We start from the raw sequence: 56,679 nt of genomic DNA, 5'->3' as shown, positions 1-56,679 counted from the left end.
CCTTCCGGGAGCGTCAGGTACTTCCAGGTCTGCACGCAGGACGGTGCCACCGGTACGCCTTTCGCGTGTAGTGGCCGGGTCAGGATCACGACGACCAAGTAGCCCTCATTCAGCCTCCGGACGAGGTCTACGTCGAATGACTCGGTGTGCCCGAGTTCATCACATACGACTGAGGCGAACTGACGGACGAGCGCGGCTTCCGCTGATCCTTGAGGTCTCTCATCCCGAAGGTCATCACAGGAGCCGCGCTCGTTCCCGTGCCTGGCGGTGACGGTGGCGGCATCGCCTTCCGGCGCCAGTCACAGCGCGCCCAGCGGTGCGGCCCGGAAACCGCGGCCGATGCCCAACACGCAGATCACCGAGTACAGCCGACGAACGGGAATCTACTGACCCCGGCCAAGGGGCCCAGGCAAGGTGGAAGTCTGCCGCCGTTCCGGGACCGGGATCTCGGTGCTCGGACCGGCTCCACCATGTCTCGTTCCTGCCAGGCGGAGATCTTCGGCAGTTCCGGGATCTCGCCCCTTGCCCAAGAGGGCGTTCCATCCCCTTGTTTCATCCCGGACTACGAGTTCTGGGGTGGTTCATACTCCGCGCCATGTGAGGGTGGATTCGGCGGTGACAAACCCCACCGAGAGCGACAGGCGCTGCGCCTGGTGTGCCAATGCGCCGCATTCTCCGGACTCTGCTCGCCACATGGGAGGTCGACGGAGCGGCCCCGGCCCGCACCTGCTCCGACGCAGAGACCCCGGCCTGACGCCTTGTCAGCAGAATCGGCATCGGGTCAGCATTGACCTGGTCAAAGACGGTTACGCGGAACGCCAGCTGCGCATAGGCTGTCATCCTCTCAGGTATCCGCTCACCTGGCAGGGTGCAGCCCTGGAGCCGATCCGGCAGAGCTAGGAGCCGCCCCGTGTTCTATTACGTGCTCAAATACGTCGTCCTCGGGCCGCTTCTCCGGCTGTTCTTCCGCCCCAGGATCGAGGGACTGGAGCACATCCCGGAGGATGGCGCGGCCATCGTCGCCGGTAACCATCTGTCATTCTCCGACCATTTCCTGATGCCCGCGATCCTCAAACGGCGCATCACGTTCCTCGCCAAGGCGGAGTACTTCACCGGACCGGGGGTGAAGGGGCGGCTGACCGCCGCCTTCTTCCACAGCATCGGGCAGATTCCGGTGGACCGGTCCGGCAAGGACGCGGGGCAGGCGGCGATCCGCGAAGGGCTCGGGGTGCTGAGCAGGGGCGAGCTGCTGGGGATCTACCCGGAGGGCACCCGTTCGCACGACGGCCGGCTGTACAAGGGCAAGGTCGGCGTGGCCGTGATGGCGATCAGGGCGCAGGTGCCGGTGGTGCCGTGCGCGATGGTCGGTACGTTCGAGATCCAGCCGCCGGGACAGGTCGTGCCGCGCATCAAGCGGGTCACCATCCGCTTCGGTGAGCCGCTGGACTTCTCCCGCTACGCAGGTCTGGAGAACCAGAAGGCGGCGATCCGGGCGGTCACCGACGAGATCATGTACGCGATCCTCGGCCTCTCCGGACAGGAGTACGTCGATGAGTACGCGGCCAAGGTGAAAGCCACGCAGGCCGCGCAGGCCGGGCAGTCGAAGAAGTTCCCGAAGCTGCGACGCTGACGGCGAATCCGCGCTGGGTGAACTCCACTGGTCCGGGCGACGGCCCCGCCCTAGCGTTCCTCTCATGAGCAGGGGAAACGCATGGGTTCTGGGAGCGACGGGTCAGATCGGGCGAGTGGCCGTGCAGGCGCTCGTCGAGGAGGGCTGGGAGGTGACGGCCGCTTCACGCGGCGGCGGCCGGGACGCGCGGTGGGACGGTGCGGTGCGCACGACGGCTCTCGACCGGGACGAGGACGGGGCGCTGGCGGCGTCGCTGGGTGACGGTTGTGACGTACTGGTCGACATGGTTGCGTACGGCGCGGATCACGCCCGGCAGCTGAGAGGCCTCGCGGACCTGATCGGTTCGGCGGTGGTCATCTCCAGCGGTGCGGTGTACGAGGACGATCAGGGTCGCAGCTTCGACACACAGGGCGAACCCGACGGAGCCCCGCAGTATCCCGTGCCGCTCCCGGAGACACAGCGCACCGTACCGGCCGGCGGTGCCACGTACGGAACGCGGAAGATACAGCTGGAGCAGGATCTGCTCGCGGCGGGGGGCGCGCTGCCGGTGACGCTGTTGCGCGCGGGGGCGATTCACGGGGCGTACTGCCGCTCGCCCCGAGAGCTGTACTTCGTGAAGCGGCTCCTGGACGGCCGGGGGCGGCGGGTGCTCTCGTACGGCGGGACGTCCCGTTTCCACCCGGTCCATGTATCCAACCTGGCCGAGCTGATCCGGCTCGCCGCCGGGCGGCCCGGTTCGCGGGTGCTCAATGCCGCAGATCCGCAGGCGCCGACGGTCGCGGAGATCGGCGAGGCCGTCGACGCGGTACTCGGCCGGAGGACCGAGACCGTGCTGATGGCCGGCGCACCCGGGGACGACGGCGTCGGCTCGACGCCCTGGAGCGCCGCCCATCCCATCGTGTACGACATGACGGCCGCCGAGCGGGAGCTCGGGTACCAGCCGGTGACGGGCTATGTGGAGTCGCTTCCGGAAACGGTCGAGTGGATCGCCGCGCAACTGGAGGGCAGGGACTGGACGGAGGCCTTTCCCCTCATGCTGCGGGCATACGGGAAGAAGCTCTTCGACTACGAGGCGGAGGACGTCTGGCTGAAGACCTACGACCGGAAGGCGTGAGGCGGAGCCCGCACACGAGAACGGGCGGCCGGTGGTTCGAGGCCACCGGCCGCCCGTGCCCATGAGGTGTGACCGTTACGGCTTGGGTGTGGCGTGCGGGGCGCACGTCACGTCGCTGCGGTCGGTCCTGCCGGTGAGCAGGTAGGTGTCCACCCGCTCGTTGATGCAGGGGTTGACCAGGCCGGTGACACCGTGCGAACCGGCGTCCCGCTCGGTGATGAGGCGCGAGCCCTTGAAGCGCTTGTGCAGTTCGACGGCGCCCTGGTACGGGGTGGCGGCGTCACGCGTGGACTGCACGATCAGCACAGGCGGCAGGCCCTTGCCGGTCTTCACGTCCAGCGGTGTCTGCTGCTTGGCCGACCAGGTCGCACAGGGCAGGTTCATCCAGGCGTTGGCCCAGGTCATGAACGGGTAGTCCTTGTGCAGCCGGGTGTTGTCGCGGTCCCACTTCCGCCAGCTGGTCGGCCACTTGGCATCCGCGCACTCGACCGCCGTGTACACGGCATTGCCGTTCTCCGAGGAGATGTTCCCCGCGGTGTCCGACATGTCCGGGCCCGCAGCATCGACCAGTGCCTGGGTGTCGCCGCCCAGGTAGTCGCTCCAGGTCTGGGCGACGAGCGCCCAGGTGGAGTCGTAGTAGGGCGCGTTCTGGAAGAAGCCGATGAGCTCGGCCGGGCCGACGACACCACCGATCGGGTTCTTCTTTGCGGCGGCGCGCAGCTTCAGCCACGCCTGCTCGACCTTCGCGGGAGTGTTGCCGATGTGGAAGGCGGAGTCGTTCTCGGCGACCCATGCCTTCCAGTCGTCCCAGCGGCCCTGGAAGGCGATGTCCTGGTTGAGGTTGGCCTGGTACCAGATGTTGTCCTTCGCCGGGTTGACAACACTGTCGACAACCATGCGGCGGACGTGGGTCGGGAAGAGCGTGCCGTAGACCGCGCCCAGATAGGTGCCGTAGGAGACGCCCAGGAAGTTGAGCTTCTTCTCACCGAGGGCGGCGCGGATGACATCCAGGTCGCGTGCGGTGTTCGGCGTGGTCATGTGCGGCAGCATGTCGCCGCTGCGTTCGGCGCAGCCGTCCGCGTACTCGGCGGCGAGCTTGCGCTGGGCGCGCTTGTCGGCCTCGGAGTCGGGTACGGGGTCGGCCTTAGGAGCTTTGACGTACTCCTGGGGGTCGATGCAGGAGATCGGCGCGGAGTGGCCGACGCCCCGTGGGTCGAAGCCCACGAAGTCGTACGCCTTCGCCGTATTCGTCCAGAGCGGGTTCTTGTTGGTGATCCGGGTGGGGAACCGCAGCCCCGAACCGCCGGGGCCGCCCGGGTTGTAGAGCAGGGCGCCCTGTCGTTCGTCCTTCGTGCCGGTGCTGACGTGCCGGTCGACGGCGAGCTTGATCTGCTTGCCGTCGGGCCTGGCGTAGTCGAGCGGCACGGTCACCCAGCCGCACTGGATCGGCTTGGCTATGGCCCAGTCGGCCGGACAGTCCTTCCAGTCGATGCCGGACCTGGCCGCCCGTGCCGCGGCGACCTGAACGCCGCGCGCCTCGGAACCGTGGTGGTGACGGCCTTCGGCAGTGGCCGCCGGTGCGGTCACCGCGCCCGCTATGAGCGTGCCCGCGATCAGAGCGCCGGCCGAGCCGAGCACTGCTGTGCGTCTCAAGTGGAACCTCCCCCATCTCTGAAGCGCCGCCGGTGGCGGCACAGTTCATTCAGGACCTCCCGCGGATCCTGTCGTCTGTGAGGTTCCTGAGAACAGATCACACACTCACTTCTTTACCGAATCGATAACCGGACACCCATGTCCCGCTGAGCGGTATTCACCCCGCCGGGGTGCCGAGCACATCGCTCAGTGCGTCGTGCAGGACCCTGCGCAGCAGGCGTGCATCGGGGGCGACCGCTGTCACCAGCACAGCCGGACCGACGAGTGGTGTGAGGACGGCTGTCGGCCCCAGCAGGCATACTTCGGGGCATTTGTCGTCGAACGACGGGTCCACGACGAGGAGTTGACCGACGGCCCGGTGGCCGCCCAGGACGGCCGCGCCGTCCCAGCCGCCGGGTGCTCCCGGCCCGTACGCGACCTGCTGGTCGATCAGCGGTCGGCCGGATCGGCGCACTGTGAGGCGACTGGTGAGAGTGCCGGTGCTCTCGCCGTGGCGGCCGAGAATCTGCTCCTCGCGCAGCACCAGCCGTGCGGTGGCGGCGAGTTCCACCCGCGTGGCCATGTGCAGGACACTGCCGTGCGCCGAGACGAGTTGCTCCGGCAGCCAGCAGAGCTCGGCACGCTCCCCCACGTTCAACTCGATGTCGTACGTGGCGGGTTCGGCGGCCGCTCCCGGCCCGGGCAGGGCGATGGTGGCCGCGGCCGAGTCGACGGTGAGCCGGGCGTCTTCCTCGACCCGTGCCTCGATGGCGAGCCGGTCGCCACCGAGCGGCGCGCTCATGGCGCCGACGACGGTGACACGGGCGTACGGGCCGTTCGCGGCCCGGGTCCGGCGCAGGGCGAGCGGCCCGTCGCTCTCCAGCACGGGGAGCGAGGTGACGCCCCGGCTGTCGAGGACCGCGGCAATGCGGGCGGTGGCCTGGACGCTCATGCGGTCCAGGCGGCGAGCTGCCCCCGCACCCAGTCCGCGACCGGCCCCGCACCTTCCTCCGAGGTGAGTGAGGTGAAGGCCACGGGGAGCGGCCCGCGTTGCTGTGCGGCGTCCTGAGCCATTCGGTCGAGATCGGATCCGACGTACGGGGCGAGGTCGGTCTTGTTGATGACGAGCAGGTCGGAAGTGGTGACGCCGGGACCGCCCTTGCGCGGGATGTCGTCGCCGCCCGCCACATCGATGACGAAGATCTGGGCGTCGACCAGACCCTTGGAGAAGGTGGCGGTGAGGTTGTCGCCGCCGGATTCGACCAGGATCAGATCGAGCGGCCCGACGGTGTCCTCCAGGTCCTCGACGGCTTCGAGGTTGGCGGAGATGTCGTCCCGGATCGCGGTGTGCGGGCAGGCGCCGGTCTCCACGGCCTGGATGCGCTCGGGCGGCAGGACGGCATGGCGCAGCAGGAAGGCGGCGTCCTCGCGGGTGTAGATGTCATTGGTGACCACAGCGATGGAGAGCTGGTCGCGCAGAGCCCGGCATAGGGCGGCGACGGTCGCGGTCTTGCCGGAGCCGACCGGTCCGCCGAGTCCGATGCGCAGAGCGCGGCGGGTGCCGTCGGGGCGGGCGGCATCGGCGCTCACGGCGGCGGGACCGTGTTGGGCGTGGTCGAGGTGCATGGGGTTCGGCTCCTGGTTCTTGCAGGTTTACGAGGCGAACAGGCGGACCGGCCAGGCCGCGTGCGCCTCGGCGGCGATGTCGAGGAGGGGGGCGGAGGCGGCAGGCAGTGCGTCGATGGTTCCGTGCGCCGCCGCGGCGGCCTGTTGGGCGATCCGGTCGAGTTCGGGTGCGAGGCGGGCGAGGACGGCGGTGGCCTCGAAGGGGTCGAGGGAGAGCAGGCGAACGACGGCGGTGGCCGGTCCGCTGACGGTTTCGTAGGCGACGCAGTGCGCGGCGTCCTCGGGCCCGAGTCCCGCCGCGCGTGCGGTGAGGCCGAGCACGACGGGCTGGTGGGCACCGCGCGGCCGGGCCTGGGCGAGCGCGGCGAGTTCGGTACTGGGCCAGGTGGCGCGGGCCGCCCTCATCAGCTGCCGGCCGAGTTTGCGCGCGACGGTCCGCAGCGCGGGTGACGGGGTGCGGGCATCGGCGGCCTCGTCGAGCGCGAGCGGGTCATGGCCGTGGGCGGCCGCCGCGGCGAGTGCGGCGGCCGTGAGTCCGGTGGTGTGGAGGCGGCCCCGGCAGAACTCGGCGAGGTCCTCGGCGTTACGGATACGTCCTTCCTTCACGGCCGGTTCGGCGCCGCCGGAGTGGGCGTGGCCACCTGCGGGGAACCGGCCGTCGGCGAGGACGAGCAGGGCTGCGCGGCTCATCACGTGGTCCGCATCAGAAGAGGAAGTAGCGCTGGGCCATGGGCAGTTCCGCGGCGGGTGCCGGTTCGACCGGTTCGCCGTCGATCGTCACGGCGAAGCTGTCGGGGTCGACGTGGACCTGCGGCAGTGTGTCGTTCTCCCGCATGTCGGCCTTGGTGACGCCGCGCGTGCTGGTGATCGGAACGAACCGCTTGCCGAGACCGAGGCGTTCGGGCAGCCCGTCCTCGATGGCCGCGTTCGCCACGAAGTTGAACGAGTTGGCGGCGGGCGCCCGGCCGAGTGCGCCGAACATCGGCCGCGGCATCACCGGCTGCGGGGTGGGGATGGACGCGTTGGCGTCGCCCATCTGCGCGTACGCGATCTGCCCGCCCTTGATGACGGTCTGCGGCTTGACGCCGAAAAACGCCGGTTCCCACAGCACCAGATCGGCGAGCTTGCCGGTCTCGACCGAACCGATCTCCCGGTCGAGGCCCTGGGCGACCGCGGGGTTGATGGTGTATTTGGCGACATAACGACGAACCCGGTGGTTGTCGGCCCGGCCGTCGCCGGGAAGGGCACCGCGGCGCTTCTTCATCACATGGGCGGTCTGCCAGGTGCGCAGGACGACCTCGCCGACGCGGCCCATCGCCTGGGCGTCGGAGGAGATGATCGAGATCGCCCCGAGGTCGTGGAGGATGTCCTCGGCCGCGATGGTGGAGGGACGGATCCGGGACTCGGCGAAGGCCAGGTCCTCCGGCACAGCGGGGTTGAGGTGGTGACAGACCATCAGCATGTCGAGGTGTTCCTCGATGGTGTTGACGGTGTGCGGCCGGGTCGGATTGGTGGAACTGGGCAGGACGTACGGCTCCGAGACCACGGTGATGATGTCCGGGGCGTGCCCGCCGCCGGCGCCCTCGGTGTGGTACGCGTGGATGGAGCGTCCGGCGATGGCCGCGAGCGTATCGGCGACGAAGCCGGCCTCGTTGAGGGTGTCCGTGTGGATGGCGAGCTGCGCGCCGCTCTCCTCACACACGTTCAGACAGGCGTCGATGACGGCGGGAGTGGCACCCCAGTCCTCGTGGATCTTGAATCCGAGGGCGCCCCCGCGCAGTTGGGCGCGCATGGCGTCGCCCGACATCGTGTTGCCCTTGCCTAGCAGCCCGACGTTGACGGGGTAGGTCTCCAGAGCCTCGAACATCCGGGCAAGGTGCCAGGCTCCCGGAGTGACCGTGGTCGCCTTGGTGCCCTCGGCCGGTCCGGTGCCGCCTCCGACGAGCGTGGTGACACCGGCGGAGAGCGCCTGGTCGACGATGGTCGGCGAGATGAAGTGGACATGGGCGTCGATGGCGCCCGCGGTGAGGAATTTGCCGTTGCCCGCGACAATTTCGGTCTCGGGGCCGATGACCAGATCGGGGTGGACGCCGTCCATGGTGTCCGGGTTGCCGGCTTTGCCGATCCCGGTGATCCGGCCGTCGCGGATGCCGATGTCCGCCTTGACGATGCCCCAGTGGTCGATGATCACGGCGCCGGTGATGACGGTGTCCGGGGCGCCTTCGGCGCGGGTGGTGCGCGCCTGGCCCATCGACTCGCGGATCACCTTGCCTCCGCCGAAAACTGCCTCGTCTCCCGCGAGTCCGGGGCCGCCCGAGCGGTCCTCCTCGATCTCGACGAGCAGATCGGTGTCGGCGAGCCGGATGCGGTCGCCGGTCGTGGGGCCGAACAGGTCGGCGTAGACCGCGCGGTCGAGTTCAGCCATCCAGGGCACCTCCGGTTTCGCCGCGCAGGCCGGGGACGATGCGCCGTCCGGCGAGGGGGACGAGCTCGATGTCGACGGGTACGCCGGGTTCGAAGCGCACGGCGGTCCCGGCGGCGATGTTCAGCCTCAGTCCGCGGGCGGCCGAACGGTCGAAGTCCAGGCCCGGGTTGGCCTCGGCGAAGTGATAGTGCGAACCGACCTGGACGGGCCGGTCGGCGGCGTTGAGAACGGTGAGGCGGGTGACGGACCGGCCCTCGTTGAACGGTACGGGCCCGTCTCCGTACAGGATCTCTCCGGGAATCATCCGTGACGCCTCCCGTCAGACGATCGGCTCGTGGACGGTCACGAGCTTGGTGCCGTCCGGGAAGGTGGCCTCGACCTGGACGTCATGGATCATCTCGGGCACCCCGTCCATGACGTCCGCGCGGGAGAGCACCTTGCGGCCCGATGCCATCAGTTCGGAGACCGTACGGCCGTCGCGGGCACCCTCCAGCAGATGGGTGGTGATCAGCGCGACCGCCTCGGGGTGGTTGAGCCGCAGTCCGCGCGCCCGACGCTTCTGAGCCACGTCGGCAGCAACATGGATGAGCAGGCGTTCCTGCTCATGCGGGGTCAGTTGCATGCTTCCACCTCACAGTCCTGTGCCCAGTACCGGCCCTGGGCGCAGCGAGACACTAGCCGCCGTCAACAGAATGTTGAACGTCGAACCGGTCTCTCGCGGCGAGGTATTGCACGTTAGAGCCGAAGTTTTTCCGGCGCGTTAACTGATCTTTTGCAGATTCATGGACATGAGGCCGCGCAGGCCGTTCTCCAGCACTTCGGGTTCGGCGTCACCGAACATCGCCAGCTGGGCGATGAAGCCCTGGGCGGTGGCGATCAGCGTGCGGGCCACATGATCGGCGGACACATCGGAGCCGAGCAGGCCGATGTCGCGGTACACGTCGACCAGCTCCGTCCACGCCGCCCGCAAACCCCCGAAGGCCTCGGCGAGCATGGCAGCCAGCCGCTCACTGCGCAGAGTCTCGGACCACACCTGCACGATCAGCCCGGCATAGGCCTGTCGGCCCATGCCACCCCCGGTACTTTCGAACAGCGAGCGGGCCACACGGCCGATCAGCACATCGGGAGCAGGCGGCGGCGAGACACGGGCGGCCTCCTCGAACGCCCGCCTGACGCCGCCGACCGCCTCATCGGCGATGGCCGCGATCAGGTCCTCCTTCCCGCTGAAGTAGCGGTAGACCGCACCGGCCGACAGGCCGACCTCCTTCAGCACTCCCTGCATCGACGTGCCGTGGAAGCCGTCGCGCGCGAAGCAGCGCGCCGCGCCGTCGATGATCTGCCGACGGCGGGCGTCGAGGTGTTCCTGGGATACACGGGCCATACCACAAAAGTAAAACGAACGTTCCTTCTTGACAAGCTCCGAGACCCACGGTCAATGTGGCCATTATCTAAAACGAACGATCATTCTCTTTGAATCGAGGCCTCTCGTGTCCGCTACCCCGAACCGCCGCTTGGTGGCGGTCATCCTGCTGATCCCCGTGGTGGTGATCCTCGCGCTCTGGGCCTTCGCCTGGCCCGCGGCCCGGATCGCACCACACGGTCTGCCCATCGGGGTAGCCGGTTCCGTACCGGCCGCCGATCGGATGCAGCAGCGCTTCGAGCAGCGCGAGGACGCCTTCGAGGTCCATCGTTACCCCTCCGCGGCCGATGCCCGCCGCGCGATAGAGGACCGGTCCGTATACGGCGCGGTCGTGGTCACCCCGCAGGGCCCGCAACTGCTGACCGCATCCGCGGCAAGCCCGGTGGTGGCCCAACTGCTGCGCGAAGCGGTCACCGCCCGGGCGCCCGAAGGCACTCAGGTGCAGGTCGCGGATGTGGTGGCGGCGCCCGCCGGGGATCCGCGCGGCAGCGCACTCGGTGCGAGCTTCCTGCCACTGGCGATCGCCGGCGTCCTCTCGGGCTCCGCGGTCACGATGCTTCGGCTGCGCGGGGGCCGGGCCGCACTGGCACTCATCGGCGCGGCCACGCTGGCCGGGACCGGCGCGGCGGCACTGACCGACAACTGGCTCGGCGTGATCACCGGCAACTGGTGGGCCGAGGCCGGGACGCTGGGCCTCACCGTCATGGCCATCGGCGGGACGGTGGCGGGGCTCGCCGCGCTGATCGGTCCGCCCGGCGTCGGCCTCGGCGCCCTGCTGATGGTGCTGCTCGGAAACCCGTTCTCCGGCGTGACCAGCGCGCCCGAGCTGCTGCCCCGGCCGATCGGGACGATCGGGCAGCTGATGCCGCCGGGTGCGGGCGGCTCACTGCTGCGGTCGGTGGCCTTCTTCGACGGCAGCGGTGCGGGCAGTGCGCTGCTCACGCTCACGCTGTGGGCGGCGCTCGGACTGACAGCGGTACTCATCGGCGGCCGACGCCGGGCCCAGCCGCCGGCCGCGCCCGCCCCCAGCACCCCGGAGCCGGTCCTGGCGGGCTGACCCCGTTCGAACATGCCGTGCACCCCCGCCGCAACGGACGGAGATGCACGGCATTTCCGCGTTACGGGACGTCAGCGGGGTGCTCAACTGCCCGGCTCGCGGTGCCCCCTGTGTTCCGCCGCGATGCCGAAGCGCCGCCGTTCGCCGGGAGCGGACACGGAGGAGCCGATCGAGGAGACCGAGCTGATCACCTGCTCCTCGGCAGCCGACTCGTCGTTTTCGAGTCGCTCCAGGTCAGCGGCCGAGACGAGCGCCACGAGCGGCTTGCCGTGCCGCGTCACGACCACTCGCTCGCCGCCGTACACAACGCGGTTGATCAGTTCGGCGAGCTCAGCTCGGGCTTGCGTCACCGGAATCTCGTAGGCCATGCTCCCTAGCCTATGTAATGTCCACCTGGTCCGCCGTGGTCCGTGGCGACAGCGATTATCCAGGTCAGAGGCTCTCGCGTGCTCCCGTGTGCTCTCGTCTGTGAGAGATGTGTGAGACGAGGCGAGACGAAGAGATTTCTGGTGGCCCTGGATCCTGGCGGGTCTCAGCGGGGATCGACGCCTCACATGACGCGATCGGGCTGGTGCAGCCAGACGTCCTGGCCGTGAGGTCTCCCGGCCGGCCCGAAGGCGTCGGCGGGCCGCTCACCGAGACCGACATACCGCGCGCACAGCCTCGGTCTGGTCCCACAAGCAGCGCGGCCCGCGCCCGCCGCCGTCGCCGCGTGTGCCCTGTTCTCCCGAAGCTGCCGCTAAGCGGCAAGCAACTCTCTGCAATCACAGTGACGCTCAGCCACGGAGAGTGAGGCGGGGCCCGGGGACTTCGCCGCCTTCCAGGCTGGCGAAGTCGGCGTGGGCCTGCTCGACGGCTTCAGGGTATGCCTCGCGCTTGACGTACTGGGCGAGCCGAAGACGCCCTGATCCGGGCCGCATGCAAAGACGTCCGCGAGGCTCTGAAGGAACGCACCACCGAGCTCGACGAACAGGTTGACGAGCTGCGCGCCGTGGAGGCAGAACGTCTCGACCGCCTGTTCTTCGTCGCCTAAAAGCAGGCCATCCGCGACGGCGAACTACCCGCCATCGACCGAGCCCTTCGCGTCATGGAACGCCGGGCCAAGCTCCTCGGCCTCGACCGGCCTGACAAGAAGGAGATCACCGGCGGCGCCGGCAGCCCTCTCAAGGTCGAGACGTCGGACCTCGCCGAGCTGGAGGCGTTGATCGCCGTCACCGAGGAGGCCGTGGATGCGTCCCCCGACGAGTGACCGGGAGATCGCGCTCCTCGACCGGTATCGCAGCCTCTCGGCCGGACAGCGCCACCCCATCGCCGCCCAAGCCAAGCCGTCCCTCCTCGCGAAGCTGTTGCGGGTTGAGCAGCAGATCGCCATGGACAGGTCCCCCGGCGCCCTTGCAGCCGTCCTCACCGACCGACGCGAGATGCAGGCACGGCACCTCAACCTGGTGGACACCGCATGGATCGACATGGCCGAAGGTCGCCGCGACCGGGTCGTGTTGTCCATGCCTCCCCGGCACGGCAAGTCCCGCCGCGCGAGCCGCTGGGGCCCCTTGTGGTCCCTGCGGAAGTACCCGCACCCCCGGGTCATCATCGGCTCCTACTCCTCGGACCTGGCCGACGAGCACGGCGCCTGGATCCGCGACGCCATCCAGACATGGGGTGACGACCTCGGCATTCACCTCAACCCCGGCTCCAAGGCCCGCAACCGCTTCAACCTTCACGGCCACGAGGGCGGGCTGACCGCCGCAGGGATCGGCGGCGGCCTCACCGGCAAGGGCGCCTCCATCGCGATCGTCGACGACCCGGTCAAGGACATGGCCGACGCCGACTCCCCGACCATGCGGAAACGCGTGTGGGACTGGTGGCAGGCCGTACTCCAGACCCGTCTGGAGCCCGATGGGGCGATCTGCGTCATCCAAACCCGCTGGCACGAAGACGACCTCTCCGGCCGCATCCTCGCCGAAGCCGAAGCGAACGAGTGGCACGTCATCGAACTACCCGCCATCGCCGACAGCCCAGACGACATCCTCGGCCGGAAGATCGGCGAACCCTTGTGGCCCGAACGCTTCGATGCCGTCCACCACGCCAAGACCAGGAGGCGCGTCGATGAGTCTTCGCCGCCCTGTACCAGCAGCAGCCCCGGCCGCCGGAGGGCGGAGTCTGGGCCGTGCCTGGATCGACACCAACCGCACCTCTGTCGTCGTGTTCGGCGGCCTCGACATGGCCCGCATCGTCGTCGCCGAGACGCGGCAGTACCCATTGGGCTCCGGTGACCCGTGGGTCTCGGTGAAGGGGCAGGTGTCGACGGAGGCTGCGGCGAGGGTGGTGCGTTCGGTGTCGCTCCATCCGGTGCCGACGCTGCGACGTACTGCAGGGTGCCGTCCGGGTGGCGTTGGCCGAGGAGGGCGCCGGGGAGGCCGTACGGTCATACCAGCGGCAGTACGCGGTAGATCCCCGGCAGCGGGACGAGCCGACTGCGGCCCCGCTGCGTGCGAGTACGACCGCGCTCGCGGGACTGCCGCACCGGCACTGGTCGTCACGGCGGAGGCCGACGCCACCAGGGACGAGGCGGAGGCGTACGCAGACCGGCTGCCTCGGGCCGGTGTCGCCGCGCCCTCGGCACGATTCCAGGGCACGGTTCACGGCTTCGTGTCACTGACCGCGCTGCGCACCAGCCCGTCGATGCGGGCGGCCGTACGGCTCGGCGGCAGGTTCCTCCGCGCTCGCCTGCGGTGTCCGAGGACGCATGGCGCGTCCCCGGCCGGCGCGCGGCGGGGACGCCACCTGCCCGCCGTCGCAGGAGCATGAGCCGGGGTACGGGATATTGGACAGAGCACCAGTCGGGTGACTGATGGCGACGACAGCTGATGGTTCGAGACTGGAATTCCTACTGTTCCGACGCTCCCCAGGGAGCGTCTGCACGACCATGACGAGAGGTCATGATGTCCGTCGTACTCTCCGTACAGCCGCTGCCTCCGTCCGAGCGGGCCGACTACTGGCAGAGCATCGTCTCCGACACCTTGGTTCCGATGGACGTCACGCTGCACGAGCGCGAGCCCGCGATGGGGACGATAACCGTCGATACGCTCGGCCCCCTCCAGATCTCGGTGGTCGAGGCAGGCCCGGCGAGCGTGTCGCGCCACGCCTCCCTGATCTCCAGGGGCGGAGCGGAGTACATGACCATCACGCTCCAGCACCAGGGAACCGGGCGGCTCACTCAGGACGGGCGCCAGGCCCTGGTCCGCCCCGGTACTTTTACCTGCTCCGACGCCGGCCGGCCCTACGGCAGGGAACAGCCGGACAACTACCGGTTCACATCGATCCGGGTGCCGAAGGATGTGCTGGCCGTGACGGACACCGAACTGCGGGCGATCACGGGGACCGTCTTCGACAGCCACTGCGGCACGTCCGGAGTCGTCGCCGGCCATCTGGAACGTCTGGCGGACCGGGCGGCCGGGTTCGACCCGTACACAGGCCGGCAACTCGCGATGACTGCCGTCGATCTGCTGACGGTGCTGGTACGCGAGCGGCAGGGGCTACTGAACCCCCACGCGTCGGAGGTGGCCCGCGGGATGCTGGCCCGTATCAAGGAGTACATCCTGCGACACCTGGCCGATCCAGGTCTCTCTCCGGAGATGATCGCGTGCGCGCACCACATGTCCGTCCGGTATCTGCACAAGATCTTCCAGGCGGAGGGGACCACGGTGAGCCGTTGGATCCATCGCGAGCGCCTGGAGAGATGCCGACGGGAGCTGTCCAGGCAGTCGAGGTCCGCACCTACTGTCTCGGCGGTGGCTCAGCGCTGGGGCTTCGTGAACCCGTCGCACTTCAGCCGGGCCTTTCGCACCGCGTACGGGATGTCGCCCAGGGACTGGCAGTCCAGCACGCGCCACGTGTGAACCGAGGCGACGCTCCGCCCGGCCGCACCGCACGGACGGGCCCGTGCGAGCGTGCCGATCCCGCCTTGGCGGGGGCGGGATCTCACGGACGCGGCCCGGGGAGCGGGCCAGTGAGCGGTGGATCGGACCGCGTCCTGGATGAGCTCGGCCAAGCGCTTGGGCTGGGGGTGAGCATGACCATGTGTGAGGAGTCGACCTCGGTGGTGGTCATGCCGGCGCGCTCGTAGCCGTAGCGTTCCATATCGGGGTTGAGGGTCCGGCCGGAGGTGGCGATCAGGGCCCACGAGGGCTTGGTCTTCCATGCCGCGACCGGCGCGGTCTCCGTGAAGGCCCGTGCGGACAGCGGGTGTCGGGAAACGGCGAGCACCGCAGCGAACTCGGGGTCCACATCCGCGGCAAAGAGGGTCGGGGAAGTGCTCGACCGGCACCGAGTGAGTTCTCTCATGTCCTGACCCGTAGATCCCACCGTCGTCCTGGTCCACGGCGCCGTCGCCGACGCCTCCCGCTATGCCCGCGTCACTCCCGGACTGACGGCAGCCAGCCTGGAGGTGGTGGCCCCGGCCATACCCAACCGCAGCCTCGTCGACGACGCCGCCTACATCGCCTCTTCACGGTGGCGATCGCCTCCGTGATGACGGGAGCCCAGCGGCACCGGTGAGGCGATGGGGCGCAGGTTGATCCGGGTCATCGACCGGAGGTCCACCTCGAAGCGGCGCCTCGGGGCGGCGTCCGGCCCGTCGGCAGGCCCGGGCGTCCGGCCGGCCTGCACGAACGCGTCACCCCCTCGGAGGACGTCTCGCCGCGGGCCCCGCCAGGCGCCGGCGCCTGGCGGCTTGCCGCCCGCATCCCCCACCCCGTCGGCACCGAACAGAAGGGTCTCCCCCGTGATCCGCGCCATGATCGTCGACGACCACGCCCTGGTCTGCCTCGGCCTGGCCGACTTTCTCAACGCCGACGACGGCTCGAAGTGGTCGCCCAGGCCGCCGACGGTCTCCAGGTCATCGAACAGGCCACCGCATCGATGTCGCCCTCGTCGACGTCCGCATGGACGCATTACCGCCACCACCCGGCTCCACGCTCTCCCCCACCCCCGAAGGTGATCACTCTCACCACCTTCGACCTCGACGAGCACGTCTACAGCTCCCTGCCGCCGGAACCGACGGATTCCTCCTCAAGGACACCGATCCCGCCGAAATCCTGCGCGCCACCTCGTGGCCGCCGGTTCCGCCATGCTCCACCCGTCCGCGGCCCGCCGCCTCATTGGCCGATACCACGTCGCCAACCAGCCTCGGTCCACTGCGGCGCAGGCCCTCCTGGGCCAGCTCACCCGGCGCGTACGCGACGTGTTGGCCCTCCTCGCACAGGGCGACACCAACGCCGACATCGCCGCCCGCCTCGCCATGCACGAGAGTTCGGTGAAGGCCCACGTCAGCCGCATCCTCACCACCTTTGACGTCAACAACCGCGTCCAGGCCGCCCTCCTCGCCCGCGATACCGGACTCACCTCCTGACCGGCTGGATTTTTCCCAGCGAAGCGGTCGCGCGAAGACGCCGCCTTCGGCCACGCCCTTGCCCTCAACGGAACCCGATGGGGACCGACGTTGAGCAAATCCCACTGAACGTAAGGGACTCCATGGTCACGTGGAGTCGCACATGTTCCCTATCCGATTTCTATTGCCGGTTGGACTTGATCAGGCCCGACTGGTCTGCGTCAGGCGGACGAGTCTGGCGAGGTGCTCTCTGTCGAGGCCGTCTGCGGTTGGCGTTCAACGGCCCAGTAGGCAAGAGCGGCCAGCGGGAGAGCGGCGCCCAAGCCGGTCAGGCCGGCCCAGCCGGCAGCGTGGTAGACGATCGCCCCGAGCTGGGAGCCGATCGCACCGCCGACGAAGAACATGGCGATGAAGGCGCTGTTGAGGCGGGCGCGGGCGGTCGGGTCGAGCTGGTAGACGGTGTGCTGCCCCAGGATGAGTGTCGTCTGCACAGCCATGTCGATCAGGATCGCAGCCAGGGCGATCAGGACGATGCTGTGCCCGCCCAGACCCGCGACAGCAAAGGCCAGCGCGGTCACAAGGAACGCAGCCCCGGTCATGGGACGTACGAGTCCTCGGTCGGCCCAGTGCCCGGCGAACGGAGCGATGGCTGCTCCGGCCGCGCCCACGAGGGCGAAGACGCCGACTCCGACCGGTGAGTAGTGGAAGCGGGGACCGGTCAGAACAAACGAGACAGTGGTCCAGAACGCACTGAACGCGCCGAACATCGCCGCCTGGTACAGCCCTCGACGCAGCAGCGCGGGATGCGTGCGCACCAGCTGGACGGTGGAGCGCAGCACGTGGTGGTACGGAATGGATGTGGTGGGTGCGTGCTGTGGCAGGGCCGCACGCAGGGCCACCGTGAGCACGGCCATCAGAGCGGCGGAGCCGAGGAAGACGACGCGCCAGCCTGCGATGTCGGAGACCAGGCTGCTCAGGGTTCGGGAGAGCAGAATGCCGGCAAGTAGACCGCTCATGACCCGTCCGACGATGCGGCCCCTGGCATGGTCCGGGGCCAGGTTCGCCGCGAAGGGCACCAGGATCTGAGCCACGACGGAGGTGGCACCGCTGATCAGCGACGCGATCAGCAGCATGGGGAAGCTCGTGGCGAGGCCGGCTGCCACGAGGGCGACGGCCGTGATCATCAGGAGGACGGTGACCAGATTGCGCTTCTCCAGCCGGTCGCCCAGCGGAACCAGGAAGATCATGCCGAAGACGTAGCCGACCTGGGTGAGCGTGATCAGTATCCCGGCCGTGGCTGTGCTGATGTGGAAGACACCGCTCAGCGAGGACAGCAGAGGCTGTGCGTAGTAGAGGTTGGCGACCGTCGTCCCGGACGCGACGGCCAGGAGCGCGACCAGCCAGCCTGGCACGCCTTGTGAGGCCCCCATGGACCGGGGCGAAGTACGGAGGTTAGACCTTGTGGACATGTGCACCTTCTTTCGTCACGCAGGCACAACCACGGGAACGCAGCTTTCCCTTCCTCACCAGGAGCGATGATCGGGGATATCAGTCATCTCGTGCAGAGATGAGCAGCAGCGTCGACCGGTACCTGTTGGGCATGCAATAGCGGAAACGATCAACGTGACAGCACGGCTGCCAGCCACTGCCGGATCTCAGGGGTCACGGGGTCGGTGATGTCGTCGAACTCGTCATGCTTCTTGAGGAACTTCGCGACGTAGGGGCAGACAGGCACGATGCGCTGCCCCGAGGCGCAGACGTCGGTCAGCGCCTGCTGCACGAGCTGTGAGGCCAGGCCCAGCCCGGCGTAGGAGTCGTCGATTTCGGTGTGGTAGAAGACGCGCTGGTCGGCGCTGTCGCGGTAGGCGGTGAAGCCGGCGACCTTGCCGTCCACCAGGATCTCGTAACGGTGCTTGTCGGCCACTCGCTGAACGATCGGAGCGTCGGCGGGTCGTGTCATTGCGTGCCTCTCAGGCGTGTCGGGATTGTGCGTGGAGTGAGGGTTGCGTGGGGCAGAGCGTGCGACGCTGTCATGGCGGCGGCCGACTGTCTCCACCTGTGAAGGAGTCCGGACCGAGTGGAGGCGGGCCTCAATGGGCTGCCTCGAAGTACTGCTGGAAACGCCGCGCGAGGTGGCTGTTACCGGGTCACGTCGACCCATGGCGAGCATCGTCAGCTGCTGAGCAGCGCGCTCAGGATGGCGTCCCAGTTGATCCGCGCATTTTCCTCGCCCGGAGGGACGGCTTCCCACGTGCGCACCAGCCATTCACGCAAGGGCTCGCTGGGTACGTCCAGGAGAGCTGAGCCGCTGGTTCCTCGCAGGAGCATCCGCACTTCGGGTCTGTTGCTGCAGCGACACGGTGGCCAGATGCGGACGTCACCGTCCCCGGAGGGCTTGTTCAGGCCCGTCTGAAGAAGGTCTCGCGCAAAGCTCCAATGGGCGTTCTCCCGGTCGTCGTGGCTGGACACTTCAAGGAGCGCGGTGAAGGGACTTTGCGGGTCGTAGACGAGGCGTGCCGACAACGGCACCGCCTCGGTGGAAGTAATCACCAAGTCGACCGCGAGATCCACGGTGATGACGCCGTTCGGTGGTCGTCCCCCTTCGTCGCGGAGCGGTTGTGTGCTCATGATGGTTCTGCCTTTCGACGTTCAACGGACGCTGGAAGCAGCCCATCAGGGCTGCCGATGAACCCCTGCTGCTTCCCCTTGGGCTGTGTGCCGGGCCGGCGAATGACGTCGGTCCCGGAGCGGCGCTCGGCCTCGGTTCGTCCGCCCCAGACGCCGAAGTTCTGATCGGATGTCATGGCGAAGAGGCCGCAGGGATCACTTACGGGGCACCGACGGCAGATGGCTCGTGCCACCTCCTCGCGTCGACGGCGTGTATGGCCCCGCTCGCCGGTCGGCGAGAAGAAGACTGAGCTGTCCATACCGCGGCATGCGGCGTCGGCCTGCCATTCCCATACCCGCAGGAGCGACTTGGTCTGTGGCTTGGTCTGTGTCTTCATCGAATTCTCCTTCCATGTACCTGCGGAGCTGTTGGGGGAGGAACAGTTCCATGACCTGACGGGGAATGCGCTGGCCGGGTCTATGGCTTCAGCGCGGCGAGCTGCGCCTCGAAGGGCACCACGGCGGGGCTCTCGCCGGCAGGCTTCCTGACCGTGGACAATCCGGTCATCAGTGCCGCCAGTTCGCCCGCGGCCCGTTCGATCCGGCCGTCGAGCCCTTCAGCGCCCCAGTCCTCGGAGGCGGCGTACACCCCGGTCGGAACGACGACGGCCCTCAGGTACGCGAAGAGCGGGCGCAGCGCGTGGTCCAGGACCAGGGAGTGCCGAGCGGTGCCGCCGGTCGCGGCGATCAGCACCGGCTTCCCGGCCAGGGCGCCCTCGTCGTGCACGCTCAGCGCGTCGAAGAAAGACTTGAACAGCCCGCTGTACGACGCGGAGAACACCGGCGTGACGACGATCAGGCCGTCGGCCGCCGCCACCGCGTCGAACGCGGCGCCCAGCGCCCGCCCCGGGAACCCGTTGGTGAAGTTGTGCGCGATCTCCACGGCGAGGTCGCGCAGCTCGACCACGGTCACGTCCGCCGAGGTCCGCCCGGCGGCCCGGGCGGCCAGCCGGTCGCCGAGCAGCCGGGTGGAGGACGGAACGCTCAGCCCTGCCGAGACGACGACGAGCTTCATGCGCGGACTCCTTCTTCTGCGGTGGCCAGCAGGGACGTGTGGGTCGGCGCGTCCGGCACATCGGCCGGACGGTCCTTGGCGAACTCCTTGCGCAGCACCGGCACGACCTCCTCGCCCAGCAGGTCCAGCTGCTCCAGCACGGTCTTCAGCGGCAGCCCCGCGTGGTCCATCAGGAACAGCTGGCGCTGGTAGTCACCGGCGTACTCGCGGAACGACAGCGTCTTCTCGATCACCTGCTGCGGCGAGCCCACCGTCAGCGGCGTCTGCTCGGTGAACTCCTCCAGCGACGGGCCGTGCCCGTAGACCGGCGCCACATCGAAGTACGGCCGGAACTCACGCACCGCGTCCTGCGAGTTCTTCCGCATGAACAGCTGCCCGCCCAGACCCACGATCGCCTGCTCCGGCGTGCCGTGCCCGTAGTGGGCGTACCGCTCCCGGTACAGCTCGACCATCTGCTTGGTGTGGTCGGCCGGCCAGAAAATGTTGTTGTGGAAGAAGCCATCACCGTAGTACGCGGCCTGCTCCGCGATCTCCGGCGAACGGATCGAACCGTGCCACACGAACGGCGGCACCCCATCCAGCGGCCGCGGCGTGGAGGTGAACCCCTGCAACGAGGTACGGAACTTGCCCTCCCAGGTGACGACGTCCTCACGCCACAGGCGGTGCAGCAGGGCGTAGTTCTCGATGGCCAGGTTGATGCCCTCCCGGATATCCTTGCCGAACCACGGATACACCGGGCCCGTGTTGCCGCGCCCCATCATCAGGTCCATCCGGCCGTCAGCCAGGTGCTGGAGCATCGCGAAGTCCTCGGCGATCTTCACCGGGTCGTTCGTGGTGATGAGGGTGGTGGAGGTGGACAGGATCAGCCGCTCCGTCCGCGCCGCGATGTAGCCGAGCATCGTGGTCGGCGACGAGGGCACGAACGGCGGGTTGTGGTGCTCGCCCGTCGCGAAGACGTCGAGCCCGACCTCCTCGGCCTTCAGCGCGATGGCGACCATGGCCTTGATGCGCTCACGCTCGGTCGGCGTACGGCCCGTGGCCGGGTCAGGGGTGACATCACCGACGGTGAAGATGCCGAACTGTGTGGAAGTCGTTTCGCTCTTCTGGGTCACTCGGAATTCCTCTCGGGTGAATACGAGCTGAGTGGACGGCTGTAGTGCAGTGCCCGGCCTGGGCATCCGTCAGGGTGCGACCGGGGCGGTCCGTCAGCCTCTTCTGCCTGTGAGCTCGCTGATGGCGCGGTCGAGGTCCATGTGGAGGCTTTCCGCTCCTTCGGGCACCAGTGCAAAGGTCCGCCGAAGGAATGCAGTCACCTCCGAAACCGCCATTTCGACCAATGCTGTGCCGGAGACATTCCTCAAGACGACACGTAGGGAGTGCGGGTGGCAGCGGTGCCGAGGAATGACCAGCACGTCACCGGAACCGGTCGGCCGGCGCAGCCCCTCAGTCACCAGCTTGCGAGCGAACACCCAGTCGACGGGGCTCTTCATCGGCGCGCCGAGGGAAAGGCGGATGGCGTAGGGGTCCGCCATGTCGTAGTGCAGCTCCGCGGACAACGGAGCGGGCATGCCCTTCGGGACGCTGACGTGCGCCGTCACTGTGCACGTGACCGTGCTGAGACGCTGATCCATGGTTGCCCCAAAGAATGATTGCAGAAGCGGTTTTCTACGCCCGACCCTAAATTCCGGTGGCTGGCACAGGTTGTCGAGGAACGCACGGAGCATTGCCCGTGAAAGAACTATGTTCCGGCGAGCGTCTTCATGAATGCCGCCGTCCCAACGGCAGCCGTTCCGGCAACGACGCGGTGCCTTGCCGGTGGACATGGGGCCGGGGCTCGCCGCACAGACCGCCTGTGGTCGGGGAGAGCCGTCGACCGGCGTCGCACCAAGCCTGATTCAAACGGCGGTTGTCCGGCGTCCATGTGCTGGAAGCCGAGCGCGGCCGTGGTGCACTGCCGGACCCCTCACCGTGCACGGAGGGACAACTGGTCTGCTCGGCGCCTCATTACTTTGGCCACCGCCCCGTGAGCGACCATTCGAGGAGCACCCATGCCCAAGCAGACCGTTGCCGAGCAGTACGTCGACCTCCTGGCCCGCGCCGGAGTGCGCCGCATGTACGGGGTGGTGGGCGACAGCCTGAACCCCGTCATCGACGCGATCAGACGGCACGGCGCCCTGGAGTGGGTCCAGGTCCGACACGAGGAGGTCGCGGCCTTCGCTGCCGGCGCCGAAGCGCAGCTCACGGGCAGGCTGGCGGCGTGCGCGGGGTCCTGTGGGCCAGGAAATCTGCACCTGATCAACGGCCTGTTCGATGCCCACCGGTCGATGGCTCCCGTCCTCGCGCTGGCTGCGCAGATCCCCAGCGGCGAGATCGGAACCGGGTACTTCCAGGAGACGCATCCTGACCGGCTGTTCGAGGAGTGCAGTCACTACTCGGAACTGATTTCCTCGCCCCGGCAGATGCCGCGGGTGGTGCAGACGGCGATTCAGCATGCGGTCGGCCGGCGCGGAGTGTCCGTCGTAGCGCTGCCAGGAGACATCGCCGCGGAGAACTCTCCGGTCGGCAGGGCCGAACTCGCGATGCCGCTGGACCGGCCCGCAGTCCGTCCTGCCGATCAGGAACTGACCCGGCTGACGGAGCTGGTGGACGCCGCCGAGACGGTGACGGTGTTCTGCGGCCGGGGTGTCGCCGGTGCACACGCCGAGGTGATGGCGTTCGCCGAGAAGGTCAAGGCCCCGGTCGGCCATGCGCTCCGAGGCAAGGAACACATCCAGTACGACAACCCGTACGACGTCGGCATGTCCGGACTTCTGGGATACGGCGCCGCGTACGAGGCCATGCACGAATGCGACCTGCTGCTTCTCCTCGGCACCGACTTTCCGTACACGGAATTCCTGCCACGGCACGTCAGAACGGTCCAGATCGATATTCAGCCCGAACGGCTGGGCCGTCGAACTCAGTTGGACTTCGCCGTCTGGGGCGACGTCCGTGAGACGCTGCGGTGCCTGCTCCCGGCCGTGCAGGAGAAGCCGTCCCGCCGGTTCCTTGACCGGATGCTGGACCGGCACGTCCACGCTTTGGAGGGTGCCGTCGGCGCCTACACACGAAACGTCGACAAGCACACTCCCATACACCCCGAGTACGTGGCGGCGGTACTCGACGAGGAGGCTGCCGACGACGCGGTGTTCACCGTGGACACCGGGATGTGCTGCGTGTGGGCCGCCCGCTACCTGACGCCGAACGGCCGCCGCCGCATCCTGGGCTCCTTTGTGCACGGTTCGATGGCCAACGCCCTGCCGCAGGCCATCGGTGCGCAGTTCCTCGACCGGACGCGTCAGGTGGTATCGCTGTCGGGCGACGGCGGCTTCTCCATGCTCATGGGCGACTTCCTGACGCTGGTGCAGTACGGGCTGCCTGTGAAAGTGGTCGTCTTCAACAACTCCTCGTTGGGCATGGTCGACTTGGAGATGATGGTGGACGGGCTGCCGCCGTACGGCACCGGGTACCCGGACACTGACTTCGCGGCCATCGCCACGGCCGCCGGTGCGCGGGGTATCCGGGTCGAGAAGCCCACCGAGGTGCGTGACGCCCTGCGTGCGGCCTTCGCGCACGACGGGCCGGCGCTGGTCGACGTGGTGACCGATCCCAACGCACTCGCGATCCCGCCGAAGATCACCTCCGAGCAGCTCACCGGCTTCGCTCTGTCGGCGAGCCGCACCGTCCTCACCGGAGGTGTCGGGCGCATGATCCAGCTCGCGCGGACAAACGTCCGAAACGTTCCGCGTCCATAAACAAGGCTCTGAGAACCAAGGGCACCATCGACCACGTCGAGGCCGCTATAGCGCGTCAAGCCGCTTGAAGATCGTCGAGGCTCGTTCCGCTGGTGCGGTCGGAGCGTCGAGGATCTTGAAGAGCTGTCTGCAGACGGCTTGCTTGAGCGCGGGAATCGGTGGCACTCCGGCGAAGGAAGCAAGGCCGCTTCGGACCGGAACCGGACCGGGTGGGACCAGCTGACCAGGAGCCGGGCGGCGGTGATCGGTACGACGCCGAGCAGGTCGAGGAGTTCGAGGTCAGCCGGACTACGGGCTGAGGATTTCGTTCTCGGGGGCCTTGGCGTCGGTCTGCAGGGCCTGGATGCACTGCGCGGTGGACCGAAGGGCCCGTGCGGTCATGCGGTGTTCGACGCCGTGGGCCGGGCGGTCCCGTAGCTGAGCTCAACGTGTGATCTGCGCGGTCGCTCGAGGTCCCGCAGCTCGGCCCGGAGATCGTCGGGGGCGGGCACGATCAGGCCCTCGAGCTGGTTGATCGCGGCGGTGGAGGCGAGGACCGCGCCTTGGCGGGTGACGAGCAGGACGCACAGGGCGCCGCGCTCTCCTCTCAGCCCGGGCCGGATGAGGTGGCCCTTGGCCAGTGCTTCCTTGGCTGCACGGATGGCATCGATCATGTCGTTCTTGCGTCTGCCACGGACGGCGGGCCGTTTGGGACGCAATGCCTCCACGCCCTGTTCGCTGGCCGGCCTGGTCGAGGAATGTGGCCAGCCCGGCGCCGTAGCTGCCGACACCCTCCTGGCCGACGCCGACGCCCGGTACAGCGGCTCAGCCAGGAGGACACAAGGCCCGTGCAAAGCCGCGCCGCCATGCTGCCCGGCTCCTCGCCCCGACACAGCTCGCCACCCCTTGGCCAGAACTCCAATCGGTATCCGCACGGCCGCCCGCACCAGCCCCCTACGATTGTTCACGGCCGCAAATCGGACACCGTGGGACGAGCTGGGTGCCGCACCTCACACTGTCGAAAATTTGGAGTCCCGGATTCACACCTTGTAGAAAGTAGATCAGAGGAAGGATCGGAATGGCTGAACAGCTGCAACGGGCTCGGGCGGGCAGCGACGCACTGCAGAAACTCGTGGGGGAGCTGGCCGAGAGGCTGCAGCGTTCCGTAGTCCTCGACGACCCGCTCGTCAGGTTCATCTGCTCCAGCAGGCACTTTGACGACGCGGATCCGGTACGCATCCGCAGCCTGCTGCAGGGCCTCGCGGACAGCGAGATCATCCGGTACGTACTCGACCAGGGCGTTGTCCAGTGGGCGAAGCCGGGGTACATCGAAGGCCGAGACGACCTGGGACTGCTTCCGCGCTACTGCGTGCCACTGCGAGAACGCGGGCACCTTCTCGGCCTGCTCATGGTCGTCTCCGCTGACAAGAACCTGACAGCGGACGAGACGGCCGCGATCGCCGCGTCAGCCCAGGCCGTCGCGGCCCAGATGTACGCGGAACATGTGGCCGACCAAGCCGAGGAGAGCGGCGCGCAGGAACTGCCCTGGGCCCTGCTCGACACGAGCCCCACCGCGCGCCGTGCCGCCCAGCAGCAGATCCTGGACACCGGCGTGCTCCCGAACGCCCCGCACGCCGTGGTCAGCGTCGTGCAGGTGGCTCGTTCCCACGAGCCACCCGGGCAGGTCGAGACCGCGCTGCGTGCTGCGCTGGAGAGGTTCCGCCGCACGCGGTCGGCGCACGGCGCCGTCGCGGTCACCACCGACCGTGCGGTCCTGCTCCAGCTGAGCGAGCAGTCGCCGCATCCGCAGGAACTGAAGGAGCAGTCCCGTCGGATCGTCGAAGCCCTCGACACCTTCCTGGACGCCGCCGCCGCTCCCGTGCTCGGCATCGGAGGGCGTCAGAGCGGCGTGGCCGACGCGTGGGTCTCCTATGAGCAGGCACTCGTGGCAGCCCGCGCGGCCCGACGGATGCCCCACTTCGAGCGCGTCGGCGAGTGGGAGGAACTGCGCGAGTTCGCGGTCCTCCTCCAGCTTCCGGATCACGCCCTGAACGCATCCCTGCTGCCCAAGCCGCTGCGCGCCCTGCTCGCGGCCGCCGGGGGACAGGGACCTCGCCTGGAGGAGACCCTGCAGTCCTTCCTGGAGCACGCCGGCTCGGTCCCGAGGACCGCGGAAGCGCTGCAGATCCACCGCACCTCGTTGTACTACCGGCTGCGGCAGATCCAGGAGATCACCGGGCTGGACCTGGACAGCGGCGCGGACCGGCTGGTCCTGCACCTTGGCCTGCGTATCCGGGAACTGCTGCAACCGGACGGGCACGCCACCACCGACTCAACGGACTGACCGCCCCCTGCCCCGCCTGTCGGTTCCACTGCTACGAAGTGACGTGGTTTTCGTCGAGCAATCCCTACGGAGCGCGGTGGTGGCGACGGACCTGATCGACCGACAATGGGTTCAGGCGCGAGCCGACGACCACGTCGGCCGGCCATCACGTGGGTTGCCGACACAGCGGAGCAAGGTACGCCGTGAAGGCTTGGCAGGAGAATGAGGCAGGGACCATGGGCGAGCTGACGACGAACGACCGCGTGCGGCTGACCTACCGGGACAGCGGGGGCGATGGCGTTCCCCTGGTCATGCTGCACGGCTGGGGACAGACCCAGGAGATGTTCCGGCATCAGATGGACGGTCTCGCTCCGGCCCGCCGCGTCATCACACTGGACCTCAGGGGCCACGGGCTCTCGGAGAAACCGCGGCACGGCTACCGCATCGCCCGGCTGGCCCGAGACGTCCTCGACCTCGTCGATCACCTGGACCTCGATCGTTTCGACGCGCTCGGCTGGTCGATGGGTGCCTCGGTGTGGTGGAGCTTCATCGACCAGTACGGCACCAGCCGGATCCGCCGGTTCATCGCCGTGGACCAGCCCGCGGCCGTGGCGGCCGTTCCCTGGCTGACCCCCGAGGAGCAGCGGGACTCCGGCGCCATCTTCGATGTGGCCGGGCTGCTGGAACTCGGCGCCGCGCTGGCTGGCCCGGACGGCGAGCGAGTGCGTGACGACTTCGTGCGCGGCATGTTCTCCGGTGACCCCGACCGCGACCTCATCGCGTTCGTCGCCGAACAGATCAAGTCGACCCCGTCCTACGCCGGGGTGCCCCTGCTCTACGACCACTGCGCGCAGGACTGGCGCGACGTCCTTCCCCGAGTGGACGTGCCGACCCTGGTGATCGGCTGCGAGGGAAGTCATGTGAGCCCAGCCTCACAGCAGTTCATCGCCGGCCGGATTCCAGGCGCGCGGCTCCATGTCTTCCCGGCCAGTGTGGCGAACTCCCACTTCCCCTTCCTCGAAAACCCGCCTGCCTTCAACGCGGTGGTCGACACCTTCCTTTCCGAAGTGGCGGACGCGGTCCCTTCCGCCGCGATCCCGTAAATCCGCGCAGAACGCGGGCACCTCACATCACTTTGACGAACGACGGCACGACTGGAGCTCATGGTGACCACGTCGGTCATTTCACGCATGCCGAAAAACGCAGAAACACACACTAGCCAAATACCGCAAGGCGCGGATTCCGGACACTGCAGAACACTTCCCTGGGCGTCGCCGAAAGGTGATGACGCATGCTTGTACCTGGGACTCAAATGCCCCTCACCGGAGACGTTTCCGAACAGAGAAGCTCAGCCCTCCCCGGCGGCCGGTGACCTTGTTCTCCTCGACGCCCTGCGCCCCGAGCACCTGGTATGCGGCAATGAATTCGTGTTCTTCCGCATCCCCTGCTCCTATCTGGGGATCGCACAGGACGAGGTGCGACACCTGACGGGTCTCCGGGTCAGCGGAGCCGGCGGCGTCGCGGCACTGGTGTCGAAGTTCCTGGCCGCGCTGATCGGCGAGGACGGGCTGTGGAACTCGATGAACGGCAAGCGGCTCGCCCTCAACGCCGTGGACGTCATCGCCCTGCTCGTCGCCGAACTCCTCGCGCCTCACCGGTCCGAGTCCACCGAGAACGGCAGCGTGATGCTGGCCCGCATACGGTCGTACATCGAAGAGAACCTGATGGACCCGGACCTGTCGCCGGAGTCGATCGCGCGCGCCCACCACATATCCGTCCGCTACCTGCACAAACTGTTCCAAAGCGACGGTACGACGGTGAGTACGCATGTACGGCAGCGCAGGCTCGCCGCCTGCCGCCTCGACCTCGGCCGGCTGTCGAACCGCAGGCGCTCCGTGGCCGCGGTCGCGCAGAGCTGGGGCTTCGCCAGCCCCTCCCACTTCAGCCGTCTCTTCCGCCAGACCTACGGCGAGTCACCCAGCGAATGGCAGGTCTCGGCTTCCGTCCAAGGACGGAATCTCTGACACCTGCGTCCGGTGCCGCCGACGGGCCATGTGAGTGCGCTACGGCGCCAGCACTGGTGCACGGGCAGGTCATCCGAGGAGCCACGGCGTCCTAGCGTGGCGCCGTGGCCGTGAGAAGCGCCGTCGCGCGCGGCCCTTCCCCCTTCCTGCCGGCAGGTCCGGCACACCATCGGAAACAAGGAGTTCGGTATGTCCGACGTTGTAGAGCCGGTGCTGGAGCCGGCGGCTGCTGCTTTCGCCGAAGCGACCGCCAATCCGCCCTATCTGTTCGACCTGCCGCCCGCCGAGGGCCGGAAGGCGGTCGACGAGGTGCAGTCCGGCGAGACCGACAAGCTGCAGATCGACGAGGAATGGATCACCGTCTCGGGCGGTCCGACGGGCAGCGTCCGCGCACGCATCGTGCGCCCCGCCGGCGTGGAAGGGACCCTGCCGGTGATCCTCTACATCCACGGCGCGGGCTGGGTGTTCGGCAACGCCCACACCCACGACCGCCTCGTACGCGAACTCGCCGTCGGCGCGAACGCCGCCGTGGTCTTCCCCGAATACGACCTCTCCCCCGAGGCCCGCTACCCGGTCGCCATCGAGCAGAACTACGCGGTCGCGAAGTGGGTCGTCCAGCAGGGCGCATCCAAGAACCTGGACGGCTCGCGGCTGGCCGTCGCCGGCGACTCCGTCGGTGGCAACATGAGCGCCGCACTGACCCTGATGGCCAAGGAACGCGGCGACATCCCGCTCGTGCAGCAGGTGCTCTTCTACCCGGTCACCGACGCGAACTTCGACACCGGCTCCTACCACCAGTTCGCGGAGGGCTACTTCCTGCGCCGCGACGGCATGCAGTGGTTCTGGGACCAGTACACGACCGACGAGGCCGACCGCGCCCAGATCACCGCCTCCCCGCTACGGGCCACCACCGAACAGCTCACCGGCCTGCCGCCGGCCCTGGTCATCACCGGCGAGGCCGACGTGCTGCGCGACGAAGGCGAGGCCTACGCCAACAAGCTGCGCGAAGCCGGCGTCCCCGTCACCGCCGTCCGCTTCCAGGGCATCATCCACGACTTCGTCATGCTCAACACCCTCCGCGAAACCCACGCCGCCCAGGCCGCCATCACACTGGCCACAGACACCCTGCGCACCGCACTGAACACGGTGTGAGAAGAATGAGTCCACACATGTCTCCTGCTCCTCCCACGGTCGTCCTCGTGCACGGCGCCTTCGCCGACGCGGCGGGCTGGCTCGGCGTCATCGACGAACTCCAGCGCGACGGCATCGCGGTCCTCGCGGTGGCCAACCCACTGCGCGGCCTGACCTGCGACGCCGCCTACCTGGCCTCTGTGGTCTCCCAGATCGACGGTCCGGTCATCCTGGTCGGCCACTCCTACGGCGGTGCGCTGATCACCATGGCGGGCACTGCGGACAACGTCGTCGGACTCGTCTACGTCGCCGCCTACGCCCTCGAAGAAGGCGAGAGCCTCAGCGAGTTGCAGGACCGCTTTCCCGCTTCTCCGCTCGTCGGCAGCCTGAAGCAGTGGACCTACCCGGCCGACGGAGGGAAGACCGCCACCGAGGTCAGCATCGCCCCGGAGGCATTCCCTTCAGTCTTCGCCGCCGACGTCTCCCCGTCCGTCGTCAGGGTGCTGGCTGCTTCCCAACGTCCGCTGGCCGCCTCGGCGTTCACCGAGACGGCCTCTTCGGCGGCCTGGCGAACGAAACCTTGCTGGGCCCTCGTGGCCGGCGCGGACCAGGCGATCAACCCCGAGGTCGAGCGCTTCGGAGCCAAGCGGGCCGGCGCGACAACCGTCGAACTGGAAGGCGCTTCCCACGCGGTCGCCGTCTCCCGGCCGACGGCGGTGGCGGACCTGATCCGCGACGCCGTTCGCGCGACGAGTTGATGCACGCGGCCGCAGGACGGGGGAGGGCAAGGCAAGTACCTTACGTTCTGCAGGAGTTCACCGCAGGCCGCGCCCGGTAGACGGCGTACCACCGTTCGCCTGGCACGGCTCCCTCCATCTACCGGAGATCGCCCCAATCAGGCCGCGTACAACAGCGACGGCTTCTTCCACCACTCTCTGGTCGGCCGACCACACCAATTGTGGACGTCCAGGCAGGCCGGATCGAGCGGAAGGCCGGGAAACCGGCCCGCATGAGCGAACCGTCGACGGCCGAACCGACTTCCCGGCTGCACCAAGGGCGACCTCAAACCGCGTTGCGGCCCACCGAGTGAGGGGCCTGGCCCCGCCCGGCATACCCATCCCCCGACCCGAGTGGACACTCATGGCAGACCTGACAGGCATGACGCATCACACCGCCGTACTCAACGGGATCAAGCAGCACTGGGTGAGCGCGGGACAGGGCCCGCCGGTCTACCTGCTGCACGGCTTCCCCGAGACCTGGTACGGCTGGCGTAAGCAAATACCCGTACTGGCCGAGCGGTTCACCGTGATCGCGCCGGACCTTCGCGGCTACGGAGACACGGAAAAGCCCGCCTCCGGCTACGACAAGCGGACCATGGCCAACGACATCGTCGCGCTGATGGACCATCTCGGGCACGAGCGGATCGCCCTCGTCGGCCACGACCGCGGGGCACGCGTCGGCACCCGGTTCGCCAAGGACCACCCAGAACGCATCGACCGTTTCGTGGCCATGGACAACATCCCCACCCGGGTCATCGCCGATACCTATGACGTGAGCCTCGCCCGGCAGGGGTACTGGTTCTTCACCTTTCTCGGCGTGCCCGACCTTCCCGAGGCGCTGATCGCCGGCCGTGAGGAGATCTGGCTCACGCACTTCTACCGGAGCTGGTCGTACAACCCCGACATGCTCACTCCAGAGGAGATCGCCGTCTATGTACGCGCCTACCAACAGCCGGGTGCGGTGCGGGGATCCTGTATGGACTACCGTGCGGCGCCCCAGGACGTCGCCCAGGACCGGGAGGACGCCGACCAGCTCATCGACTGCCCGGTGCTGACCCTGTGGGGCGAGGACTTCAGCGCCGTCGGACAGGCATACGACGTCCTGGACGTATGGAAGGGGATCGCCCGCGATGTCCGCGGCGTGCCCATCGCCCAGTGCGGGCACCTCTGCCAGGAGGAACGCCCCGACGTCGTCAACCGGGAACTCCTCGACTTCCTCGCGGACTGGAACGGCTGAACGGGGCGCCGCATCCCGAACTCGGGGAACAGCAGCGGAACGTGGGCCGGGGCCGATTGCGGCCCCGGCCCACTTCCGTGCCAGGGCAACGCCGCCCCGCCGGTGCCGCCCGGCAACGTGGGCACGCACAGGCCACAGCCAGGGCGCGGACAGACAAACACGCCGCTCGGCAGTCCCTAAAGTTGCTCACGTGTCGGCGATTTCCCGCTCGACAAGACCCCCGCGCGGAGTCCGACGGGAACCCTCCGGCAGAGTCCACGGCCGCCCGGTCAGTGCACACCGCACACCAACCGATCCCGAGTCCGGCCCGCGACATCTCACGGCAGAGGGGCCACCACGGCAGCCCCGACTCGGCCGACAGGCCGTGCGACAGCCACCACCCCATTGATGAGGGAGTTTCCCATGCCCAGTTCCGACAAGCCGACCGTCGTCCTCGTGCACGGCGCCTTCGCCGACGCCTCCAGCTACGCCCAGGTCATCCCCCGGCTGATCGCCCGCGGCCTGGACGTGGTCGCCCCGGCCGTGCCCAACCGCAGCCTGATAGGGGACGCCGCCTACGTCGCCTCCATCGTCCGGCAGATACCCGGTCCGGTCGTCCTGGTGGGCCACTCCTACGGTGGCGCGGTCATCACCGTCGCCGGCACCGAGGATAACGTCAAGGCACTGGTCTACCTGGCCGGTTACGCCTTGGAGAAGGGCGAGAGCCTCGGCGAACTGCAGGGCCGCTTCCCGGACAGCGACCTCGCCGCCGCACTCGTCTACACTCCCTTCCCGATCGAGGGCTCGGCCACGCCCGGCACCGACGTGTCGGTCCGGACCGACAAGTTCCCGGCCATCTTCGCCGCCGACATCGACCCGCGGCTCGCCGCCGTCCTCGCCGTATCCCAGCGACCGCTGGCCGCGCAGGCCTTCGCCGACGCGGCCCCGGCCGCGGCCTGGAAGACCAAGCCGTCCTGGGGCCTGGTCGCCTCGTCCGACCACACCATCAACCCCGACGTGGAGCGCTACGGCTACCAGCGGGCCGGCATGACCACCGTCGAGGTCGACTCCTCCCACCTGGTGATGCTCGCCCACCCCGAGCGCGTCGTCGACCTGATCGAGGAAGCCGTACGGGCCACCTCCGACTGACCCCACGCGCACCAGCTCGCGCCCGTCCGACCGGCCGTCACACCACGACCGCCTCCACCCCTTCGCAGAGAGCGAACGATGAACCCACCGATCTCACGCCGCACCGTCACCGTGTCCCTCCTGGCCGGCGCAGCCGCCCTGGGGACCGCCGGTGTCGCACAGGCCGCGCAGTCGGCGACGGCCGACCGTCCGGCCGAACGGCACGGGCGCCCTGCCGCACCCACCATCGTCCTGATCCACGGCGCGTTCGCCGACTCCTCCAGCTGGAGCGCGGTCGTCGAACGCCTGCAGCGACAGGGCCACCGTGTACTGGCACCGGCCCTGCCACTGCGCGGACTGGCAAGCGACTCCGCCTACATTCGCAGCGTTCTGGACAGCGTCACCGGACCGATCGTGCTGGTGGGGCACTCCTACGGCGGAGCGGTCATCAGCCAGGCCGCGGCCGACGCACCGCAGGTCAAGGCACTGGTCTACATAGCCGCCTTCGTTCCCGACATCGGGGAGAGCGCGCTCCAGCTCACCGACAAGTTCCCCGGCAGCACCCTGGGACAGGCCACCGCCACCCAGTACTACCCGTTGCCCGACGGCGGACAGGGGGAGGAACTGGTCATCAAGAAGGACCTGTTCCGCAGGCAGTTCGCGGCCGGTGTCCCCCGACCGACCGCCCAGGTCATGGCCGCGGGACAGCGTCCGATCACCCTGGCAGCTCTCCAGGAGCCGGCCACCGCGGCCGCGTGGAAGAGGATCCCCAGCTGGTACCTCGTGGCCACCGAGGACCGCAACATCCCGCCGACCGCCGAGCGCTGGATGGCCGAGCGCGCCCGCGCCCACACGGTCACTGTCCGCGCCCCGCACGCAGCCGCCGTGAGCGATCCCGGCCCTGTCACCGGCCTGATTCTGCGGGCGGTCCGTTCCGTCCGCTCCGACCACTGACCAGACGCATTTCTCGCCCACGTCGGCGACATTCCGCAAGAGGACATGGTGCCGGGACCGTGGCCGTCCGGCCGCGGTCCCCCTCCTCGCTTCCTCATGGCCGGCCTCACCCGGCGAAGCGCCGCACGCGCTGCCGACCGAACACCTCGCAATGGAACGGAGAGCCGTATGGCACTGCTCGATCCGGAACCGGGAAAGCTGCGCCCGCGGCAGACCCAGGGCCCAGCTACCGACCGGGTGCCCGACGAACGGGCGTCGGGTACTCCCGATGCCCTGCGGGAGGACCTGGTCCGCCTGCTGGGCTCCCGAAAAGTGCTGCACACCCTGTCGGATCTGGTGAAGTACGCCTCGGACGCCAGCCCCTACCGCTTCGTGCCCCAAGTGGTCGTGATCGCCGAGAACGTCGAGGACGTGGCCGCGGTGCTGCGGTACGCCCACGAGCAGCACCGTGAGATCGTCTTCCGGGCGGCCGGGACCTCCCTGAACGGTCAGGCCCAGGGCAAGGACATCCTGGTCGACGTGCGCCGCCACTGGACCGGCGTCGAGGTGCTCGACGGCGGGAACGAGGCGAGGATCAGGCCCGGTACGACCGTGGGGCGCGCCAACATCACACTGTCCCGGTACGGTCGGCTGATGGGCCCCGACCCGGCGAGTTCCAGCGCCTGCACCGTCGGCGGGGTGGTCGCCAACAACGCCTCGGGCATGACCGCCGGAGTCACCCGCAACTCCTACCGCCTGCTCTCGTCCCTCACCCTGGTCCTCCCGTCCGGCACGATTGTCGACACCGCGGCTCCGGACGCCGACGCGCGCCTCCGGGAGGCTGAGCCCGAGCTGTGCGCGGGGCTGCTGGCGCTGAAGAGCGAGATCGAGGGCGACACCGAGCTAGTCGCCCGGATCCGCGCGAAGTACGCGTTGAAGAACACCAACGGCTACCGCCTCGATGCCTTCCTGGACAACTCCACCCCCGTGGAGATCCTGCGCGGGCTGATGGTCGGCTCCCAGGGCACCCTCGGTTTCATCGCCGAGACGGTGTTCAAGACAGTCTCCCTGGACCGGCTCACCCACACGGCACTGTTGTTCTTCCCCGACCTCACCGCCGCCGCGGCGGCGGTACCGCTGTTCAACGACGCCGGAGCCCGCGCGGTGGAGGTGATGGACGGCAACACTCTCCGCGCCTGTGCGAGCGTCGACGGAGTCCCCGCCGACTGGGCCGAGATTCCCCGGGACACTGCGGCCCTGCTGGTGGAGTTTCGCGCCCCGGACGAGGCAGCCCACCAGGCCCACAGGCAGGCCGCCGCCGCTGTCCTGGCGAAACTGGCGCTCGTGGCCCCGGTGGCGTCCGTCACCAACCGCTTCGTCGAGGACTCGGCCACGATCCGCACGTACTGGCACGCCCGCGAGGCGTTCATGACGGCGGTCGGCAAGGCACGGCCGGCCGGATCCACACTGATCACCGAGGACTTCGCGGTACCGCCCGCCCGCCTGGCCGAGGCGTGCGAGGCCCTGGCCGAGCTTCAGCGCCGGCACGGCTTCGACGCCGCGGTCGCCGGCCACGCGGCGCACGGCAACCTGCACTTCCTGCTCGCCTTCGACGCCGCCCGTCCGAAGGAGGTCGAGCGCTACGCCGACTTCATGGACGAGTTCTGCACCATGGTGGTGCGCCGGTTCGACGGCTCGCTCAAGGCGGAGCATGCCACCGGTCGCAATATGACGCCGTTCCTCGAAGCCGAATGGGGCGCCCGCGCAACCGAGCTGATGTGGCGGGTCAAGCAGACCCTCGACCCCGCGGGGATACTCGCCCCCGGGGTGGTCCTCAACCGTGATCCCGACGCCCATCTGCAGGGGCTCAAGACCATACCCACCATCGAGGCGGTCGCCGATCCGTGCATCGAGTGCGGTTTCTGCGAGCCAGTCTGCCCGAGCCGCGACCTCACCACCACACCGCGTCAGCGGATCGTGCTGCGGCGCGAGATGATGCGCCAACCCGGCGGCTCTGCCGCCATGGGGAGCCTCCTGAAGTCCTATGGGTACGACGCGGTCGACACCTGCGCCGGCGATTCGGCCTGCAAGACGGCCTGCCCGGTCGGTATCGACACCGGCGCCATGATGAAGGCATTCCGCCATCAGCGGCACTCCGGGCGAGAGGAGCGGAACGCGGCACGGGTCGCGGAGCGGTTCTCCCTCGTGGAGTCGTCGGTCCGGACCGCCCTCGGCTTGGCGGACCATGTCGGCGACCGGGTCCTGGGGAGCGTCACCTCCGCCGTGCGGAAGGTGGTCTCGGCCGACCTGGTGCCCGAATGGATCTCCGCCATTCCGTCCCCCGCACGTTCGCGGCTGCCCGGAACGGACCACCGGACCGCCGTTGCCGTCTACTACGTGGCCTGCGTCAACCGGATCTTCGCGGGACCCGACGGTGTCGACGGGCCGTCCCTGCCCGAGGCGATCGTCGAGGTCTCCCGCCGCGCCGGGCGGCCGGTCTGGATACCGTCGGACATGGCCGGTTCGTGCTGCGCGACCATCTGGCACTCCAAGGGCTACGACGACGGCAACACCGTCATGGCGAACCGCATTGTCGAGCGAGCCTGGGAGTGGACCGACGGCGGACGTCTGCCGCTCATCGTCGACGCGTCGTCCTGCACACTCGGCATCGGGCAGGAAGTCACGCCCTATCTGACGGCCGAGAACCTGCGCAAGCACCGCGCTCTCACCGTGGTGGACTCCGTCGTCTGGGCCGCCACCGAACTGCTGCCGCACCTTGAGGTGACCGACCCGATCGACAGCGCGGTGCTCCACCCCACCTGCTCCATGCGACACCTCAAGGACGTCGACCAGCTTCAGGCCGTCGCCGAGTTCATCGCGCGGGACGTCCAGGTGCCCGTCTACGCGGAGTGCTGCGGCTTCGCCGGCGACCGGGGACTGCTGCACAAGGAACTGACCAAGGCGGCGACGGCACACGAGGCCGCCGAGGTCACGTCGGGCGCGTTCGACGCCTACCTGTCGGCCAACCGAACCTGTGAGATCGGCATGCAACACACCACGGGCCGCCCCTACCAATCTGTGCTGCTCGCACTCGAACGTGCCACTCGGCCCACCAGCTGAGCACCGGCGCGGGCCACCCGCTTCGGCGCGGAACCGCCGCCCGCAACTCGACCCTCCATCCAACAGGGAGCCCGCCTTGCGCATCGCCAATCTCGCCGGCCGACTGGTCGTGATCGCCCACGGCCGGGCGGCCGACGTCCACACAGCCAGTGGCGCACTGTTCTCCTCCGACCCGCAGGCGGTCTACTCCCGCTGGGACGAGTTCCGCGCCTGGGCCGCCCGGGCCGACCTCGGCGGCGGGGTCCCCTTCGACCCGGCGGACCTCGGTGCGCCCGCGCCGGCCCCCCGCCAACTCTTCGCCATCGGCCTCAACTACCGGGAGCACGTCGTCGAGGCCGGATTCACCACGCCCGAGGGCATGCCGCCGGTCTTCACCAAGTACGCGACCGCTCTCACCGGCCCGGTGACCGAGGTGACGCTGCCACGGGGCGGCAACACCGACTGGGAGGTGGAACTGGTGGCGGTTGTCGGCAGGGAGGCGCACCAGGTGTCCGAAACCGATGCCTGGAGCTACGTCGCGGGCCTGACGGTCGGCCAGGACATCTCCGAGCGCGTCCTGCAGATGGGCGGCCCGGCCCCCCAGTTCAGCCTCGGCAAGTCCTACCCGGGCTTCGCCCCGACGGGCCCCTGGCTGGTGACCCCGGACGAGTTCGAGGACCCTGACGACCTGGAGCTGACCTGTGCCGTCAACGGTGAGGAGATGCAGCGTGGCCGCACCCGGCAGCTCATCTTCTCCGTGCCGGCCCTCATCGCCAAGCTGTCCGGGGTGCTCCCGCTGCTGCCGGGAGACGTCATCTTCACCGGCACTCCAGCCGGTGTCGGCCTCGGCCGCACACCTCAGCGCTGGCTGGCCGCCGGCGACGAACTCGTCAGCTCCGTCCAGGGCATCGGCGAACTGCGACAACGGTTCGTCGGCTGACCCTCTACGAGGTCCGCGACGCGCGGCAGCTGACGTCTCAAGCGCCCGGCGCACCGGCAGCCCCAGCGGCAAGGGCCCACTGCCCCCACCCCCTGCAATCAGAGAGAAAGAGAAGAGATCCCACATGCCCAGATTCCTGACAGGGACGCGCACCGGCCTCCTGGCCTCGGTCGTCGCGACGGCCCTCGCCATGACCGCGGCCGGCCCCACGACGGCGGCCACCGCCGCCCCGAAGCCGGACGTGCGCTTCGTGGCACACCTGGACATCGCCGACGGGCAGCGACCGGAGAACATCACCCTGGAGCCTGGCGGCAGCGCCGTCGTCACCTTCGCCTACAGCCGTCAAGTGGCCCGCATCCACCCCGACGGCCGGGTGCACGTCCTCGCCACCCTGCCCCAGCCTCCGGCCGGCGCCGACACCCCTGCCCTCTCCTCGCCCTTCCTCGGCGGAATCGTCCGTGCCCACGACGGGACCCTGTACTTCCTGTACGCCACCGGCAGCAGCGACCTGACCGGCCTGTGGCGCCTGCGCCCCGGCGGCGCCCCGCAGCGTATCGCCGCGCTCCCGGCCGACGGCCTGCCCAACGGCCTGGCCCTCGACCGGCACGAAGGCCGGCTGTACGTGGCCGACTCGGTCCTCGGCACGGTCTGGCGGGTGCCCGTCACCGGGGGCACGCCCACCCGGTGGGCCACCGCCCCCGAGCTGGCCGCCGCCGGATTCCTCGGAGCCAACGGCATCAAAATCCACAACGGGGCGGTCTGGGTGTCCAACCTGGACAAGGGCACCGTGCTGCGGATCCCGGTCACCCGGTACGGCACCGCCGGCCCCGTCGAGACCCGGGCCACCGGCCTGATCGACATCGACGACTTCGCGTTCACCGGCCGCGGCGACACCCTCCTGGCCGCGATCAACGCGGACAACGAGGTGGCCCTGGTCAGACCGGGCGGCAGCCACACCGTCGTGCTGACCGGCGCCGACGGGCTGGAGAACCCGACCTCGCTCGCCGTACGCGGCAACACGGCCTACATCGCCAGCGGCGCCTACTTCACCAACAACGACCCCAACCTCCTGGCCGCACGGATCAACCCGGCCCAATAAGCCGGCCCCGCGCCCGTGCCGCCGCACCTGCCCGATGCGGCGGCACGGGCCCCTAGGCCATCGGATCCGCCGTACGACGAGCGGGCGGAGCGGCCGCCGCACGCGGCAGCACCCCACACCGGACGAGAGGACAGAGTTGATGGACCAGCAGGACACGCAGCAGGAGGCAGCCGCCGCACCGCCCGCGTTCGACCCCGGCGCATTCCTGGTCGTCCCGGCCAGAACCTTCGAGGACCTACGCATCGGCGAAGTCTTCCGAGCCCCCAGCCGCACCCTGACAGACGCCCACGCCGCGGCCTTCCAGACAGTCTCCGCGGACAACCACCCGGTGCACTACGACGCCGAATGGGCACGCAGGCACGGCCACTCGGCACCGGTGGTGCACGGCCTGCAGGTGCTCGCCTTCACCGCGCCGGGCGCCACCCTGTTCCCCCACTTCATCGGAGAGGTGTTCATCAGCTTCCTCGAACTGTCCTGCACGTTCCTGGCCGAAGTGCACTCCGGAGACACCCTGTACCCGGCGCTCACCATCACCGGCCTGGAGCCGCAGGGCGACAACGGTGTCGTAGTCACCGCGGCCACCATCCACAACCAACACGGCGAACTGGTGCTGTCCGGCCGGCACAAGTACCTCCTGCGGCGTCAGTGAATCCAGAGGAAGCAACGTGACACACCGTAGAACCCTCCTTGTCGCGCTCGCCTGTTGTGCCGCGCTGACCGGGTGCACGAGCCACACACCGGACGACGGCCCGCCTGAGGTCGGCTCCACGTCCCCGACGTCGTCCATAATCAGCCCAGGATCCGTCGCCAGCGGCACCTCCGATCCCTCCAGCGAGCCGACGCCGACACCGACCGCGTCCGGCGGCACGGGGACGACGGCGCCATCGCCGACCGAACCGACGGTGAGACGCTGCCATACCTCCGAAGTGAGGGCGTCCGTCGGCCCCAACCGTCCCGGCGCCGGGCAGTCAAGCTTCGCTATCGTTTTGACCAACGGATCCCGCCGCACCTGCACGCTGTACGGCTTCCCGGGCGTGGCGTTCGTCAACGGCGCCGGTGAGGCCGTCACCCCGGACCCCGAACGAGCCACCGATCAGCAGGAACAGGCTGTGACGCTCAGCCCGGGAGACAGCGCTTGGTCGACGCTGACATACACCAATCCAGCGATTACTGGCGCCACCACCGTCACACCGACGGCCCTGCTCGTCACCCCGCCAGACGAGACTGCTCCGATCTCAGTCCGCTGGACCGGGGGCAAGGTCTCCAACACGGGGAAGGCGTCGGTGCCCTGGGTGAGCCCCCTCATGCCAGGCAGTGGCGCCTGACTCCGCCGAGCGCGGGAGCGGGATGCGGCCAGTTGCCGCTGGCTGCCGAGGTTGACACACATACTCCAGGCCCTGATTGCCGCGCCGGAGACTTCCGGCTGAATCCCTGACACCCGAGGGGCGGGATCGGTGCGCAGACGCAGTAGCTGTACCGGATAACGTCTGCGGCGTCGGTCATGCAGGGCCGCCGAGTAACTCGACGACCACATCGGGGCTGACGCAGGCGAAAGCCGGCGATTCTCGGCTGCCCCGCCGAGCGGTCAGCCGCATGGTCCACCGCGGATGCGCAGGCCACCGCTGTTACCAACCAACGGCCCCGGTGACCGACATCCCTGGTGCCGGCGCCCGCCCTCTCCATGCCCCAACGGCGCTTCCCGATTCTGTCGAACGAGCGGCTCTGTCCCGAAATCGGTGGTGACGAAGCGTGACCAGGGTCGTTGGCATTCCAGCGAGACGTCAACTCCCGTATGAACACCGCATTTTCGGGGTTGTCGGCACTGGTCGTCGAGGATGTGGCGGACGAAGGCGAAGCGATCCGCCTATCGGCGCGAACCCGGGAGGAGTCGGTGCCGTGCCCGATGTGCTGGTCTGCCCGGTGCTGGGCTGCCCGCGGTAGACCTTCGCCGTCGCGATCTCCCACGCGACCGCGCTGCGGATGCTGACGAGGCTGCCGCTGCCCCCGTTGCGCCTGCCACGGGTACTCGGCGCCGACGACGTTGCCCTGAAGCGACGTCACCGCTACGCCACTAGCCTCCTGCCGTTCTTCGACGATGGCGACCACCTGCACCCGAACGACAAGGGCATGCAGGCGGTGGCCGACGCGGTCGACCTGAAGAGCGTCGACTGCGCATTCGCTCCGAACTGAACCGCGGCACCGGCCGTGGCTCGAGCACATGAAACGGTCCTGTCCCCGGCAGCGCGTCCGGCGGGGACAGGACCGGGACTGCCGGAGCCGGCGGTCCATGCCCATGCGGTGCTCCCGCCTTGATGTCACCGATCCCGCTCCGCCTCCGAGCCGCCGGTCCGGACGTACCGGCGGCTCGGAGAAGGTGGCGGCACGGGGCGTCAGTGCTGCAGCACGGTGCCCAGCCACTTCAGGACCTCGGGGGTCACCGGGTCGGTGATGTCGGCGAACTCGTCATGTTTCTTGAGGAACTTCGCCACGTAGGGGCAGACCGGCACGATGCGCTTCCCCGAGGTGCGTACGTCGTTCAGGGCCTGCTGTACGAGTAGCGACGCCAGGCCCTGTCCGGCGAAGTCGTCGTCGATTTCGGTGTGGTAGAAAACGCGCTGGTCGTCGCGGTCGTGGTACGCGGTGAGGCCTGCGGTCCTGCCGTCGACCAGGATTTCGTAACGGTGCTTGGGGTCCACTCGCTGGACCGTCGGAGCGGCGGCGGGCTGCATCATCGTAAGCCTTTCAGTGGCGCGTCGGGTTTTTGCGCGGTGCGATGGTGGCGTTGGGAAGGACGGGCGCGGGAAGACGGTCGCCGTCGTAACCATCGACCTTGCCGAAGCGGTCGGATGCGCTCTGCCACGCTTCCCTGGCCTCGACGATGTCTTCGTGGCTCCGGCCGATGAAGTTCCACCACATGACGATCTGTTCCTCGAACGGCGTCCCACCGAGCAGGACTACCCGAGCATCGTTGTCCGTCTCGTTCACCAGCGTCAGTGTGTCGCTTCCCGTGCCGACGTAGCCCAATTCCGCCGGGTGCAGGATTGTTCCAGCGATACGGACATCCCCGTGGTCGACGAGAAGGCCGTGCTCGAAGCCTGTGTCGATGGCGAGCGTGGTCGTCGAGCGCGGCTCAAGGATGATTTCGGCACCGAGCAGGGGCGTGAAGGTCCGCACCGGAGAGGTGTCACCGGCCAGCGTCCCCAGGAACACTCTGACTTCGGCTCCGTCCATCCGGACCGGACTCGGGACGTAGTGCTGGAAGTCACGGCCGGTGTGCCGGTGTTCTTCGGGAAGCGCCACCCACAGTTGGACGCCGTGCAGGATCGTGGTGCGGGTGGTGGAGACTTCCGAGTGGCTGATGCCGTACCCGCCCGTCATGAGGTTCAGCTCACCGGGCCTCACGAGGGCGTGGCTGCCCATGCTGTCCCGGTGCTCGATCTCCCCGCTGAACAGCCAGCTCACCGTCTGCAGACCGGTGTGCGGATGGGGCGCGACGTCCATGCCGCCCGTGTCGGTGACGTCGTCGGGACCGTAGTGGTCGACGAAGCACCAGGCCCCGATCAATGTCCGGGCCCGCTGCGGCAGCGTGCGCCGTACTGTCATCGCCCTCGGACCACCCAACGGGACGTCCCTCGCGGAGAGGACATCAACCTTCGGCGCATGCTCGCCGGGGTCCGGGGCCTCGCAGCGAAGTTCGGCGGGCTCCCTCTCGACGTCGCTCATCGCACGTCCCTCCCAGGGATGATTTCATGTTCAATGATCACGCCTGATGGTAAGCCGACGTCCCATCAAGCGCATGACAAGACGAGCGGGGCCGAGAAGTCCCATGAAGGAGTCCAGGTTGAGTGGCGCTGAGGCAGGCCCCGTGAGCAGGCGGGTCTTCGTGGACAAGCAGAGTCCGAGTGCCTACCACGCACTGGTCGAGACCTCCGACGCGGTCCGCGCGGTCGCTTCCGATGCAGGGCTGGACCGCACGATCGTGGAGCTGATCAACCTCCGCGTGTCACAGATCAACAACTGCGCCTACTGCCTCAGCGTGCACACCCGGGCCGCGCTGCGTGCGGGCGAGACCACCCAGCGCCTGGGCGTGCTGGCCGCCTGGCGCGACACTGAACTGTTCACGACACAGGAACGTGCGGCGCTCGCCCTGGCGGAGGCGACCACCGAGCCCGCGAACGCTGTCGCGCAGGAGAGCGCCTACGACGCAGCCCGCCAAGCCCTCACCGACGACGAGATCTCCGCGGTGATCTGGGTGGCGATCACCATCAACGCTTTCAACCGGGTCTCCATCATGAGCAAGCACCCCGTGCGCGGGATCCCTCAGCAGTGATCCGGTCTCTCCCCGGCCGGGCGCCGAGTCATCGGCCGTACGCAACGGCTTCCACCAACCACGGAAGGTGACCAGGGCGGCCGGGAAGTCGAGGTGATGGCCTCGCGGTTGAACGACAATCGCGTCGACGATGATCAGCAAGGGTTGGCCCGTCGCCGTGTCCGAGAGCAGCGTCAAGACGCCGAGCCTGATCAGCAGCGGGTCCGGCACCTGCGATCCGTCGGCCTGATCCATGCCGAATACGCACCGCAAGGCGTCGCGCTGCCGTGAGGGGAGCCGCTCGACACCGATGAGTACCGGACGCAACAGCTGGTGCACTCCTGCGAAACCAAGATTCTTCTCGCCTTCGCAGCCTCGTACCCGGAGCACACATCAACCGTGAGCCCGGTCTGCGAGGCGGCCCAGTCCACCAGGGTGCTTTTGCTGCCCCCGGCTCACCGGTCAGCACGAGCACCCTCGGGTCACTCCCGTCCGCGGCGTCGACCAGCTGCCTGATCCGGGACTTTTCGTGATCCCTGCCCAGGGACTGCGGCTCGGCGGCTCGGTGTCGAAGTCCATGTTAGCTTCTTTCCTCCAACCGTCCGCCTGGCAGAGCAGGCGCACAGGCGACGAAAGTGCTCATCGCTCTGACTGCATCCTGCCAGGCCCACCGCATGGACCGGCCAGCGCGTAACTGGGCACATGACAGAAGGGTGCATTCCTGCATCCTTGACAGCATCCGAATCGGCACGACGACAGCATTCTTGTCCGTGGTTTCGGCTGATCGGAATGCTGTGGTGGATTCGAGGTGAGGAGGCGCAGTGGCCGCCGATGAGGGAGACGGCCCCGACCGTTCAGGGCTGAGTGGCACGCTGCCGATCGGCCGAGAGACAGAGGTCGACCGGATTCTGCGGTCCATCGACAGACCCTGTGACCCGCCACACGCTCTGCTCATGCTGGGAGAGGCCGGCACCGGCAAGACCCAGTTGCTCCGGGTTGCCGAGGAGACGGCCAGAGGACGCCGAACCCGGGTCTTGTCGGCGCAGGGCTGGGAATCGGAGGAACCGCTGTCATTCGCCTCCCTGCACCAGCTCCTCCTCCCGGTGCTCGGCGAACTCGATGCACTGCCGGAGCACCAGCGGCTGGCACTTCGCACCGCCTTTGGGACGGCTCCGGACTCCCGGCCGCCGGAGGGAAAGGTGCTGCGCGCCGCGGTCCTGACACTGCTGAGTCACGTCGCGCAGGCAAGCCCGGTCCTGCTGACCGTGGACGACATCCAGGACTGTGACCGTGACTCCATGGGGATCCTCTACTTCGTGACACGACGGTTGACCGACCAGGCTGTGACAGTGCTGTTCGCAGCACGCGGAGAGGCTCCCCCGGCCGGAGCTCCTACGGATCTCGCCGTCTTGTGTCTCGGGCCGCTGTCCCGGCGGGCGGCGGCCCGGCTTCTGGATGCGCAGCCCGGTGCACTCACCGGAAGGGCCAGACTTGACTTGCTCCGGCAAGCGGAGGGCCATCCGCAGTCGGTCATCGAGCTCAGCCGGGCCGCGCGCGGCGAAGCCGGGCCGTCAGTGGCGGGCGGGGAACCGCAGCAGAGCTCGCGCATCCAGCAGATGTCTGCCACACGCCTGAGTGCGCTGCCGGAAGAGACACAGCGCGCACTGCTCTACGCGGCGGCGGCCTCGCATCATGAGGAGCTCACGACTGTCATGGCCGCTTTGGGCACGCACGACCTGAAGGTGTGGGTCCCAGCGGAGGAAGCCGGCCTGATCACGATCGCGGACGGCCGTCTCACCTTCCGCGACCCCCTGATCCGCGCTGCGGCCTTCCACCGTCAGTACGCAAAGCAGCGTCAACAGGTCCACCATGATCTGGCCGCCGTGCGCGGACAGAACCCGTCACACCGAGCCTGGCATCTGGCCGCAGCGACCATCGGTCCCAACGAGTCCGCGGCTGCGGCCTTGGAGGATGTTGCCACCACCGCTAAGCAGGAGGGAAAATATTTCACTGCGGCAAAGGCACTGGAACAGGCCGCGCGCCTCAGTGCCCACGATCACGACCGGACCCGCCGTCTCGCCGGAGCTCTGACCGCCGCGAGTAATTTCGGAGACCCGGCATGGGTGCGCGACCTGTACGCGCTGCTCACCCGAGTGACCCGCGACCCGGACCTGATGTGCGGCGCAGCCTGCGCCCTGAGTGGAGCGCTGTCGCTGCTCTCGTTCCAACAGGAGGCCTTCAGCCTCCTGCTCAGCGTGTCGCAGCACACGCCCCCCGGCAACGCCAAAACTGCCTTTGCCCTGGTGGCACTCGCCACGGGGATCACCTTCCAGTCCGGCCTCCCCGAGCATCGGCAGCAGCTGCCACGACTGCTCGATCAGGCTGTACGGGCCGCACGAACGGAGAAGGACCGGTGTGAACAGGAGAACTGGTTCTTCCCCGAGCTAGCCGGGCCTGACGTCCTCGCGGCACTGGAAGCACTCGTGTCGACCGGAATCGAGCCGGTCGCCCACTCCGACAGCGCATTGCGAAAGTTGACGACGCCGCGTCTCATCACCCCCGCCGGTCGGGGCCAGCTGATCCGGCTGATGGCGACCGCCTCGGTCGCCTACTACGCCGACGTGCCGGACCTGTGCGCGGAGCAGTTCCGGCAGGCAGACGAGCTGCTTCGCCAGCAAGAAGCCCTGGGCCCGCGCGCGTGGACCCTCGCGGCCCAGGTGGACACACTCTTGAGTATCGGGCGCTGGGCGGAAGCCGAAGCACTGATCGAGGAGGGCCTCACTCACGCCGTCATCCACCGGTGGACTCGCGTCGAGATGGACCTCGAAGCGCTAGGAGCGACCCTGCGCGCACTTCTCGGCGAGAACGTATCGGACATGCAGTTCATCGGCCCGAACTGGCGCTCCGTCAGCCTGGACGAGAACCGGGCCACACATGCCCGGATGCTGCGGGCATGCGGTCTGACAGCAATGGCCCTCGGTGACGGGGACAGTGCCTTCCGGCACTTTCGCGCTCTGTTCCAGGACGACGACTCGCCCCTTGATCCCTTCCTTTCTCCCCGCTGCATCAGCGAACTGGCCTACGCCGCCCAGCGCGTCGGCCGGCAGCAGGAGGCGGCGCGCATCCTCATGGAAGTGCGAGAACGCCAGGGCCCCCGGCCGACAACACGGATGACACTGCTCATGCACCATGCGGCGGCCCTCATTGATGACGATGCCGACCCCGAGCACCACTTCCGCCTGGCCCTGGTCAACCCTGAGGCGGGCAAGTGGCCCATGGAACGGGCCCAGGCTCGTTTGCACTATGCGATCTGGCTGCGCAGGCGCAGAAGGCCCCTGGAGGCGCGCACACAGCTGACCGCGGTTCTGGAAGTCGCTACCCGCCTGCGCGCCCGGCACCTTGCCGCCTCGGCCCGCAGCGAGCTGCGCGCGAGCGGGGTCTCCCACACTGCCGCGTCAGCAGACCGATTGGCCGAGTTGACCGCCCAGCAACAGCAGATCGCGCGGCTGGCGGCAAACGGCCTGTCGAATCGAGAGATCGGCGAACGGTTGTTCCTCTCGCCGCGTACCGTGGGCTCGCACCTCTACAACGTCTATCCCAAGCTCGGCATCAGCAGCCGCCACCAGCTCCGTGACATTCTGCTGCACGACGGGTGACCTTCGCGAAGCAGCAGACGCAGCCTCAGGGGCTGACGGGCAGGGTGCATCAACATTCATCCTCCTTGGCCGCTGAGAGATGAACCAGAGCCCAGAGGGCAGAGCGAAAGGTGTACCGGATGGAGTGGGACTCCGGGGAGGATGGGGGCGGGAAGTACCCGTCCTCCGTGGTTCTCGATCCGCTGGTGCAACAGCTCCTCGACGCGTCCTCGGCCCCCCCGTTTCTACACGAGCTGAGTCCGGTCGAAGGCCGGCAGGCGCTGAGGGAATCCCAGGTCCACCGAGTCGAGGACTTCGAGGTGGACGCCACCTTCCAGGTGGCGCCCGTGGGACCGTCCGGGCTGGTGGGCTTCTGGATCTTCAGACCAGCCCGCGTAAGAGGACCGCTCCCTGCCATGCTCTACCTCCACGGGGGCCGGTGGGTGCTGGGAGACGCGCAGACCCACGCTCGGCTCATCAGCGAGCTCGTGCTCAGCGCGGGCATAGCCGCTGTCGTCCCCGAGTACAGCCGCACTCCCGAGGCCCGCTATCCTGCGGCCGTCGAGGAGTGCTATGCCCTGATGATCTGGATCGTCCGGCAGGCCTGCGAACTCGGACTCGACGCGGACCGATTGGTGGCCGCCGGGGACTGCGCCGGCGCCACCATGGCCACGGCGCTCACCATGATGGCGAAGTCGCGCGGCGGCCCAAGGATTCGTGCCCAGCTGCTGTACTACCCGATCACCGACGCACATTGCGACAGCCCCTCCCAGCGGCAGTTCGCCAGTGGGTATCTACTCACCCGGGAAGCCCTGCGTCGTTACTGGCAGCAGTACACCGACGATCCCCGGCAGCAGGATGAACCGACCGCGTCTCCGTTGCGCGCGAGCCTCGCGGAGCTTGCGGGGCTGCCGCCGGCGCTGGTGATCACAGCGGAGGCGGACGTGACACGGGACGAAGGGGAACAGTACGCGGATCAACTTCGTCGTGCCGGTGTGGAAGTGACCGCAGCCCGTTTTCTGGGCACCGTCCATGACTTCGTGTCCCTGACTGCATTGCGCGAGAGCCCACCGACGCGGGCGGCCGTACGGCAGGGCGGTGCTTTCCTGCGCATGCTGCTGAACTGAGAGGCGGTCAGGCCCGCCACCCAAAAGAGCACAGACCAGTCGGCCGACTGATGCGTCTTCCCCTACACAAAGGCACGTTTGCGGGCATATCAGCAATCTTTGGTTCTTCACGGAGAACGGCGGCCCCTGCCTCGGCTCCATCGCAAGGCGACGCGGTGAGGTACCGTCCACGAGTTCTGCCCCGATGTCACGCTCAGCGCAACGCCGCGAAGGACCGCGCCCCATGGGGAAACAGGCCGCCGGAATACCGGACCGCACGGGCATCGTCGAAAGGTACCGGCAAGGACGGTCTCGGCTCTCTGCGGACCACCGCCCTGCGTTCCGACGACGAACGCACCCCCGTCCCGCCCTGGCTGGCAGACACCGGCGATGAGGAAGTCCTGTACGTCGCCCTGCAGGTCCACGGTTCGGTCATGGTCCGCCACGACGAAAGCGAGGTCTTCCTGGAACCGTGCACGAGTTCGTTAGAGCGCGTCTCCTTGGTGTTGCCCTGCCGTGCGAAGCTCTGCGCCATGGCGCCTTCGATAGTCCGTGGACTTGCTCTGCCCGCCCCGCTGACGTCCCTCATCGATCGCGACCTCTGGCATCAGCCGGGTGATGCGGTGCTGGCGAAGGTCATCCCGTGGTTCGAGCACCCACTCGTCTTCGTGTCGAACTCCGAGCAGATGGCGTTCTCGTCCCAATCGATGGACATATTCGCCGACGATCCGCACTCCGCCTACTTTCGCCAGGCACGCGGAAGCAGGGGCATCGCCCCGCTCGAACTGCCATGGCTCGACGTTGAACAGGCAGTGCTGATTGCCATCACTCGCAACCCCGGAGATGAGGGTGCCCTGGCGTTCGGCTACCGGACTGATCCCTCAGATCCCCGCATTGTCGGCAGTGACTACTGGACGGACCCCTTCTGTGCCAGTGGCGGGTCGTCGCACCTACATTCTCGGGCTTCGGCACAAGGTTGGGCCTGTAGCTTCCGCAGCCACGTCACTGGCGCGCCCAGATAAGGATGGCGGCCAGGTGGAGCGTGGCCTGGTAGGCGATGGCGAGCTTGTCCGTCCGCATGGCCAGACCGCGCCACTGGTCGGGTAGCCGGGTCACGTTGCCGTGACCCGGTCGGGTCGCGGGGACGCTACGTCCCCGCCCCCTCGGAACCGTGCAAGCGACTTATCACCGCACATGGCTCGGGCAAGCCTCACGGGCTAAGGCGTGGGCTGACTCGGACGTGCCCGTTCCTGGCCGTTCTCCCGGTGGGCATCGACGCCCCGGGGCCGTCATCGCGTCGCCCGTCTCGGGCACTACGGGTCCCGAAGCGGCGTCGAAGGCATGGGTCACCTCCGGCGCGGTGCCCTCGACAAGCAGTCGGCGGGCCCTCTCCTCGTGACGGCGGTCGGTGGCCGTGAGCCGGCTGTGGTGCTGGGCGAGATGCTCCGACCAGGACGCGACCAGGTAGTTCTCGACGAACCGGCCCGGATCGCTGCCGTCCTGGTAGAGGCCCCAGGTGAGGGCCCCCGTGCGTCGACGTGAACGGGCCACATGGTCCATGCAGTCGATGAAGGCGGCCCTGTTCGCGGCCGCGATCCGGTACACGACGGAGACCAGCACGGGGCCGTCGGCCGGTCCGGGCTCGAACACCAGGGGCGGAACGGGCCAGTGGTCGGACGGGGACGGGTCGATGCCCTCCGTGCCGTGCAGCGGCCAGCGGCGCACACTCGCCGCGCCGAGCACCAGCAGACCGCTGCCGGCCAGAAGGGAGACGGTCAGCCCCAGCCTGTCGGCCAGCGCACCCCACAGGGGTGCCGCCAGCGCCTGCCCGCCCTGGAAGACCAGGAGATAGACGGCGATTCCCCGGGCCCTGACCCAGCCGGGCAGCCGTGCCTGGACGGCCGCGTTGAGGGTGGACAGCACGCCGATCCAGGCCAGTCCGGCGGGCAACAGCACCACCGCCGCGAGCCATGGGACCCGGACCGTGGCCAGTACCGCCAGGACTCCGGCAAAGACGAGGGCCCCTGCGGCCAGAGTGCCGTTGACGCCCAGAGCGCGACGGATCGCGGGCAGTGCGAAGGCCCCGCTCACAGCACCGGCTCCGACCGCACCGAGCAGCACCCCGTACCCGCCCGAGCCCAGGCCGAGGGAGCGGCTCGCGACCAGTGGAAGCAGCGACCACAGCGCGGCGCCGCCGGGGATGAACAGCATCGTGCGCAGCAGGACTCGGCGGACGCCGGGCGCGTTCCACACGTAGCGGCGGCCGGCGTGCAGAGCCGTCAGGAGCTTCTCGCCCTGCGCAGTCGGCGGTTTTGCCCCGGGCCGTCTCCACAGTGCGAGAACGGCCGCGGTGCCGAGGTAGGAGGCGGCGTTGAAGGCGAAGACCCAGCCCGCGCCTGCTGCCGCGACCACCGCTCCCCCGAGTGCCGGGCCGAGGGCGCGAGCGAGGTTCATGTTCACGGCGCCGAGCGCGGCCGCCTGTCCCAACTGGCGGCGTTCCACGAGTTCCGGCTGGATGGCCTGCCAGGCCGGGCCCATCAGAGCGGTGCCGCATCCCAGCAGGAAGGTGAGACCGAGCAGCAAAGCCGGAGTGAGTGCGTCCGCGAACGCCAGCACCGACAGCGTGGTGGAGGCGGCGAGCATGGCGAACTGAGCGGTCAGCAGCACCGTACGACGGTCGAAACGGTCGGCCAGCACGCCGGAAGGCAGAGCCAGCAGCACGACGGGGAGACTGGACGCGGTCTGCACGAGCGTCACCAGGGCGGCGTCGTGGCCGATCAGTAGCCACTGGGCGCCCACGGTCTGCATCCAACTGCCGATGTTGGAAACCAGTTGTGCGATCCACAGCGCCCGGAAGACACGCGCCGCGAGCGGGGCCCAGGCTGAATCGGACTCCGGGAAGTCTTTCGGTGGCAGTGCGGTGTTCACGTCGGTCCCTACCGGTATGGGGCACGGACACCTTGCTTCCGGCGGTGTCCCGGGTGCCGTGCGGGCATGGCCGAGGGTGGCCGCAGACGGTCGCGGGTGCCGTCGACTGGGAGTGCAACGTCTGTGGTCCCGCGGCTCACTGACGAGAGCGCCGGCCCCTCCTGCGGGGCCGGCGCCGAGTTCACGCCTGCGGCTTGACCCAGGGGGCGTCGGAGGCCGAGAGGCGGTGGGCAGCCGCGGACGTCACCACGAGCAGCACCAACGTCAGGACCAGGACCAGAACGAGTCCGGTGTGTGCCAGAAGCACGGCGCCGGCGAGGGCTCCGAGGAATATGGCCAGTACGGACAGGATCCGCCGGCCGGGCCGGGGGGCGGCCCCGCCCGCCGAGGTGGAGTCCGCAGCCAGTCCCGTCAGGGTCAGGGTCAGCACGGTCGTGGTCAGGTCCGGGACCCCGAGGCGCCTGGCGACCGCGTTCTGCAGCCCCATGGCGAGGCCTAGGAGCACGATAAGGGCATAGCGGACCTCGGTGGTCACGCTGCCGTGCGAGACCACGGCCGTGATGACCGCCCCGGCGACGAGCAACGCCTGAAGCGCCGTGGCGAAGGCCAGCAGCCGCCCGCGGTGCTCCGCGAACCGGGTGCCGAACCGGCCTCCCGCCAGTGCGCCTACGAGGAACGCGGCCATCGACACGATGGAGGCGAGCACGGACAGGCCGTCGGCGCCTGCCAGGGCGAACCCGAGGAATACCACGTTGCCGGTCATGTTGGCGACGAAGACGTGCCCGAGCCCCAGATAGCTGACGGCGTCGACCAGGCCGGTCGCCACCGTAAGTATCAGCATGAGTGGCGGCAACGGGCCGTGCCTGTCCCCCTTGGGCGGAGCCAGCGTGCGGGCCGCGTCAATCAGCAGCTTGCGCATACTGAGTTGTTCCTTCCTTGGTTGAGGGACGATGCAGCAGCACACGGGTGAGCAGTCCGCTCACCGGGCCGACCACGATGGCCACGACCGAGACCCACAGGGGCCAGGGGGTCAGCCCGAGGGCGTGGTCGGCCGACCAGCGGCCGGGGCCGGTGAGGGCCAGGACCGCGGAGGCCACGACGAGGACCATGGGGTACTCGTAGCCGTCGTTCTGGACCCAGAGCCCGTTGTGCCATTTGACGGTGCCGGCGACCGTCATCACTCCCATGGCGGCCATCGCCGCCGCGGGAGTGAGCAGACCGACCGCCAGGAACAGGCCGGCGCCGATCTGGCTGCCGCCCGCGGCAAGCGCGGTGAGCCTGCCGCCGCGGAAGCCATCGTGGCGGAACTCCTCGGTTCCGCCCGCCAAGCCGTTGCCGCCGAGGCGGAAACTGACTTTCTGCACTCCGTGCCCGGCGATGAGGAGCCCCGCCACCAGTCGGAGGACCAACAGTCCGGTGTCCATTCGTTCCTGCCTGTTCCTGACGTTCCGTCGATGCTCAGGTGAAGAGTCAGCCGGCCGCGTGGGCGCCGATGACGGCCTGCGCGTAGACCAGGCCCAGGCCGTAGGCCCCTCCGTGCTCCTTCACCACCTCCGTGACGGGGACGTACGTCTCCGTCCGCGCCCAGTCGCGCTGGAGCTCAAGGAGCACCTGCACCCAGGTCACCGGAATCGCGCCGCCCTGGACCATGCGCTGGATGGCGTGCTCGTGCGCCTGCGGGCTGACGCCGCCGGACGCGTCCGTGACGACGTAGACCTCGTAGCCCTGGGAGATGGCGGACAGCGTGGGCAGTACGACGCAGACCTCGGTCCACAGCCCGGCAATGACGAGCTTCTTGCGGCCCGTCGCCTTGACGGCCTCGACGAAGTTGTTGTCCTCCCAGGCGTTCATCGTGGTGCGGTCGATGATCTTCTGGTCGGGGAAGACAGCGGCCAACTGCGGCATGATCGGACCCGAGAAGGACTCGGCGGCCACGGTGCTCAGGACCACCGGAACGTCGAACACCTTGGCCGCCTTGGCCAGGCCCAAGGTCGAGTTGATGATGGCGGTGCGGTCGCCGCTGCCGGTGCCGAAGAACATCTGCGGCTGGTGGTCCACGAACAGCACGGCGCAGTTGTCGGGGGTCAGCAGGTCGGGACCGGGGGCGGCGGTGACTTCGGAGATGTTGACCACGAGAGGGCCTTTCCATGAGTGATGTGATCGCGGACGGGCGTCCGCTGCTGGGCGAAGCCGTCCGTTCGACGGCGAGAGGTGGGGGGGTGGTGCCCCGGGAGGGGCGGCTCGTGACCGGGCCTCTCCCGGGAGATCAGAGCGAGAAGCAGGGGTCGAAGACCGTGCTCTCGGTATCGGGGGCCAGACCTCGTCGGGTGCGCCACTGTCGGTGCTGCTCCGACTCCGCGACGGCCTGGCCGAGCAACTCGGCCTGGCGGGCGCCCGACGAGCCGGTACCGGGCGTGGCCTGGTAGCCGCCGAAGTGTGCGACCGGGCTCCACTCGGGGCTGACCGGCGGCAGTTCCTCGTCGAGGCCCTCGTACTCGGCGGCGGCGTAGACGATGCGGCCGCCGACGACCGTCAGCAGGGACTCGATGTGCACGATGTCCGGCTCGGGCACGGCAAAGTAGTCCTCGGACAGGACCGCGAGGTCGCCGAGGCAGCCCGGGCGCAGGACGCCCTTGACGTCCTCCTCGCCGGTCAGCCGGGCCCCTGCTTCGGTGAACATCGACAGCGCCGTCTGCCGGTCGACTCGGTTGTGCGGCGGGCGCATGACCAGGTCGCCGACGGTGCGGCCGGTGATCAGCCAGTGCAGGGCGATCCACGGGTTGTAGGTCGAGACCCGGGTGGCGTCGGTGCCGGCGCCGACGGTCAGACCGCGCTCCAGCATGGCCCGGATCGGAGGGGCGTCTGCTGCTGCGCCGGGGCCGTAGCGGCGTACGAACGCCTCGCCCTGGAAGGACAGGCGGTTCTGCACGGACATGGCGCCGCCGAGGGCGGCGATGCGGTCGAGGCTGTCCGCAGAGACTGTCTCCGCATGGTCGAACAGCCACCGGTTTCCAGCCGGGAAGAGTCCTTCCGCGGCCAACTTTTCGAATATCGCGAGATCGCGTCGGATGGTGTCGTCGTAGGTGGCGTGCAGCCGGAATCCCCAGCCGTTCTCCATGAGCAGACGTACGGCCTTCTCGAATTCTGTCTCATAGCCGGGAGCGAGTTCCGGGCGCGGCTGGGCAAAGTTCTCGAAATCTGCTGCCGCCCAGGTGAGATTCTCTCCCGCACCGTTGAGGCGGAGCCATTCGTCCCCGTCCTCGGGGCGGGCCATTTCGATCCAGCGGGCGAGGTCGTCGATTTCCTGACCAGCGGTCTGCGGGAAAAGATGGTAGGCGATGCGCAGCGAAAGTTGACCGGCCTTGGCCAGTTCGACGACCGTGCTGTAGTTGTCGGGGAAATTCTGGAATCCCCCCGCTGCGTCGATCGCCGACGTGAGCCCGAACCTGTTCAGTTCCCGCAGGAAGTGGCGGGTGGAGGTCTTCTTGTCCTCGCCCTCCAGCACCGGGGCCTTGGCCAGAGTCGAGTAGAGGATCAGAGCGCTCGGGGCGGCCAGCAGCATACCCGTGGGCTCACCGTCCCGGCCCCGTACGATCTGACCGCCCTTCGGATCGGGGGTGTCCCTGGTGTATCCGGCGGCCTTGAGCGCAGCCCGGTTGAGCACCGCCGACTGGTACAGGTGCAGAACGAACACCGGTGTGTCCGGCGCGGCGGCATTCAACTCGGCGACGGTCGGCAGCCGCCGTTCGGCGAACTGCTCGGCCGACCATCCCCCCACCACCCGGACCCACTGGCCCTTCGGCGTGCGGGCCGCCTGTTCACGCAGCATCGCCAGGCCCTGGCGCAGCGTGCGGACGCCGTCCCAACGCAGCTCCAGCACGTAGTTGAGCCCACCCCGGATGACGTGCAGGTGGGAGTCGTTGAGGCCGGGGATCATCCGGCGGCCGAGAGCGTCGACCACCTTCGTGGCCGGGCCGACACGGCCGGCCACGTCCTTGTCGTCGCCGACGACCGTGATGACGCCGTCCCGTATGGCGATTGCCTCGGCCTGCGGGCGCCCCGGGTCTCCGGTGTGGATCTTCGCGTTGCGGACAATGAGGTCCGCTGCGTCGTCGGTGGCGCTGGGAACCAGCCCACCGACCGGCATCGTGGACACCTTTAGACAACCTCCTGCGGCATGAACAGCGTCGATTTCCATATGCATCGACTTCCAACTGCGGCAACAGCGGCGGGCAGAGAGAATCGGGAGAACACGCAATCAATGGGTCTACGCTCAACCGAAATTAATTCCGGGTAGGCCTTCTGTGCGATGCACAACACCAACTCCGGCAACCCGCAACTGCTTGGCCACCAGGCTATTTCGAGCCGATGCATCCGTGTGTCCCGACAGTGCACAGCATTCGTCCCGACAGTGCACTGCGTCCCGTTTCCATGCGTTGCGAGGTCAAATCCGGTGCACTGACGGTCAATCTCCGCCGCCTTCAGGGCTTTAGCGTAGGGATCGACGGCCCCGCAGATCTCCATGTCTGGCCCGGAGGGGCCGGAACATCACATGAAACTCAGGAGATTCACATGTCCGACGTTGTAGAGCCGGTGCAGCCGATGCTGGAGCCGGCGGCCGCTGCTTTCGCCGAAGCGACTGCCAATCCGCCCTATCTGTTCGACCTGCCGCCCGCCGAGGGCCGGAAGGCTGTCGACGAGGTGCAGTCCGGCGAGACCGACAAGCTGCAGATCGACGAGGAATGGATCACCGTCTCGGGCGGTCCGACGGGCAGCGTCCGCGCACGCATCGTGCGTCCCGCCGGCGTGGAAGGGACCCTGCCGGTGATCCTCTACATCCACGGCGCGGGCTGGGTGTTCGGCAACGCCCACACCCACGACCGCCTCATACGCGAACTCGCCGTCGGCGCGAACGCCGCCGTGGTCTTCCCCGAATACGACCTCTCCCCCGAGGCCCGCTACCCGGTCGCCATCGAGCAGAACTACGCGGTCGCGAAGTGGGTCGTCCAGCAGGGCGCGTCCAAGAACCTGGACGGCTCGCGGCTGGCTGTCGCCGGCGACTCCGTCGGTGGCAACATGAGCGCCGCACTGACCCTGATGGCCAAGGAACACGGCGACATCCCGCTCGTGCAGCAGGTGCTGTTCTACCCGGTCACCGACGCGAACTTCGACACCGGCTCCTACCACCAGTTCGCGGAGGGCTACTTCCTGCGCCGCGACGGCATGCAGTGGTTCTGGGACCAGTACACGACCGACGAGGCCGACCGCGCCCAGATCACCGCCTCCCCGCTACGGGCCACCACCGAACAGCTCACCGGCCTGCCGCCGGCCCTGGTCATCACCGGCGAGGCCGACGTGCTGCGCGACGAGGGCGAGGCCTACGCCAACAAGCTGCGCGAAGCCGGCGTCCCCGTCACCGCCGTCCGCTTCCAGGGCATCATCCACGACTTCGTCATGCTCAACGCCCTCCGCGAGACCCACGCCGCTCAGGCCGCCATCACGCTGGCCGCCGACACCCTGCGCACCGCGCTCCACACCGGCTGACACCGCGCTCCACGCCGACCTCCGAAAGCCCCCGACTACAGGGAGAACAACCCGAACATGACCACGAATCCCACCCCCACAGCTGTTCTCGTGCACGGAGCCTTCGCGGACGCCGCCAGTTGGACCGGGGTCATCGCGGAACTGCAGAACCACGGCATCCCCGTGGTCGCGCCACCGAACCCGCTGCGCGGCCTGGCGTCCGACGCCGCGTACATCGCGTCCGTGGCTGCTCAGATCGACGGTCCGGTGGTGCTCGTCGGCCACTCCTACGGCGGTGCGATCATCTCCGTGGCAGGCGCTGCGGAGAACGTCGTCGGGCTCGTCTACATAGCGGCCTACGTGACCGAAGAGGGCGAGAGTCTGGGCGAGTTGCAGGGCCGCTTCCCCCTCTCGCGGCTCGTCAGCAACCTGAAGGAGGCGACGTACCCCGCGGAGGGATCGGAGCCTGCCGTCGAAGTCACCATCAAGGCCGAGGCGTTCCCTGACATTTTCGCCGCCGACGTCCCGGCCGCCGCCACCAAGGTCCTTGCGGTGGCGCAGCGTCCGCTGGCCACCTCGGCATTCACGGAGACGGCCTCGGCCGCCGCGTGGAAGACCAAGCCTTCCTGGGCGCTCGTGGCCGGCGCGGACCAGGCGATCAACCCCGAGGTCGAGCGCTTCGGAGCCAAGCGGGCCGGGGCGACGATCGTCGAGATCGAGGGCGCCTCGCACGCCGTGGCCGTGTCCCGGCCCAAGGACTG

52 protein-coding genes and 4 pseudogenes are annotated in these 56,679 nt (G+C 68.7%); 30 read left to right on the top strand and 26 right to left on the bottom strand.

Annotation, left to right across the window (positions count from 1 at the left end):
* Positions 1-910 precede the first annotated feature (910 nt).
* Together ACFVYE_RS08955 and ACFVYE_RS08950 are read left to right on the top strand one after the other, a co-directional pair.
* The gene (locus ACFVYE_RS08955; RefSeq protein ID WP_383960011.1) at positions 911-1,630 is read left to right on the top strand and encodes a lysophospholipid acyltransferase family protein; all 720 of its coding nucleotides are present in this window, start codon (positions 911-913) and stop codon (positions 1,628-1,630) included.
* Positions 1,631-1,694: 64 nt separating this feature from the next.
* Positions 1,695-2,744: an NAD-dependent epimerase/dehydratase family protein gene (locus tag ACFVYE_RS08950; protein ID WP_389604786.1), complete on the top strand. Its 1,050-nt coding sequence runs from the start codon at positions 1,695-1,697 to the stop codon at positions 2,742-2,744.
* A gap of 75 nt (positions 2,745-2,819) precedes the next feature.
* On the opposite strand, the gene ACFVYE_RS08945 is transcribed toward ACFVYE_RS08950, so the two are convergent.
* The 8 genes from ACFVYE_RS08945 to ACFVYE_RS08910 all read right to left on the bottom strand — a co-directional run bounded on the left by ACFVYE_RS08945 (position 2,820) and on the right by ACFVYE_RS08910 (position 9,808).
* On the bottom strand, positions 2,820-4,397 hold the full coding sequence (locus tag ACFVYE_RS08945) for an alpha/beta hydrolase (protein WP_383960006.1): 1,578 nt from the start codon (positions 4,395-4,397) through the stop codon (positions 2,820-2,822).
* 157 nt (positions 4,398-4,554) lie between these two features.
* Complete coding sequence (locus ACFVYE_RS08940; RefSeq protein ID WP_389604784.1) at positions 4,555-5,328, bottom strand: urease accessory protein UreD; 774 nt, start codon at positions 5,326-5,328, stop codon at positions 4,555-4,557.
* Complete coding sequence (gene ureG, locus ACFVYE_RS08935) at positions 5,325-6,002, bottom strand: urease accessory protein UreG (protein WP_383960001.1); 678 nt, start codon at positions 6,000-6,002, stop codon at positions 5,325-5,327. Before ureG ends, ACFVYE_RS08940 begins: the two co-directional genes overlap by 4 nt.
* Before the next feature lie 27 nt (positions 6,003-6,029).
* Positions 6,030-6,692 carry an urease accessory protein UreF gene (locus tag ACFVYE_RS08930; RefSeq protein WP_383959999.1) on the bottom strand — a complete coding sequence of 221 codons (663 nt, stop codon included), beginning with the start codon at positions 6,690-6,692 and terminating at the stop codon, positions 6,030-6,032.
* Positions 6,693-6,705: 13 nt separating this feature from the next.
* Positions 6,706-8,427, bottom strand: coding sequence for an urease subunit alpha (locus tag ACFVYE_RS08925; protein ID WP_389604781.1), 1,722 nt, complete (start codon positions 8,425-8,427; stop codon positions 6,706-6,708).
* Positions 8,420-8,731 carry an urease subunit beta gene (locus ACFVYE_RS08920; protein ID WP_327276578.1) on the bottom strand — a complete coding sequence of 104 codons (312 nt, stop codon included), beginning with the start codon at positions 8,729-8,731 and terminating at the stop codon, positions 8,420-8,422. Before ACFVYE_RS08920 ends, ACFVYE_RS08925 begins: the two co-directional genes overlap by 8 nt.
* A 15-nt stretch (positions 8,732-8,746) precedes the next feature.
* Positions 8,747-9,049 carry an urease subunit gamma gene (locus ACFVYE_RS08915; RefSeq protein ID WP_389604779.1) on the bottom strand — a complete coding sequence of 101 codons (303 nt, stop codon included), beginning with the start codon at positions 9,047-9,049 and terminating at the stop codon, positions 8,747-8,749.
* A 138-nt stretch (positions 9,050-9,187) separates the two neighbouring features.
* A complete protein-coding gene (locus ACFVYE_RS08910; protein ID WP_389604777.1) occupies positions 9,188-9,808 on the bottom strand; it encodes a TetR/AcrR family transcriptional regulator in 621 nt (206 codons plus the stop codon).
* Positions 9,809-9,914: 106 nt separating this feature from the next.
* Between ACFVYE_RS08910 and ACFVYE_RS08905 the strand changes: the two genes are divergently transcribed.
* Complete coding sequence (locus tag ACFVYE_RS08905; protein ID WP_389604775.1) at positions 9,915-10,904, top strand: ABC transporter permease; 990 nt, start codon at positions 9,915-9,917, stop codon at positions 10,902-10,904.
* Positions 10,905-10,987: 83 nt separating this feature from the next.
* On the opposite strand, the gene ACFVYE_RS08900 is transcribed toward ACFVYE_RS08905, so the two are convergent.
* A complete protein-coding gene (locus ACFVYE_RS08900; RefSeq protein WP_383959990.1) occupies positions 10,988-11,272 on the bottom strand; it encodes a type II toxin-antitoxin system Phd/YefM family antitoxin in 285 nt (94 codons plus the stop codon).
* Between the two features lie 719 nt (positions 11,273-11,991).
* Between ACFVYE_RS08900 and ACFVYE_RS08895 the strand changes: the two genes are divergently transcribed.
* From ACFVYE_RS08895 to ACFVYE_RS08880, 4 genes are all read left to right on the top strand, one after another.
* Positions 11,992-12,153 (top strand): hypothetical protein, encoded by a 162-nt coding sequence (locus ACFVYE_RS08895; RefSeq protein ID WP_383959988.1) that lies wholly within the window; start codon positions 11,992-11,994, stop codon positions 12,151-12,153.
* Positions 12,134-13,177 carry a terminase large subunit domain-containing protein gene (locus ACFVYE_RS08890; protein ID WP_383959985.1) on the top strand — a complete coding sequence of 348 codons (1,044 nt, stop codon included), beginning with the start codon at positions 12,134-12,136 and terminating at the stop codon, positions 13,175-13,177. Before ACFVYE_RS08895 ends, ACFVYE_RS08890 begins: the two co-directional genes overlap by 20 nt.
* Positions 13,125-13,712 carry an alpha/beta hydrolase fold domain-containing protein gene (locus ACFVYE_RS08885; protein ID WP_389604772.1) on the top strand — a complete coding sequence of 196 codons (588 nt, stop codon included), beginning with the start codon at positions 13,125-13,127 and terminating at the stop codon, positions 13,710-13,712. The genes ACFVYE_RS08890 and ACFVYE_RS08885 overlap by 53 nt, the downstream gene beginning before the upstream one ends.
* A 131-nt stretch (positions 13,713-13,843) precedes the next feature.
* Positions 13,844-14,803, top strand: coding sequence for a helix-turn-helix domain-containing protein (locus ACFVYE_RS08880; RefSeq protein WP_189280730.1), 960 nt, complete (start codon positions 13,844-13,846; stop codon positions 14,801-14,803).
* 82 nt (positions 14,804-14,885) lie between these two features.
* Here the strand turns inward: ACFVYE_RS08880 and ACFVYE_RS08875 are convergent, their stop codons facing one another.
* Entirely contained in the window at positions 14,886-15,248 is a 363-nt protein-coding gene (locus tag ACFVYE_RS08875) for an alpha/beta fold hydrolase (protein ID WP_383959978.1), read from the bottom strand.
* A gap of 28 nt (positions 15,249-15,276) precedes the next feature.
* Here ACFVYE_RS08875 and ACFVYE_RS08870 point away from each other — a divergent pair.
* Together ACFVYE_RS08870 and ACFVYE_RS08865 are read left to right on the top strand one after the other, a co-directional pair.
* Positions 15,277-15,411: pseudogene (locus ACFVYE_RS08870) on the top strand (alpha/beta hydrolase); the annotation flags it as partial.
* A 276-nt stretch (positions 15,412-15,687) separates the two neighbouring features.
* A pseudogene (locus ACFVYE_RS08865) lies at positions 15,688-16,314 on the top strand (response regulator).
* A 200-nt stretch (positions 16,315-16,514) separates the two neighbouring features.
* On the opposite strand, the gene ACFVYE_RS08860 reads toward ACFVYE_RS08865, so the two are convergent.
* The 7 genes from ACFVYE_RS08860 to ACFVYE_RS08830 form a co-directional block, all read right to left on the bottom strand.
* The gene (locus ACFVYE_RS08860) at positions 16,515-17,762 is read right to left on the bottom strand and encodes an MFS transporter (RefSeq protein WP_383959975.1); all 1,248 of its coding nucleotides are present in this window, start codon (positions 17,760-17,762) and stop codon (positions 16,515-16,517) included.
* Positions 17,763-17,911: 149 nt separating this feature from the next.
* Positions 17,912-18,253, bottom strand: a complete 342-nt coding sequence (locus ACFVYE_RS08855; RefSeq protein WP_389604769.1) for a GNAT family N-acetyltransferase — start codon at positions 18,251-18,253, stop codon at positions 17,912-17,914.
* A gap of 212 nt (positions 18,254-18,465) precedes the next feature.
* Positions 18,466-18,921, bottom strand: coding sequence for an SsgA family sporulation/cell division regulator (locus ACFVYE_RS08850; RefSeq protein ID WP_389604767.1), 456 nt, complete (start codon positions 18,919-18,921; stop codon positions 18,466-18,468).
* Positions 18,918-19,298, bottom strand: coding sequence for a WhiB family transcriptional regulator (locus ACFVYE_RS08845; RefSeq protein ID WP_389604765.1), 381 nt, complete (start codon positions 19,296-19,298; stop codon positions 18,918-18,920). The genes ACFVYE_RS08850 and ACFVYE_RS08845 overlap by 4 nt, the downstream gene beginning before the upstream one ends.
* Before the next feature lie 80 nt (positions 19,299-19,378).
* Positions 19,379-19,975, bottom strand: coding sequence for a CE1759 family FMN reductase (locus tag ACFVYE_RS08840; protein WP_371098091.1), 597 nt, complete (start codon positions 19,973-19,975; stop codon positions 19,379-19,381).
* Entirely contained in the window at positions 19,972-21,087 is a 1,116-nt protein-coding gene (locus ACFVYE_RS08835) for an LLM class flavin-dependent oxidoreductase (RefSeq protein ID WP_371098092.1), read from the bottom strand. Before ACFVYE_RS08835 ends, ACFVYE_RS08840 begins: the two co-directional genes overlap by 4 nt.
* 93 nt (positions 21,088-21,180) lie before the next feature.
* Positions 21,181-21,606, bottom strand: coding sequence for an SsgA family sporulation/cell division regulator (locus ACFVYE_RS08830; protein WP_389604762.1), 426 nt, complete (start codon positions 21,604-21,606; stop codon positions 21,181-21,183).
* A 417-nt stretch (positions 21,607-22,023) separates the two neighbouring features.
* Between ACFVYE_RS08830 and ACFVYE_RS08825 the strand changes: the two genes are divergently transcribed.
* Positions 22,024-23,766 (top strand): pyruvate dehydrogenase, encoded by a 1,743-nt coding sequence (locus tag ACFVYE_RS08825; RefSeq protein ID WP_371098094.1) that lies wholly within the window; start codon positions 22,024-22,026, stop codon positions 23,764-23,766.
* Positions 23,767-24,143: 377 nt separating this feature from the next.
* Here ACFVYE_RS08825 and ACFVYE_RS08820 read toward each other — a convergent pair whose 3' ends face one another.
* Positions 24,144-24,419 carry a hypothetical protein gene (locus tag ACFVYE_RS08820; protein WP_383959959.1) on the bottom strand — a complete coding sequence of 92 codons (276 nt, stop codon included), beginning with the start codon at positions 24,417-24,419 and terminating at the stop codon, positions 24,144-24,146.
* A gap of 404 nt (positions 24,420-24,823) precedes the next feature.
* On the opposite strand from ACFVYE_RS08820, the gene ACFVYE_RS08815 reads away from it, so the two are divergent.
* The 14 genes and pseudogenes from ACFVYE_RS08815 to ACFVYE_RS08750 all read left to right on the top strand — a co-directional run.
* Positions 24,824-26,089: a PucR family transcriptional regulator gene (locus ACFVYE_RS08815; RefSeq protein WP_383959955.1), complete on the top strand. Its 1,266-nt coding sequence runs from the start codon at positions 24,824-24,826 to the stop codon at positions 26,087-26,089.
* Positions 26,090-26,304: 215 nt separating this feature from the next.
* Positions 26,305-27,171 carry an alpha/beta fold hydrolase gene (locus ACFVYE_RS08810; RefSeq protein WP_371099188.1) on the top strand — a complete coding sequence of 289 codons (867 nt, stop codon included), beginning with the start codon at positions 26,305-26,307 and terminating at the stop codon, positions 27,169-27,171.
* Between the two features lie 192 nt (positions 27,172-27,363).
* Positions 27,364-28,092, top strand: coding sequence for a helix-turn-helix transcriptional regulator (locus ACFVYE_RS08805; protein ID WP_383959951.1), 729 nt, complete (start codon positions 27,364-27,366; stop codon positions 28,090-28,092).
* Between the two features lie 189 nt (positions 28,093-28,281).
* Positions 28,282-29,244: an alpha/beta hydrolase gene (locus ACFVYE_RS08800; RefSeq protein ID WP_389604759.1), complete on the top strand. Its 963-nt coding sequence runs from the start codon at positions 28,282-28,284 to the stop codon at positions 29,242-29,244.
* Between the two features lie 17 nt (positions 29,245-29,261).
* On the top strand, positions 29,262-29,981 hold the full coding sequence (locus ACFVYE_RS08795) for an alpha/beta fold hydrolase (protein ID WP_371098186.1): 720 nt from the start codon (positions 29,262-29,264) through the stop codon (positions 29,979-29,981).
* Between the two features lie 382 nt (positions 29,982-30,363).
* The gene (locus ACFVYE_RS08790; RefSeq protein ID WP_383976948.1) at positions 30,364-31,239 is read left to right on the top strand and encodes an alpha/beta fold hydrolase; all 876 of its coding nucleotides are present in this window, start codon (positions 30,364-30,366) and stop codon (positions 31,237-31,239) included.
* A gap of 402 nt (positions 31,240-31,641) precedes the next feature.
* The gene (locus ACFVYE_RS08785) at positions 31,642-32,367 is read left to right on the top strand and encodes an alpha/beta fold hydrolase (RefSeq protein ID WP_371098184.1); all 726 of its coding nucleotides are present in this window, start codon (positions 31,642-31,644) and stop codon (positions 32,365-32,367) included.
* Between the two features lie 78 nt (positions 32,368-32,445).
* Positions 32,446-33,300, top strand: coding sequence for an alpha/beta fold hydrolase (locus ACFVYE_RS08780; protein WP_371098183.1), 855 nt, complete (start codon positions 32,446-32,448; stop codon positions 33,298-33,300).
* Between the two features lie 168 nt (positions 33,301-33,468).
* Complete coding sequence (locus ACFVYE_RS08775) at positions 33,469-36,399, top strand: FAD-binding and (Fe-S)-binding domain-containing protein (RefSeq protein ID WP_389604755.1); 2,931 nt, start codon at positions 33,469-33,471, stop codon at positions 36,397-36,399.
* A 76-nt stretch (positions 36,400-36,475) separates the two neighbouring features.
* Positions 36,476-37,318 carry a fumarylacetoacetate hydrolase family protein gene (locus tag ACFVYE_RS08770; RefSeq protein ID WP_383976943.1) on the top strand — a complete coding sequence of 281 codons (843 nt, stop codon included), beginning with the start codon at positions 36,476-36,478 and terminating at the stop codon, positions 37,316-37,318.
* A gap of 124 nt (positions 37,319-37,442) precedes the next feature.
* Positions 37,443-38,417: an SMP-30/gluconolactonase/LRE family protein gene (locus ACFVYE_RS08765; protein ID WP_383976940.1), complete on the top strand. Its 975-nt coding sequence runs from the start codon at positions 37,443-37,445 to the stop codon at positions 38,415-38,417.
* Between the two features lie 139 nt (positions 38,418-38,556).
* Positions 38,557-39,066, top strand: coding sequence for a MaoC family dehydratase (locus ACFVYE_RS08760; protein ID WP_383979691.1), 510 nt, complete (start codon positions 38,557-38,559; stop codon positions 39,064-39,066).
* 16 nt (positions 39,067-39,082) lie between these two features.
* Positions 39,083-39,742 (top strand): DUF4232 domain-containing protein, encoded by a 660-nt coding sequence (locus tag ACFVYE_RS08755; RefSeq protein WP_389604752.1) that lies wholly within the window; start codon positions 39,083-39,085, stop codon positions 39,740-39,742.
* 467 nt (positions 39,743-40,209) lie between these two features.
* A pseudogene (locus ACFVYE_RS08750) lies at positions 40,210-40,499 on the top strand (hypothetical protein); the annotation flags it as partial.
* A 308-nt stretch (positions 40,500-40,807) separates the two neighbouring features.
* On the opposite strand, the gene ACFVYE_RS08745 reads toward ACFVYE_RS08750, so the two are convergent.
* A complete protein-coding gene (locus ACFVYE_RS08745; protein ID WP_389604750.1) occupies positions 40,808-41,149 on the bottom strand; it encodes a GNAT family N-acetyltransferase in 342 nt (113 codons plus the stop codon).
* 10 nt (positions 41,150-41,159) lie between these two features.
* Complete coding sequence (locus tag ACFVYE_RS08740) at positions 41,160-42,140, bottom strand: pirin family protein (RefSeq protein ID WP_389604748.1); 981 nt, start codon at positions 42,138-42,140, stop codon at positions 41,160-41,162.
* A 118-nt stretch (positions 42,141-42,258) separates the two neighbouring features.
* Between ACFVYE_RS08740 and ACFVYE_RS08735 the strand changes: the two genes are divergently transcribed.
* From ACFVYE_RS08735 to ACFVYE_RS08720, 4 genes are all read left to right on the top strand, one after another.
* Positions 42,259-42,747, top strand: coding sequence for a carboxymuconolactone decarboxylase family protein (locus tag ACFVYE_RS08735; protein ID WP_383975936.1), 489 nt, complete (start codon positions 42,259-42,261; stop codon positions 42,745-42,747).
* Positions 42,748-43,547: 800 nt separating this feature from the next.
* Complete coding sequence (locus tag ACFVYE_RS08730) at positions 43,548-46,382, top strand: AAA family ATPase (RefSeq protein WP_389604746.1); 2,835 nt, start codon at positions 43,548-43,550, stop codon at positions 46,380-46,382.
* A gap of 119 nt (positions 46,383-46,501) precedes the next feature.
* Positions 46,502-47,488: an alpha/beta hydrolase gene (locus tag ACFVYE_RS08725; protein ID WP_389604744.1), complete on the top strand. Its 987-nt coding sequence runs from the start codon at positions 46,502-46,504 to the stop codon at positions 47,486-47,488.
* A 413-nt stretch (positions 47,489-47,901) separates the two neighbouring features.
* On the top strand, positions 47,902-48,489 hold the full coding sequence (locus ACFVYE_RS08720) for a hypothetical protein (RefSeq protein ID WP_389604742.1): 588 nt from the start codon (positions 47,902-47,904) through the stop codon (positions 48,487-48,489).
* On the opposite strand, the pseudogene ACFVYE_RS08715 reads toward ACFVYE_RS08720, so the two are convergent.
* The 6 genes and pseudogenes from ACFVYE_RS08715 to ACFVYE_RS08690 form a co-directional block, all read right to left on the bottom strand.
* Positions 48,470-48,565: pseudogene (locus ACFVYE_RS08715) on the bottom strand (IS5/IS1182 family transposase); the annotation flags it as partial. The gene ACFVYE_RS08720 and the pseudogene ACFVYE_RS08715 overlap by 20 nt on opposite strands.
* A gap of 87 nt (positions 48,566-48,652) precedes the next feature.
* Positions 48,653-50,395: an MFS transporter gene (locus tag ACFVYE_RS08710; protein ID WP_383975926.1), complete on the bottom strand. Its 1,743-nt coding sequence runs from the start codon at positions 50,393-50,395 to the stop codon at positions 48,653-48,655.
* Positions 50,396-50,576: 181 nt separating this feature from the next.
* Positions 50,577-51,314: a YoaK family protein gene (locus ACFVYE_RS08705; protein WP_389604740.1), complete on the bottom strand. Its 738-nt coding sequence runs from the start codon at positions 51,312-51,314 to the stop codon at positions 50,577-50,579.
* Positions 51,295-51,819, bottom strand: a complete 525-nt coding sequence (locus tag ACFVYE_RS08700) for a DoxX family protein (protein WP_383975922.1) — start codon at positions 51,817-51,819, stop codon at positions 51,295-51,297. Before ACFVYE_RS08700 ends, ACFVYE_RS08705 begins: the two co-directional genes overlap by 20 nt.
* A gap of 46 nt (positions 51,820-51,865) precedes the next feature.
* Entirely contained in the window at positions 51,866-52,528 is a 663-nt protein-coding gene (locus ACFVYE_RS08695) for a hydrolase (protein WP_383975921.1), read from the bottom strand.
* A 133-nt stretch (positions 52,529-52,661) separates the two neighbouring features.
* Positions 52,662-54,551 carry an amidohydrolase gene (locus tag ACFVYE_RS08690; RefSeq protein WP_383975919.1) on the bottom strand — a complete coding sequence of 630 codons (1,890 nt, stop codon included), beginning with the start codon at positions 54,549-54,551 and terminating at the stop codon, positions 52,662-52,664.
* A 416-nt stretch (positions 54,552-54,967) separates the two neighbouring features.
* Here ACFVYE_RS08690 and ACFVYE_RS08685 point away from each other — a divergent pair, with 416 nt between their 5' ends.
* Positions 54,968-55,939: an alpha/beta hydrolase gene (locus ACFVYE_RS08685; RefSeq protein ID WP_389604737.1), complete on the top strand. Its 972-nt coding sequence runs from the start codon at positions 54,968-54,970 to the stop codon at positions 55,937-55,939.
* Between the two features lie 57 nt (positions 55,940-55,996).
* Positions 55,997-56,679 (top strand): alpha/beta hydrolase (locus ACFVYE_RS08680; protein WP_389604735.1); only part of this gene is annotated, 683 nt, incomplete at its 3' end.

The sequence above is a fragment of the Streptomyces sp. NPDC058239 genome (genome assembly GCF_042882185.1).
In the GTDB taxonomy this organism is placed as follows: domain Bacteria; phylum Actinomycetota; class Actinomycetes; order Streptomycetales; family Streptomycetaceae; genus Streptomyces.
Note: the sequence above shows the minus strand (reverse complement) of the source record. Positions and strands in the feature narration are given on the sequence as shown.

Coding starts and splice junctions, on each gene's coding strand:
- ACFVYE_RS08950 (WP_389604786.1), top strand. CDS start 1,695: ATGAGCAGGGGAAACGCATGGGTTCTGGGAGCGACGGGTCAGATCGGG.
- ACFVYE_RS08940 (WP_389604784.1), bottom strand. CDS start 5,328: ATGAGCGTCCAGGCCACCGCCCGCATTGCCGCGGTCCTCGACAGCCGG.
- ureG (WP_383960001.1), bottom strand. CDS start 6,002: ATGCACCTCGACCACGCCCAACACGGTCCCGCCGCCGTGAGCGCCGAT.
- ACFVYE_RS08930 (WP_383959999.1), bottom strand. CDS start 6,692: ATGAGCCGCGCAGCCCTGCTCGTCCTCGCCGACGGCCGGTTCCCCGCA.
- ACFVYE_RS08925 (WP_389604781.1), bottom strand. CDS start 8,427: ATGGCTGAACTCGACCGCGCGGTCTACGCCGACCTGTTCGGCCCCACG.
- ACFVYE_RS08920 (WP_327276578.1), bottom strand. CDS start 8,731: ATGATTCCCGGAGAGATCCTGTACGGAGACGGGCCCGTACCGTTCAAC.
- ACFVYE_RS08915 (WP_389604779.1), bottom strand. CDS start 9,049: ATGCAACTGACCCCGCATGAGCAGGAACGCCTGCTCATCCATGTTGCT.
- ACFVYE_RS08910 (WP_389604777.1), bottom strand. CDS start 9,808: ATGGCCCGTGTATCCCAGGAACACCTCGACGCCCGCCGTCGGCAGATC.
- ACFVYE_RS08900 (WP_383959990.1), bottom strand. CDS start 11,272: ATGGCCTACGAGATTCCGGTGACGCAAGCCCGAGCTGAGCTCGCCGAA.
- ACFVYE_RS08895 (WP_383959988.1), top strand. CDS start 11,992: ATGGAACGCCGGGCCAAGCTCCTCGGCCTCGACCGGCCTGACAAGAAG.
- ACFVYE_RS08890 (WP_383959985.1), top strand. CDS start 12,134: ATGCGTCCCCCGACGAGTGACCGGGAGATCGCGCTCCTCGACCGGTAT.
- ACFVYE_RS08885 (WP_389604772.1), top strand. CDS start 13,125: ATGGCCCGCATCGTCGTCGCCGAGACGCGGCAGTACCCATTGGGCTCC.
- ACFVYE_RS08880 (WP_189280730.1), top strand. CDS start 13,844: ATGATGTCCGTCGTACTCTCCGTACAGCCGCTGCCTCCGTCCGAGCGG.
- ACFVYE_RS08875 (WP_383959978.1), bottom strand. CDS start 15,248: ATGAGAGAACTCACTCGGTGCCGGTCGAGCACTTCCCCGACCCTCTTT.
- ACFVYE_RS08860 (WP_383959975.1), bottom strand. CDS start 17,762: ATGTCCACAAGGTCTAACCTCCGTACTTCGCCCCGGTCCATGGGGGCC.
- ACFVYE_RS08855 (WP_389604769.1), bottom strand. CDS start 18,253: ATGACACGACCCGCCGACGCTCCGATCGTTCAGCGAGTGGCCGACAAG.
- ACFVYE_RS08850 (WP_389604767.1), bottom strand. CDS start 18,921: ATGAGCACACAACCGCTCCGCGACGAAGGGGGACGACCACCGAACGGC.
- ACFVYE_RS08845 (WP_389604765.1), bottom strand. CDS start 19,298: ATGAAGACACAGACCAAGCCACAGACCAAGTCGCTCCTGCGGGTATGG.
- ACFVYE_RS08840 (WP_371098091.1), bottom strand. CDS start 19,975: ATGAAGCTCGTCGTCGTCTCGGCAGGGCTGAGCGTTCCGTCCTCCACC.
- ACFVYE_RS08830 (WP_389604762.1), bottom strand. CDS start 21,606: ATGGATCAGCGTCTCAGCACGGTCACGTGCACAGTGACGGCGCACGTC.
- ACFVYE_RS08825 (WP_371098094.1), top strand. CDS start 22,024: ATGCCCAAGCAGACCGTTGCCGAGCAGTACGTCGACCTCCTGGCCCGC.
- ACFVYE_RS08820 (WP_383959959.1), bottom strand. CDS start 24,419: ATGATCGATGCCATCCGTGCAGCCAAGGAAGCACTGGCCAAGGGCCAC.
- ACFVYE_RS08815 (WP_383959955.1), top strand. CDS start 24,824: ATGGCTGAACAGCTGCAACGGGCTCGGGCGGGCAGCGACGCACTGCAG.
- ACFVYE_RS08810 (WP_371099188.1), top strand. CDS start 26,305: ATGGGCGAGCTGACGACGAACGACCGCGTGCGGCTGACCTACCGGGAC.
- ACFVYE_RS08800 (WP_389604759.1), top strand. CDS start 28,282: ATGTCCGACGTTGTAGAGCCGGTGCTGGAGCCGGCGGCTGCTGCTTTC.
- ACFVYE_RS08795 (WP_371098186.1), top strand. CDS start 29,262: ATGTCTCCTGCTCCTCCCACGGTCGTCCTCGTGCACGGCGCCTTCGCC.
- ACFVYE_RS08790 (WP_383976948.1), top strand. CDS start 30,364: ATGGCAGACCTGACAGGCATGACGCATCACACCGCCGTACTCAACGGG.
- ACFVYE_RS08785 (WP_371098184.1), top strand. CDS start 31,642: ATGCCCAGTTCCGACAAGCCGACCGTCGTCCTCGTGCACGGCGCCTTC.
- ACFVYE_RS08780 (WP_371098183.1), top strand. CDS start 32,446: ATGAACCCACCGATCTCACGCCGCACCGTCACCGTGTCCCTCCTGGCC.
- ACFVYE_RS08775 (WP_389604755.1), top strand. CDS start 33,469: ATGGCACTGCTCGATCCGGAACCGGGAAAGCTGCGCCCGCGGCAGACC.
- ACFVYE_RS08765 (WP_383976940.1), top strand. CDS start 37,443: ATGCCCAGATTCCTGACAGGGACGCGCACCGGCCTCCTGGCCTCGGTC.
- ACFVYE_RS08760 (WP_383979691.1), top strand. CDS start 38,557: ATGGACCAGCAGGACACGCAGCAGGAGGCAGCCGCCGCACCGCCCGCG.
- ACFVYE_RS08745 (WP_389604750.1), bottom strand. CDS start 41,149: ATGATGCAGCCCGCCGCCGCTCCGACGGTCCAGCGAGTGGACCCCAAG.
- ACFVYE_RS08740 (WP_389604748.1), bottom strand. CDS start 42,140: ATGAGCGACGTCGAGAGGGAGCCCGCCGAACTTCGCTGCGAGGCCCCG.
- ACFVYE_RS08725 (WP_389604744.1), top strand. CDS start 46,502: ATGGAGTGGGACTCCGGGGAGGATGGGGGCGGGAAGTACCCGTCCTCC.
- ACFVYE_RS08720 (WP_389604742.1), top strand. CDS start 47,902: ATGGTCCGCCACGACGAAAGCGAGGTCTTCCTGGAACCGTGCACGAGT.
- ACFVYE_RS08705 (WP_389604740.1), bottom strand. CDS start 51,314: ATGCGCAAGCTGCTGATTGACGCGGCCCGCACGCTGGCTCCGCCCAAG.
- ACFVYE_RS08700 (WP_383975922.1), bottom strand. CDS start 51,819: ATGGACACCGGACTGTTGGTCCTCCGACTGGTGGCGGGGCTCCTCATC.
- ACFVYE_RS08685 (WP_389604737.1), top strand. CDS start 54,968: ATGTCCGACGTTGTAGAGCCGGTGCAGCCGATGCTGGAGCCGGCGGCC.